We start from the raw sequence: 42,727 nt of genomic DNA on the forward strand, positions 1-42,727 counted from the left end.
ATTGAGTGCTGTTTTATAAAATGGCGGTAATCCTTAAGCGTTTTTAAACGCCTTCATTGCCTGTAAGTGTTGAGAGATCTTTTTGAACTTATGACTCTCTTTTTCGTCCCAGACAACTTCGTAGTAATCTTCTAGAGCAGAAGCTGTTTTCGTATTGTCGTGAATTTCATCTTCACGAGAAAGCACTACTAAACAGCGTCCTTTGTTCTTCATACGATACTGAGCGACACACTTAGTCGCGATGTCTTCGTACTCTTCTGGGCGATCAATTCGACCTACCATGTTGTTCTCAGGGTGCAGATTAGGGTTGAACACCACCTGCTTAATACCACATAAGAAACCAATACGCTCAGACCAAAAACCACCCAAACCTACACCACAAATGATTGGATGTGGATCATCGGATTGCTCTATCACTTTATGCACTTCTTTTAGCAAATGCTGCATATCGTGTTTTGGATGCAAAGTACTGTAGTTGATGAAACGAACGTCATCATCAATGAATTGCAACTGCAGTATTTTTTCGTGATTGCCCGGGCTTGTTGAGTCGAAGCCGTGTAGATAGATAATCATTGTACCTCCCCCATTGAATATTGGTACGTTTTGATCAATCTAACACGAAAAACAAGGTTTTAAAGGGAAGACCTCTGAAATTATATTTTTCACTTCCTAAACGTGATCATAGCTACATAAAGTGTGACTAAGAGCCTCTGCTTCACGCAGATAACTGTCATCGCCCCATAGCTGATGAGCAAGTAAATACCACAGCATTGCCATCATTTGGCTTCTTGGTAACCAGGCTTCTACTCCGTCAAGCCAAGATTGGGGATCATGGATACCTCTTAGCTGACAGTACTTATTAACAGCTTCTATAACTGGTAATCGGGCAACAGCAATAGTCAGCGTAAGATCAAGCCTTGGGTCTGCTAGCGCTGCGTATTCCCAGTCAATGATCTTAATCCCATCTTGATTCTTCACAAGGTTATAGCCACCGAGATCAAAATGACACAAAGACAGGCCTACACTTGGGATACTTGGAGCCACGCGCCACTCTTGATAAATCTTGGTGCAGGTTTCAGTCTTATGAACCGCATCAAGCTGAAGCCAGTAGTGGTCAACTCGAGCCGTATAGCTGAACGGTTGGAGCGGCAGTCGCGCAGTATTAACCAAATGCACTGAGATCAGCGTCTTCAGTAAATCATCCTGCTCGAGTCCTTCGTACAACGTCTCACCCGCGATCCATTCAACCAGTAAGCCTTGCTCATTGACCACTATCGGACTTGGTCCGATATCTAGACGCTCAATAGCAGACAGTACTTGATACTCTTCATGGCGAGAGATGAAGAACGCTTTGGTGATGGGGGTAATTGGACGCCAAACATACGCGGTGCCATCGGCTAAAACCAATTTCCAACATCGATTAGTCAACCCACCTGTCAGTGTCTGTGCTCTGATTGGAGGCTCAGAAAAGTAGCTATCAAGAGAACTCAAACTGGTATCAAGAAGCTTTGCTTCAGACCAAGAAAAAATCGCCATATTTACTCCCTATAAACGTCTTAACTGCCCTATAAACGTCTTAATTTCCCTACAAAAAAGGCACTGACCAAAAGCCAGTGCCTCTTCATTAATACCAATCACAGCAAATAACATGTACTGCGTTGAGGCATGACTAAGCCAAGTAAACTTAATTAAAAGCCCAGCAAGCTCTTAGATTGTTGCTTACGGATTTCAGTCTCGTCAGCCCATTCAATCAAGCCAGACTCAAGATCCATTAGGCGCATGGTCATTTTGTAGTATACGTCTTCGTCGCTGCCCGCTTTCTTAACGATGCTTGATAGGTTGCCGTACAACATGTACTGAGCACCAACCATTTTACCAAATTGGATTGCTGAGCTTTGATTTACAAGCTCATCGTTATTTTGGAAATTCAATTGTTCACGAACAGACTCTACACGGTCCATATCAACGAAACGGAACTTACCAGAGTTCAGCATTTTAGTACTGATGGTATCAGTGATTGACTCAGTATCGATGTGCTCACTTGTTTTGTTCTTGATTCGCTCTACGAACACGATTGGACGTTGCTCACGAGTAATATAAGACACAGAACCAGACGCCATCATGCTATCGACCATTTCGCCCGCAATCGTTTGAAGGTCAGTTGAACCGAAATCGATTGTCGTGGTTTCTACTGATTGTGCATCACCGTAGCTTACCTTGTTTGAACAACCGCCTAAAATAACCGCTAAACCTAGTAGCGCAATGACACTCTTTTTCATTTTGTTTCCTTAACTAATCACTAAGTGGGGTTACCCACTCTCTTAAATTTTTGTATTTTCGAATCCTTAGACCCGTTCTATCTCGTCTTTGCTATAAAGCTTGGAACCACTCTAAATATGAGCGGTTCCAAACGAAAGTTTACTGCTCTCTGAACTGAACTCTGAACTGAGTCGCTTTCGGATTTACCGACACTTCCGACAACGAAATACTTTCAAAGCCACGAACAATCGCTTGCTTCCAAGGGCCTTGCTTTAGGTTGACCTCAAGACCAGCATCGTCGTACCAGTAAAAGCGATAAAGGATATGTTGATCGCCTTTATAGTTACTGTTTAAACGCACGATTCCTCGCGTATGACCGTCGACGAGGTCAGTACGGATATCTTCAACCTGTAAGCGGCTACCCAATACCTTATCACCAAAGAAAACGTTCTGAGTTTGACTATCTACCCTTACGCCAGCTGTATTATCAGCACAACCAGCCAGAGCCATAACCGCTGCTAAGCTCACTAACCACTTTTTCATTACAGCCTCCCTAGCTGTTTATGCCACATTGTTGCATTGTTTCCTTGTCGAGAAATCCACACCAAAGTGGTCTGCCCTTCTCGAATATCAAAGTCATACGTTTTAGTGCCCGCTTCTAACGTATATTGACCACTGTTTGCTACAAACGTGCTGGTCTTTATTTCCGCAGGTAAAGATTGCCAGCTTCGAGTGTCTGGTTGTTCCGTGAATGCATTCCAGACATTGAACAAAATGTTACCGACATCGTTACCTTGAGTTGCTTCTTTACGGATGCGGTCTTTCGCGACCACACGTAACGCTTGGCGAATAACAATGCTCGTCATACGTTCAGATAAATCATTCTGCGCCATCGCATTCACATCCGTAATCAAATGCTCAGACAACGGTTGCCCGCTGATTCGTAGCGCAGAAAAGCGTTCTACGCTTTGGCTCGGATAATATGGCAGCGCCAGAGAGTATATTGCGCCCTGATCGCGACTGTCATAAATAGGTAAATCTAATCGCCAACTGTCCATCGCTTGAACTGCACTTTGTTCTTGAAGCACAATTACTCGCCCTTCGCTTGCCCCTAACTTAGATGACTGTTTGTAGCGCTTTTTCAGTGTTGCTAAATCTTGTCGCATGCCTAAGCGAGCAGCTGTTGCCATGGTTCTATCGATGATTTCTTGATTCTCAGGCATGATGGCCAAAGCACGTCGATAGTCCACATAAGCGCTGTTCAGATCGTTAGATGCTTCGTAAAGCAGGCCAGACAAAAACATCAGATACGCATTTTGCACAGATTGCAGCTTTTTACCCGCATCAGGATAATTCGCAAGAATACTACCCACGTTGGCAGACAATCCTTGAGATTTTGCGTCGCTAGCAGCACTTTCTAACTCAGCTTCACGTTGTTTCTTGGCTTGTTCCTGAACTTGGTTAGCGCGACGCATTTCGATCACCGCACCTTCTAAGTCGTTTTTCTTTAAATAATTCAAACCAAGATATAAATGCAGAAAACCCAACTCATAGTCAGCAGGCACATACTCGGTAATATTGTCATTCACAGCCAACGCGCCGACACTGGTTGCACTGTCTGATACAGAGATCACCGCTTTACTTTGCTGCTCCTTCACTGCCTGATCGGCCAGTTCGAGCGACGACTTACTCTCAGGATATTTTTGATCAAGTAGATTAATTCTACCTTTTTCAAAGTTATCAAGAATGTCACCAGCTACGTAATCTGGTAACTCTTGTTGAGCCGTTGAATAATCCCCAGACTTGACTGCTTGGTAAATTTCTTTGTTTTGCGCGCTGTAATGACTGAACAGGCTCCCTGCCGACATATTCGCACAACCCGCTGTCAACGCCGACAACAGGGCAATGGAAGCGAATCTAAACTGGTGCTTCACTTATCGTCTCCGTGCATGTTTAAAATGCCAACTTTGTTAAAAGGATCTTAAGCAAGTGGATACCTTGCTTTTTAGGCTCTACCTAATCGATGCCGATATTCAGACAACAGATAAAACTAAAAGTTGGCATACAAACAACAAATTTTCCAACTCGCTGTTTATGTTAATTAACCATTAACTTGTATTAATGAGATCATTAACTGTTTCGTTAGCTGATTAGCCTTTTAATTAACTCATTAAAAGCGGGCCAAGCGGGCGGCCACCAACCAAATGCATGTGAATATGGTAAACCTCTTGCCCACCGTGAGAATTGCAGTTCACAATAAGACGATAGCCGTCTTCTGCAATGCCTTCTTCTTTTGCTAACTTACGAGCAACAGTAAACATACGTCCCATCATTGCTTCATCTTCCGCTTCAACATCATTCGTTGTTGGAATCAGCTTGTTAGGAATAATTAGAATATGACTAGGAGCACGAGGGTTAATATCGCGAAATGCGGTTACTAAATCGTCTTGGTATAGTAGATCTGCTGGGATTTCTTTATTGATGATCTTACTAAAAATGGTTTCTTCAGCCATCTGTCTCTCCGATAAAACATTTATTTTTTAATGCTTTGAGTATGCGCTATGCCGCATCAAACCACAATAAACCTGCTTTAAAGCATAATAAAAAACACCGTTCAAATCAAAAAAAACACGCCTTGCCTCTCAAGAATGGCATATTGGTTAGGACAAAGGGCTATTTTTGACGTGTGCGTCATAAAATGCGTAAGCCGAGCTCAATAGAATCCTGATAATTTTGTTAGTTTTGTTTTGACCTGGTATTAGGTCCACATTTATTTAGGGAGAAAGTCATGAAGGGATCTGTGATCAAGCGTATGTACGCTGGTTTCGCACTGATCATCATCATGTTCGCAGTCACGATAACCATCATGATGAGCAGCATGAATCAGATACATAGCAATTTTGAGAGCGTCTCAAAAGTCTCATTGCCGCTGGTTGCGCTTTCAAACCAAACAAGTGTCCAATTACTTTCCGCTGACAAGTCATTTAAAGACTTCTTAACCACACAAAATTCTGAGCGTATGTCTGCAATGCGTACTGAGTTTGCTGCATCACAAAACGCTTTTTCTGAAGTTCTAGGTAGCCTAGAAACAGCAAGCCAAGACAATATCTCGCTCACTGAGCGCATCACGCAATTAAGAGCAATGGAAGAACGTTACTTCACCGAAGCAGATGAAGCGATGAACAACTACATAGCTATGTTTGAGGCGCAAGAGCAAGTACAAAAAGCATCACGTGATTTCCAACGCTTACATTCAGAATTGACCGTTGGCATGAAAGAGTACGTTGCCGACCAAAAAAGCATCTCTGTAAAAGTGATGGCAAAGAGCTACTTTATTAAACTACAAGACGCGGAGGTGATTACCTCTGATGCACTAGCAAGTTCTGATGTTGCCTTCGTACAAAAAGCCGTCAACCAAAACAAAAAAGCCGTTACCCACCTAAACTACGCGTACCGTGGCTTAGCAACACAATTGCCTGCGATTAAAAATGTTTTCGATGAATCGGTTAAAAATTTCACCAAAGACGTGGGACAAAAAGGCGGTGTTTTAGATAAACATAATAACTATCTGAAAGCGAAAGAAGCCTTGTACATCAACATTGCTAATCTAGCCGTTGAAGTCGACCAAGCAATGGCGGTACTGGATTCTTTCAACGTCACAGCGGAAGAGCAACTCAACTCATCATTAGCAGATGCGAGCAGCATCTACGACAACGGTCTATTCAAAGCGATTGCAATTGGCATTGTTGTCACCGTATTCGCTGCAGCAATTGGTTACCACATTGCACATAGTGTAAGAGAGCCACTAACGCGTATCCTAGGTACATTAGAAGGCCTGACTGAAGGAGATATGACTCAGCGTATCGATATTCGATACGACAACGAATTCAGCCGAGTAAGCCGTCACATCAATACCTTAGCCGACAACCTGCACAATATTCTGGTGAAACTGAATGACGCTTCAGATGACCTAACCAATACTGCAAGCGTAAACCAAAAAACCTCTTCTGAGACACAGGCTCAATTGAACAGCCAGCGTGAACAAACAGCAACCGTCGCAACGGCAATGACACAAATGTCTCACTCTGTACAAGAAGTAGCAAACAGCGCACAAAGCTCATTAACTATGGTTCAACAAGTAGAATCGGCTTCTGAATCAGGTCGCCAGGTCATGAACACCAACATCAGTACCATTAATCAACTTGAGGTACGTCTGACTGAATCCGTGGGTGCTGTAGGCGAGCTACAACAAATGAGTAGCCAGATTGGCTCTATCCTCGATGTTATTCGTGGTATTGCTGATCAAACCAACCTACTTGCACTCAACGCAGCAATCGAGGCCGCACGCGCTGGTGAACAAGGCCGTGGATTTGCTGTAGTTGCAGATGAAGTCCGAGTACTGGCACAAAAGACAACTCAATCGACGTCTGAAATTGAGACCATGATCAGTAACCTACAATCAAGTTCTAAAACAGCAAGTAATGTGATTGAAAGCTGCATGAGCGATATGGATATGTCGGTTGAACAAGCTTCAAGTGCTAATAGTGCTATGGAAGAAATTCAGGCATTGATTCTAGAAATCAGTCGAATGAGTACGCACATTTCTCAAGCCGCGGCTGAGCAGAGTGAAACTTCGGGTGATATCGCGCGTAACATTGAAGACATCAACCAGATTGCTGATAAGAGTTATCAAGCGATGTCATCAATTGCAGAGGCAAGCCAAAACCTAACAATTCTGGCAAACCAGCAAGGCGATTTAGTTCATCAATTCAAGCTATAAGTAAACGAAGAACCAATAGATATTCACCTGAAATGTTGGGATATCTCACCCAATAGTGATAACTAATTGAACAAGGGCAACTTTTATCAAGGGTTGCCCTTGTTTTTTATGAGCTTTGTCATTATATGATTATAAAGGCTTGCTGCTTCCCGTTTTTCTTTCACCTTTATGAGCGAGCCGCTATTAAGGAATTTATATGGCTGTTCATGTTGGCATTATCGATCAAGACCCCATTCGGTTGATCACCCCACTACTCGACAACCGAACGATCAGCACTCACATCGTGTTCATCGGTGACAAAAATCAAATCAGTATCTATCAACGCTTAGACAGCGTTTTGCAGAAGCGTGATATTACGAGTGAATTTTTCGAGATTCCAACTATCGTAAACACCTCTGCAATTAAAGAATCGATCCAAAACCTTGCTGAAGACTTAAAAGCTCGGGGACAAGAAGTGAAGCTCAACGCAAGTTGTGGCCTTCGTCACCGCCTACTGTCTGTCTACGAAGTATTTCGTACTTACCACTGGCCAATCTTTGTTGTTGAACCAAACAGTGACAAACTGTGCTGGCTTTACCCGAATGGTAAAGAAGACGCACAAGTTCAAGACCGCATCACTATCGATGACTACTTAACGGTATTCGGTGCTCGTGGTGAATTCAGCGATGTACAACTGTCTCCGCAACTTGACCAAAAACTGTATGAACTGGGTGAGCGTTGGGCAAGTAACGCATTAGAATTAGGCCCAGGTCTTGCTACATTGAACTACCTTGCAACAACCTGCCGTAAAGAACAGAGGCTTGATGTGGGCTTGTCTGAGAAGCAACAAGGTTATCGCGAGCTGAACATGCTGTTGAGCGATTTGGTTGAAGCTAAGATTGCCACTTATGACAATGGTATTTTGACGTTTGCCAATGAAGACGCGCGACGCTTCTCAAACGGCGAATGGCTTGAAACATTGGTTCATAGCACCGTTAAGCAGATCCAAGATGACATGCCGACCATTCAAGATCGCTCTTTGAATGTTCAGGTTTATCGTCAGCTCGGTGAGCGCGAAGTTCGTAATGAGCTTGATGTTGCTTCTGTAGTGAACAATAAGCTGCACATCATCGAGTGTAAGACCAAAGGTATGCGAGATGATGGCGATGATACCTTGTACAAGCTGGAATCGCTCAGAGACCTGCTAGGTGGCCTACAGGCCCGTGCAATGTTGGTGAGCTTCCGCCCTCTTCGTCATAATGACATCACACGAGCAGAAGATCTTGGCCTAGCATTGATTGGCCCTGACGAATTAAAAGATCTTAAAACACATCTCGCGGCATGGTTTACCGCTGCCGGTGGTGATGAAGATTTAGAGTGCTAATTTAAGAAACTCGAACATATCGAATTCTCAAAAAACAAAAAGGCGAATGACCACTTAAGTCACTCGCCTTTTTTGTACCCGTAACGATTATGCCAATCGTAGTAAATGACTTATATCCACTACCCCGCCCGTATTGACAAGGTAAAAAGCTCAAAGGACTTGTAAACACGCAAAAAAATGGCCACATCATTCGATGTGGCCATTTTCAAAATTTGAAGTCGTTTTAAGACTTAAAGCACTTGAAGACTTAAAGCACTTGAAAACTAAAAGTACTGTTACCGACTTAAAGCATTTTACGAGCAGCTTCTACAACCACTTTGATTGAGCGCGCTTCCGTTACTTTTAGTGTCTCGTGATCAGGTATCTCTTTTTGAGTACGGTTGATGATCACACCAGCAACACAACCTGCTTTCAAACCAGAACTTGCACACATTGTTAGTAGCGTTGCAGATTCCATTTCGAAGTTAAGAACACCCATGTCTTGCCATTCTTGCATAGAACCTTGGAAACGCTTAACCACGCGACCAGAGAACGTGTCGTAGCGCTCTTGACCTGGGTAGAAAGTGTCACTTGAAGCGGTTACGCCCATGTGAACTGCTGCGCCTGATTCTTCAACTGCTGCTTTCATTGCTGTAGCAACTTCGAAATCAGCAACTGCTGGGAACTCCATAGGAGCGAAGTGCAGGCTAGCGCCGTCTAGACGAACAGAACCCGTAGAAACAATCATGTCACCCACGTTTACGTGAGGTTGGATCGCACCAGTCGTCCCAACACGTAGGAAAGTACGAACGCCAAGCTGAGCAAGCTCTTCAACTGCGATAGAAGTAGATGGGCCGCCGATACCTGTTGAACATACAACAACTGGCTTACCGTCTAGCTCTGCGCGGTAAAGCGTGTATTCACGGTGACTCGCAAGAAATACGGGATTCTCCATCTCTTCTGCAATTTTTTGCACACGAGCAGGATCACCAGGAATGATCGCAAGAGTAGCACCGTTAAGATCTGCTTCAGTAACACCTAAGTGGAAAACAGCTTGAGACATAGTTCGCTCCTTTTGGCTTATTGGGCTTTTTACCCTTATTTAAGCTCATAGTAAATTCGTGGGGTACGAACACACTCTAACCAAGCTCACAATGAAATGAAGTGACGAACATCACACCAATGATCGCAACAACATTTCAGGTTTCACGAAAAACCGATTGGCATCACAAAAATAAGCAATCCGAACGGCTGCGTTGCATACTAATGAGACAAAAAACGCCTTTAACGTATGACCGCTAAAGGCGCTTTTATGCGAGATGCTTCTTATATAAGACGCTTTTAAAATTAAGAGCGTCTATGTCTGAGAGCTGAACTTAATCCGCTTTAGACTTGAATCGAAGCAGGCGCAGTGCGTTGAGTGTCACCAGAGCTGTCGCGCCACTATCTGCAAGAACGGCAACCCAAAGCCCTGTAATACCAAGCAAACTGGTCACCAAGAACACACCTTTCAAACCGAGCGCTAGTGCTACGTTTTGACGAATGTTATTCATAGTCGCTTGCGACAATTCAATCATCGCGGGCAGCTCAGTTAAACGGTTGTGAGTCAGTGCTGAATCTGCCGTTTCAAGCGCAACATCAGTACCACCACCCATAGCAATACCGACATTCGCCGTTTTCATTGCTGGCGCATCGTTGATGCCATCACCGACCATAGCAACATGTGACTGTTGAGATAACTCTTCAACATAAGACACCTTGTCACTTGGAAGCAGGCTCGCTTTATATTGCATACCAATTTTGCTGCTGATCGCTGCTGCGCTTCGTGGGTTATCCCCTGTGAGCATGATTGATTGAATACCCAAGTCATTAAGTCGTTCAATCGCAAGCTTAGCGTCACTACGTAACGTATCTTGCCAAGCAATCAAACCAATCACAGTCGTAGCTTGTTCTGTTGACTCTTCTAGATCTTTAAGCTCAAGAGCAACCACAACCGTCTTGCCCTCGCCTTCTAATGCTTCTACCTGAGAAACCACATCGGGTCCAAGAGCGAACGTGACTTTAGACGGTGATAAAACCTGATACTTAACACCATCGACATCGCCTTCAACACCGCTACCAATGAGCGCTTTCTTGTTGTGTGACTCAGGGATCTCAACATTCAGCTCTTTAACTTTAGCGACAAGCGATTGCGCCAAAGGATGAGTCGAACCAACTTCAATCGCCCCAACTACACGAAGCATCGCGTCTTGTTTCCAACCTGATAGAGGTTGAATATCCGTAACCTGAGGCTTACCTTCAGTCAGCGTACCTGTCTTATCGAAGGCAATCGTTTGAATTTTCCCTAACTGCTCTAGTGCCGCGCCGCCTTTTATTAATGCGCCACGTTTCGCCGCTGCTGCTAAACCAGAAGTAATTGCAGCAGGTGTCGAGATTACCAACGCACACGGACAAGCAATCAACAATAGAGCTAGACCTCGGTAAACCCAGGTTTCCCAAGGCTGCGCGAACAGCAATGGTGGGGTGATGATGACCAAAAGAGCCACTAACATCATTAACGGTGTATACCAGCGGCTAAACTTATCGAGGAAACGTTCAAGCGGTGCTTTACGAGATTCTGCTTCTTCAATCAAGTGAAGAATACGGTCGATCGCATTCTCACCCTGTTTTGACGTGATGGTGATACGAACGACTTTATCGACCACCACAGCACCAGCCATGATGCTGTTGCCTGCTATATGTTCGACAGGAACAGACTCACCCGTTAGCGCACTTTCATCAAAGCTCGCAGCGTCGGTAATTAGTTGACCATCAGCAGGTAAACGAGAACCCGCCGCCACTTCAATCACGTCACCAGGAGCAAGTTCACTTACTGCAACGTCAACACGGTCGCCGTTGATAATCTTGGTGGCATTTTCTGGCACCAGTGCCATTAAGGCTTGAACACCACTTCTTGCTCTTGATGAAGCAAATGCCTCTAGACGCTCACCAATCAAAAACAGTAACAGAACCATCGCAGCTTCAGCGGTTTCGCCAAGGTATAAAGCACCGAGCGCGGCAACACTCATTAAGGTTTCGATTGCAAACGGCGTACCTGAACGTGCCAACTGAACTGCTTTCTTGGCCACTGGATACAAACCAAGCAAACAGGTTACGGTAAACAAACCTTCACTTAGTTGAGGAGAAGTACTTTTCAACAGTGCTGCGAAGAGCATTGCGGCTGCAATCGCTATAATTTGTAAATTAGGTTGGATATGAGCTTGCCAAAAAGTCTCGGGGTGCTGTTTTTCTTTTTTAGAACCAACTTCCGAAAGAGGGAAGCCCGTTTTGATAGAGACCTGTTCAATGGTGTCGGCAAGACTTTCATTGTCGAATTTCACAACTAGCTTTTCGGTGGCAAAGAGAACTTTGGCTTGAATAACACCTTCAATGTTACTAACGGCTTTCTCTATTTTTTTAGCACAAGCTGGGCAGTCCATTCCTGAGACCAACCAACTTTTAGAAAATTGGGCATTTAAAGTTTGAGTAGAGGACTGACTGTCTTCTTCTCCACTGTCTGAACCACAACAATCATCTCCTGACGATGAAGACGCAGTAGCAGAAGAGCTGCAACATGAAGATGAAGTACCTGCTGCGGTAATGCTTGAAATTTTAGGGCTAGAGCAACTTGCTCCAGTCGCTTGTGGTTGAACGTCCACTTTTGTTGAGCGGCACGCTGCATGTTTTGCGCACATAATGTATCTCCTTAATACTCAAAAGCCTTGAGGTTATTGCTCACTCATGAGCAACAGAACCTTAAGTACAACAAAAGTATAAACCTTGGAGACTACTCCAAGGTCAAGAACAAATTGTCCAAGACCAAGAAGAAATTTACAAACCAACTAATCTATATTGGAGTGTCGCTGTTATTGCGACTTGAGCTCTTTACACTCTTCTCTGTTCGCCGATACATCATCAATAAGAACGGCATCATGTGAACAGAATGGTTGTGTATTCAAGCTGACTATCGACACATCGTCTTCTACAGGATCAACTTGGGAACCTTGCATAAGCTCGGCAATATGATAGCGAAGCACTAGGGTACCGAGTATTCCGAACAAAACATTGCCCAAAGCTTGCCCATACAGCACACCCAATGCGCCATACCATTGCGAGCCTAAGTAAACGAACGGCAATGTACCGAGAGTGGCTTTACCCAGATTCAGTGCTGTCGAGTAAAGCGGTTTACCTAAGTTATTAAAAGACGTGTTGGCAACAAACAGTGCGCCGTTGAAGGTGAAGGTTAACGCCACATAGGTACAGAATGCGGCAACAATAATTGCTGCATCACCTTGTAGGCTAAAGCCTTGGATCACATAGTCTTGGACAAAGTATAAGAGAATACAAACGGCGATGGTGTACGCCGTAGTAACCAACAATGAGTTGTTGAGTGTTTCTTTTACTCTGTCCATTCGTTCTGCACCAAAATTTTGCCCAATAATAGGGCCCACAGCGCCAGACAAAGCAAAGATAACCGCAAAACAAACCGGCGTCAGACGACCTATCACGGCAAAGCCCGCGACAAAATCCTCTCCGTATTGTGCAATCCCCGTCGTTACAATCGCATTACCGATAGGCGTTGCGGTATTGGTGATAATAGCAGGCAGCGCAATAGCCAATATTGGTCGAATATTAATGCGCCATTGTACAAAAGAAGGGGGAGCCACCAGCTGGTGACTGCGAATCAAAGGGTAAAGCGAGAAAAAGAGTACCGAAAAACGAGCAAAGACAGAAGCGATAGCCGCCCCTTCGATGTTCCAACCAAAACCAAAAATAAACAAAGGGTCGAGAATCGCGTTAACAATGCCGCCCGACAAGGTCGCCCACATCGAACGTTTGGCATCACCTGCAGCTCTCAAGCCTGCACCCGCAGCCATCGCTAGCGCTAGAAATGGCCCGCTTGGCAATAAGATTTGCAGGTAAGCTTGCGCCCGCTCTGCGGCAACCCCCTTTGCACCAATCGCAGCAAGTAGCTCTGGGATATAGGCGAACATCACCGCAGTAATCGTCAAACTGATGACAAAAGCAGTCAGCATAATACTAGTAGCGAGGTTTCGAGCGTGTTCTTGATTCTTTGAACCAATAGCTTTGGAAACCAACGCACCCATAGCAATAGAAGTACCGATCGAAACGGAGGTAGAGAAAAATGTCAGTGTGCCTGCAAAACCAACAGCCGCGGCCAATTCGACTTGTCCCAACATACTGATGAACAACATATCGAGTAAATCGACCACGAATAACGCCATCAAACCAACAGAGCCAGCCCCCGACATCACCAATATGTGGCGCATCGTTGAACCTTCTACAAACTTCGCAGTTTGATTTGACATGAAACCTCCAAAAGTTGGAACACCACAAAATAAAGCTCTATAAGCTAGTCAGCCACAAACTAGGGGATCGACAAAAAAGATCCACCAAGAAAAGCTCTACAAAGAAAAAAGGCGCTAGTGCGCCTTTTCAATTGAGGGTATTGAGAAAAATAATCGTTCTTAACACACCACTATACATGATGTTTAAAACTATACCTGATGTTTAAAGCATTCATCTAAGTTCTTGCCGATTGCTCTCAAAACATCGGTTCGAGTAATCATACCCACTAGCTTTTTGTTATCGAGTACCGGATAAGCTTTGGGTTTTCCAACTTGCATCATATCTGCCAATTCAATAATGGATAACTCAGGTGATACCGAGAGAACTTCTTGGTACATACAATCACCTACAATATGCGTGTCTTGGCAGAAATAGCTCACCTTCACTAACTTCTCGAGTAAATCTTGTTCAGAAAGGAAACCAATCACTTGTTCATTATCATCAATGACTGGACCACCCATATGATGGCTGCGCATTACTCTGTCTAACGCGAGACTTAACGGCATGTCAGGAGTGAATGTCACAACCTGCGGCGTCATGTAATCTTTCACTTTAATAGAATGCATTGCGTTCTCCCTAAAATACGTTTTGTTATCGATTTTTCTATCGTGTTACCTTAATTGTTGTCTAAAATCTTGATTTTACTAAATGGATTTCAACAATTTTATTGATAGGCAAAACCTACCAAAGCAAAAAACGAGGTAACAAAAGGCTTGCACGCATGCCTATGAAGCAAAAATTTAAACACCGCTTACAAACTCTTACCTTTGATTCCTCCCATAAGCTAGCCTGAATACATAAATACTGTAACCTTCATCACACTAATAATAAAAAGCTCAGCTTAGGTAATTTATGCAACACGACAACAACATGTACGCGTATGTTTATGCAGACAACGAAGGTACAGAGAACACACTTATCGCTACTGTCGACAACCAAGAAAAGCCCCTAATCTCAAGCTGTTTTAATGAGATAAAGCGCATGTCTAACTTAGCTATTGATCTTGCAGCAGAACACAACTTGAAAGTGAAACTGGTTAAATACGGAAGAGAACAAGAGATCGACTTCGGCCTATTCCTAAAATAGCGCAGTCATAACGCATGTCTTGTTCGGCAAGCTTAAGCAGCATGGTCAACAGCACAGAACACCGTTGAATAACATGTTATGAGTAGGCAATCACCTTGACAATGATTGCCTACTTAATTCAACAGCGAATACCTACCACGGTAAATATACGAAAAAGGCCAGCATTCGCTGACCTTCTCATTCACGATTTCAATCGCTATACGTTATTTGCTAGCTCTTAACGACTGGCTAGTAGCTACTAACGAGTGCAATAGGCTTCCCACAAACGCGCTGCCTTTGAGTAAGCTTCAGCCTTATCGTGCGTTTCTGCGAATAAAATCGCCGTCATACTATCCACAACACTATTCGCCATCAGCTCCATCTCATCTTCCGGTGTACCCAGTACACATTCAGAAGGTAGAGGCAGCTCAGCATTCATCGTGCCTTCCCAGTAGAAAGATTCCACCTTTTCAGGAGAACTCATCCAGACAGTTTGGCTTACCTTGGGGTTGTATTCTGATTCGCCATTCATGCCTTTAAATGAAATCACCGAGTGGGATTTATTGCCAATCACATGCTCAACTTCTGCATGAAGCTGTGGGAATCCAGGGTGAAAGCTGCCACGCAAGCCTAAACGTCCACCACCAGGGTTCAATGCACGAACAACGGTATTAATCGGAGTTCTCAGTCCATAACGATGTTTCCAACCAATCATAGTTTGAGCTTGTGGGGCGAAGTTCGCCAAAGGCAAGTAAGCAATACCATCGGCTTCTAGAATCTGCTTTGCGTCTTGCGGATCTTGCGCGCTGCGAACGCCGACACATTCTAAATGCGTTTCGGCATGCGTACGACCACTGGGTTTGTCCATGTAGCCATGCATTAATACTTTATAGCCGTTGTCAGCTAGAATTTTTGCTGCCAACAGGTTCCAAGGCTTTCCACTGGCGTTATCGTTACGCTTACCTGCATAACACGGCCAATCGATATCAGCACCTAAGTCTGGCACTCGAGATTGAAACGCTTTTACAAAGCCTGCGATTTCTTCATTGGTTTCATTCTGCACACGAATCAACATCAGTAGCATAGCCATTTGGTCGTCACCGACCTCTCCGCTTAAATACTCATCCATGATGCGGTAGGCTTGTTCGAACGACAAAGGCTTACGACCTCTTTCCCCTCGTCCAACTGTACGAATACACTCTAAAATACTACTCATTGATTGTTTATTCTCTTCCGTTGATATCAATAAAATTCGAATACGTTTTCGATTCTATGACACCCGCAGTTCATTGCAAAGCGATTCAGGTGCTAGCGTGCTAATTACCAATACACTGATTGGTATTCTAAAAGTAAACTTACTGGTGTAAAATTAGAGTATGCAATGCTAACCGCGACATATTGAGTAATATCCAGATGACGGTAAAAAAAACACTAAGCCAAAGAAAACGCGAATCTATCGTGGCCGCTGCCATCGCAGAGTTTACCGAGCATGGCTATAAAGCCACCAGCATGGATAAAATATCGAGCCGCGCGGAAGTATCAAAGCGCACGGTTTACAATCACTTTGCGAGTAAAGAACTGCTACTGGATGAGATTTTAGACAGCATTTGGAGCAAAACACTCGCAGCGACTCAGTTCCCCTATCAAGCCGAACAACCGCTAGATGAACAACTTACCTCTATAGCCAACCAAGAACTTGAGCTTCTCGAGTCTGAAGGTTTCATCGACTTATCTCGCGTACTGTTCTCTGAATATTTTCATAACGCAGAACTCGCGCACCAAGCGATGGAAAAATATTCTCAAGCAGAAAGCGGCCTGACGACTTGGATCAAAGCGGCATTGGCTGATGGGCGTTTGGTTGAACTCGACCCATTGTTTGCATCCACTCAGTTTATCGCCCTGCTTAAATCTTTTGCATTTTGGCCACAGATCATTGGTCATGCGCCCTCTCCTGATAAGCAGCACAAGCAAATAATAATTAATTCCAGCGTCGAGATGTTCCTTAAACAGTACCAAGCGTAATAAAAGTTGAGCTCTGCTAAGTTTTGTTGGGTTTAATTAGAGATGCGTAAACGAGTGATGTATCATGCGCTCGTTCTACGCTTTCCTGTTTAGCGGTTGCAGAATGTGATTCATACCAACCTTAGTTCGGACACAAAGACCAATATTCCATGCCAAAGTTGATAAGCAAAATTTGGGTACATGCTTTTATGCTATTCGCTATGTTAGTGGCCACCGTCAGTGTGGACAATATCGCGAACGCCAATGCTATGCAGGTAACTCAAAATCTATCAACCTTATCGCTGAACACCGATTCCTCATTCGACACCAGTGACTCATTCCCATATTCCAGCGCGCAACCCAATGTAGAACACCACTGCTGTGGCTCTGTATGCTTGCTTAAAATGCCACCGTTGATTGTGTCAGAGTCTTTTGATACCCAAATTGGTTCATTGGCTTTGATCGAGAAAGAGCCTTCACACAAGGCAATCATGTCGCCACAAGCTCCTTATCGCCCTCCTATTTCTTAATTGTTTGTCCCTGTTTGGCAACGCTTGCCAACGTATTACTAATACAGCTCTATCGCTGTAAACAATGACATCCAAATTTAGGAAATAACACATGAAAAAGCTATTTAGCCTATTCGCAGCTCTGATCATGAGCGCTTCAATTAATGCCGCTCAGTTTGAAGAAGGTACTCACTACAAGATCCTCGACGTAGCGAAAGCAGATAAACCCGTCGTTACCGAGTTCTTCTCGTTTTACTGCCCTCATTGCTACAAATTTGAAGGCGTCATTGAGTTCCTTAAACAAGATCTACCAGAGTCAGCAAGCTTTCAAAAAGTGCACGTAGCGTTTATGGGCAACGACATGGCTGTGCCTATGGCAAAAGCTTACGCGACCATGATTGCACTCGACGCTGAAGACAATATGGTTCTAGCAATGTTCGCCAAAATTCACGAGAAGCAACAGACTCCAAGAAACGAAGCGGAACTGCGCCAGATCTTCATTGATAACGGTATCGATGCGAAGAAGTTTGATGCGGCCTACAACGGTTTCGCAGTTAACTCAATGCAGAAGCGTTTTGATAAGCAGTTTGATGCGAGCACATTAACTGGCGTTCCAGGCGTATTAGTTAACAACAAATACATCGTAAAACCGGATCAAATCAAGAGCTACGAAGAGTACAACCAACTGGTGAATTACCTTCTAACGCTTTAATCAAAAGCAATAATCTTTAAAACCTCCAAAGCCAGCGACCTGTTCGCTGGCTTTCTTGTCTATACGAATGAAGTGAACGCGCGATGGCACGCTCGAAGATCATTCAGATCGCCCTTGAATACACGTCAGAATCACTGTTCACTGGCATCCGTCGTTATTTCTCATATACTGCACCCTATTACGTCATCCACTACTCTGTAGTACTCAAAATATTAGTACTCGAACATTGGGCACCTTTATGATTATTCTGACCACTAACTTTGGCGACATCGAAATTGAACTTAACCTTGAGAAAGCGCCAGTAAGTTCAAAAAACTTCCTTAAATACTGCCAAGAAGGCTTCTATGAAGGCACCACATTTCACCGTGTGATTGAGGGTTTCATGATTCAAGGTGGTGGACACACTATCGACATGACAGAGAAGCCAACACACGCACCTATCGTCAATGAAGCAAATCGTGGACTAAAGAACGTGATTGGCTCAGTGGCAATGGCTCGTACAGACGCACCACACTCAGCAACGGCGCAGTTCTTTATCAACCTTGACGACAATGATTTCCTTGACCATACCGCGACCAGCAACGCAGGTTGGGGTTACGCAGTGTTTGGCAAAGTATCGGCAGGCATGGACGTGGTCAACAAGATTGCGCTTGCACCAACCACTACTCGCTGGGGACACGAAGATGTACCTTGCGAAGATATTGTGATTACCAAGGTCACGATTCGCGATTAATTCAAAATTAGCAGTCAATTCGCTTTTTTATCAAATAACGAAGCAATGTTGGTGCTAATTGCATCGGTATTAGTTACGATGACAATAGTTGTAATGTCATCATAAGAATTAGGTACTGACGAATGTCACAAGAATTTGATAGACAAAATAGCTTTGGTTGGATGATCAACGTGATCGCCAATAAAGCGAGCAAAGATTTCGACACAGAATTGAAAGAACATGGCTTAACCATTGCGCTCTGGCCAACCTTGATGTGCCTATGGGAAGAGGAAGGTATTACTCAGCGTGATATCGCGGCAAAGTCCAAAGTCGAGAATTCGACAACGACACGAACATTAGACAAGTTAGAAAAGCTTGAACTGGTTGAACGCAGAGCCGATCCAAACAGTCGTCGTTCTTTCAGAATCTACTTAACGGAAAAAGGGAAAGCACTCGAAGAACAGTTGATTCCAATCCCTACTCGTTTAAACAAAGAACTGATGAATGAGTTGGACGCTGAAGAACAACAACAGATGATCAAGCTACTTCAAAAGATGGTCGCAGCAATCTGATCTTACTGTGACCGGAGCTTACTGCTAGTACATGCTTAATGAGCTATAAACATGCGCTAACGAGCTATAAACATGCGCTAACGAGCACTCGGCCTTGCGCCGAGTGTTTTATTTTCGTCTCGACCATTTGATATAACAAAATAACGAACCAATAATTACCGCTCCGCCTAGTAGCTTTTGCATCTCAACCGTTTCTCCCAACACGCTGACACTCAATAACAATGTCCACACCGGCTCAAGAATCATGATCAATGCCGCCACTTCCATGTTCACGGAGTGCTGACCGACAGTTTGCAATAAGTAACGGATCGATGTCGCGACAACCGCTGAGACGATAAACCAGAATATTAAGGTTTGAGTTATTTCAAACTCTGGTTGAGTGGTCATCGAAGCAAACGCTAACCCACTAACACCCACCACAAAAAGCTGAACGCAAATTGAAGCTATAGGTTTGATATTAGTAATCACTCGCTTATTCATGACAAAGTGAACCGAAAGCAACATCGATGCTAATAGGAAATAGAGCTGACTCTGCTCAACGTGCCAACCGTTAGTTAGGGCCAGTAGCAACATACCGATAATCGCAATTGGAAATGACATCCAGAAGGCACGATTAGGCTTAACTCGAAATATAATCCAAGAGACAAACGGCGCGATGATCATAGCTAAGCTCATGATAAACGCTCCTTCCGACAAACTTTCCGTCATCGATACTGCATACACCCAGACTTGCAATGAAGCAGACAGCAACAAGCCAACGCCGCAAAGAGAAAGTACCTGCTTAAGCGAAAGCTTACGAATGTGATGAATACAAAATGGCAAAAGAATCAAACTCGCGACGAAGAATCGCACACCAATGAACACTGGCCCAGGCATTTCTAACACCACCAGCTTAGATGCAATCCATCCAATCCCAGCTAACAAGGTAGCAAATAGGAGATAAAGCTCTCCGCGCATCGCTTTCATCATCTTACTTGGTCCAATAACAAAAAAAGCAACCCGACTCTGCAAGGTTGCTTTTTATAAACATTCAACAGGATCGAGATATTATCTCAATACTCTGCTTCAGGCAGCTATTTTTAGCCTGCGTATTTTGGGTAATCCGTTAAACCTTTTTCAGCACCACCAAACAATGTGTTTGGATCGTGCGCTGCTAATGGGTAACCATTTTGAATACGAGCGGGTAGATCTGGGTTTGCGACGAATGGACGACCGAAACCAACCATATCAGTTACGCCTTCAGCAACCGCTTTTTCGCCGCGCTCGCTGTCGTATTTACCTGCGTAAATCAGGACACCTTGGTAAGCATTACGTACTGCTGATTTAAAGGTTTTCGGTGTTTCAGGTGCATCGTCCCAATCGACTTCTGCAATGTGCAGGTAAACAATTTTGTATAGGTTAAGTAATGCTGCCGCCGCTGTGTAAGTCTCTACTGGCGTAGCGTCAACCGTACCATTCAACGATGTGAACGGAGCAAGACGCACACCAACACGGTCAGCACCAATCGCTTCAACCATAGCCTCAACCACTTCACCTAGGAAACGTAAACGGTTTTCGATTGAACCACCGTATTCGTCAGTGCGATTGTTTGCTTCAGAGTCGATGAATTGGTTGATTAAGTAACCATTCGCGGCGTGAAGTTCGATACCATCAAAGCCTGCTTCAATCGCGTTCAAAGCCGCTTGGCGATACTGTTCAACCACTTCTTTGATGTCTTCTTTCGTCATCTCACGAGGTTCAACCACATCCACAAAACCCGGTTCATCAGTGCCGTTATCGATGAATACTTTTACGTTTTCTGCTTTAAGTGCAGAAGACGAAATTGGTTGTTCACCATCAATGTTGTCTGGGTGTGTGACACGGCCTACATGCCAAAGTTGAGCGAAGATAACACCCTCTGTTTCATGTACGGCATCGGTGACTTTTTTCCAACCCGCAATCTGCTCATCAGAATAGATACCCGGAGTCCAAGCGTAACCTTGGCCCATAGGTGAAATTTGTGTGCCTTCCGCAATAATCAAACCTGCAGAAGCGCGTTGAGCGTAGTAAGCCGCCATCATGTCGTTTGCTGAATTACCAGGTTGCGTTGCGCGAGAACGCGTCATCGGTGGCATAACAATACGGTTTTTAAGCTCGATATTACCAAGTTGAATTGGTTGAAATAGTGCATTTGTCATTGTTATATCCTCGATTAACCTAGTTGAATCAGTTCGATTTGGTAGCCGTCTGGGTCAGTAATAAAAGCGATATGAGTTGAACCGCCTTTCACTGGACCTGCTTCGCGAGTCACGTTGCCACCTAGCGATTTGATCTTGTCGCATGCTGCGTAAATATCGTCTACACCCAATGCCAGATGACCGAACGCGCTGCCCATCTCGTACTCATTCGTATCCCAGTTGTGCGTTAGCTCGATAGTCGTGCCACCTTGCTCGTAGCCAACAAAAACCAATGTGTAGCGGTAGTCTTTGTTTTCATGGCGTTCAAGTTCCTTCATTCCCAATACCTTGGTGTAGAACTCGATAGACTTGTCTAAATTAGTAACTCGGATCATTGTGTGTAGGAATTTCATATTTCGCCCTTATTAGCACCACAAGCATGGCGCCGTTATTATTTTGAGTGGAGGTTATCCACTAATCTCTGAGTGAAATAATACGATTCAGCGAGGAATTAAGGAAATTATCAAAAATTCTCAATGTGATAATTTTTTGTTATGAACTTTATGACTAACACGAACTCAATGACGCAAAAAAGGGAAGCCAATGCTTCCCTAGAATTAAACTCTCAATTAAAACCGCAAACGCCTATCTTTAAGCGCCTTCGACATTGCATCTGATGTACTGATGACTTGTTCTCTGAACCATTTATGAGCGGGGTCGCTGTTCTGCTTCTTCAACCAAATCAGGTAGTGAGACATCGGCTGATATTCAAAAGGCGGCTTGAACAGCTGCAAACTTAACTTTTCTTGGAACTGCACGGCCATAGATAAAGGCACGACAGTAATGTAATCGGATTGGCTACACAGCAAGATATTACTGAACAGTGAACGCCCATGAAATACGATTTTACGTTGGGACAGATCCAAAGAAGTGTAGTGATTTAAACTGCGAACTTTGCGTCGTGTTCTGTCTAATACAGCATGCTTTTCACTCAGGAACTGAGCTTCGCTGATTTCACCTTGGATTCGTGGGTGATCAGCTCGACACACGATCACAAACTCGCCTTCATAAAGTGTTTCACTGACGATACTTGGGTGTTCAGGCACCACAATATCGATCATCGCATCGAACTCTTGCGTCAAAAGATCTTCGTAAATGCGCTCATCACTGTCTGGTTGATCAAACACTTCTAACGACAAATTTTGATTGGGAAGCGCCGCGAAACTATTGAGTAATACCCACTGTAAGTGCTCAGGCGCAGAGATCACAAACTTACGCTCAGAGGATTGCTCATCAAAATTAGCCATCGACTGAAACACACCATTGAGTTCATTGATCGGCGCTTTAATTTGTTCATACAAACTTTGAGCATAAGAAGTAGGCGTAACACCTCTTCCTTTACGAACAAAAAGCTCTTGGCCAATCTCTTTTTTTAGGCGGGCTAACGCGGTACTGATGGTCGATTGGTTGGTACTGAGTTGATCCGCAGCCTTACTTAAACTGCCCTGCTCCATCACCGCAGAAAACACAGCAAGTAGGTTGAAATTGGGGATTTCGTTGCTCATATATCATTACTCGTTAGGCGACCATAAACACCATGCTATCGTAAAAACGATTAAATATCGTCAATAAAAACATTTATTAAAGGTATAACGCATCGATTATTTTGCTAATAAATAGCATATTAACCAGACTTTACTCACACTCATCAACCCTCAATAAATCTTCATATATTGAGACAATAAAGCCCTCCCTTCTCCGTAAGCCCTTTAATAATGGGGCGTACTTCATGCAACGCGCTTTGAAACCACAACATTGTCTCAAATTACATGACACTGAGTTTCCGTTCGGTACATATACATTCCTTTTGTGAATACTACAATGGCACCAAAATAATGACCCTCGGTATCAATATGAAAAACACTAAAATAATTTCCCTACTCTTAAGCGGTGCGGCTATCACTTACTCTGGTTCTGCGCTGGCTGAAAAGGAACAACTCTCAGTTCAGGAAGCCGCAAAAAAATCGGCTAACCCGGTATCTGACGTATGGATGCTAATCACTCAGAATGATTACACCTTTCTTGAGAAAGAAGATGGCCACCATGAAATGCAAAACCGTTTCAGCTTTCAACCAGTAATGCCTGTTCCTATCATGGATGGCGAATGGAACTTGGTGAACCGTCTGGTAGCCAACCACTACAGTTCACCAGGTGACCGTGAAGACGGTGATTTCTTTGAAGGTCGTACCAATGGCATGGGAGACACCGTCTTTCTATCAATGGCAGCGCCTAACCGTGATGACGGCTGGATTTGGGGTGTTGGTCCAACGGTGATCATGCCAACTGGTACTGATGGTTTAACCCAAGATAAATGGCAAGTAGGCCCTGCGGCAATGGTCGCTCGCCTTGGTAAAGAAACCGGTAACCCAGCAAGTATTGAAAGCTGGAACGTTGGTTTCTTAGCTCAGCAATGGTGGGATGTAGGCGGTAGCGACAGCGTTACTGAATCAACCAATCAAGCGGACATCCAGTACTTCTTAAACTATCGTGTCAGCAACACCGCGTTAATTGGTATGACGCCTAATATTCAAATTGATTGGACAAAAGATGGTTCCGACCAATTTACTGTACCTGTCGGGTTAGGCTATATCGATATGTTTAAGATTGGACCGATGCCTGTTCGTTGGGGTGTAGAACTTCAATATTACGTAATGAAACCAGACGCAAATGTTAATACGACCAATCCAGCTGAGTATGTGCCATATGCACCAGATTGGAACCTAAAATTCTTTATTGCTCCTGTTACATTAAACCCGTTCAAATAATCGATTAAAATCCTCCCTAGAGCTGGTCTAATTTATTCAATATTTTAGGCCAGTCTTTTTAGTACTTTTCATCGACTTCTATGATCCAAACCAAGTTAATGAACAATGTTTTCTATCTGTATATGAGCCTTTTCAAATAAATCACTTTACCGATTTAGAGTTATAACTACTAATCGTAATTACGATATTATCAAATCGTAATTCTGGGTAGATACTGGTCAAAACTCTTCCTATTATCCTGCTAACAAATCAATCACCAGCCCAAATAGAAAACTGACAAATGTTTTACTTTGGTATGTCAATTGTCATGGAAGAGCCCCTCGATTGTCGAGGTAATACACGTAATAAAAACAGTCGCTAGAAAGCCGCGCGAATATTAATTCGAACGCTTCATAGCCATTTCATTTACGTCTGCTGACAAATAATAAAGATTGATTTGTAGAGAAGCATATTCGCTTCTTGATACCGAGAATCGGTTGTCTGGACTGTGCAATATCACTTTAAATATCATCTATTACTTTTGTTTATTATGAGCACTAATCTACCCACATAATAGACATCTACTTTTTAAGATGTCATTAAAGGTGACTTCTAGGCTGCAAATTCTCTCTTCTTATTGATGTAGGTTGAGATATGAACTTTATAAAAATCATTTTCCAGAAAATCTGGGCCGTTGTGATGGTCTTGATTAAATTCTGCCTGTTTATGGCGGTAATGTTTGCTGGTGCATGGGCTCTTGCACCGTTAGGCACTATCCATTCTAAAGACATCGACATGTCTCAATTCAACAATCATCCCAATGAAATGATGATGAACTTCTTCCAGATGGAGTACTTCTCTGGTTACTTGTTCTCGGTGACCATTGCTGTGGTATTAGCCGGTGTTTACGGCATGTGGCAGTTGCATGAACTGGGTGTGCATAAAGCAAAAGAACACAAAAGCGCTCACGTACAGATCGTGTTTGCACTGTCACTTTGCGGGCTCTTCATCAGCAAAACATTCTGGGTTATCGCCTTGGTTATCGCGCTAGCGAACTGGAAACATATTGGTCAATCACTGAGTGATGTCATTCGCCGTGGTGTGCAGCCTAAACAAGACGCGACCAATTCAGAGGCAGCCGCAGTCCACGTATCACCTGAAAAATCGGCAACAGAGCCGTCTCAAACACAACAGTCTCCAGTAGAACCGTCTTCAGAAGTTCAGCCTTCAAAAGAACAGGCTTCAGAAGAAAAGACTCCAACAAAACCATCCCCTACAGAAAAAGAGGTCGCATAATGAAAGAGATGATGATTCCATACATCCTAATTGTATGGTCACTGTTTGCGACAGGCGCACTGAAGAAGAACTTCAAAAACTACACGTGGGCTGCCATTGGCGGCGTAACGATTCTTGCGGTATTGGCGGTTATTTCTCGCTTGTGGGCGCCGGTTGATTTAACGAACTCAACCACAGTAAAAGCACCACACGCGGTAATGTCGCCTGTATTTGGCCAACAAATTGATGAAATCCATGTTGACCACAACCAACGAGTAAAAGAAAACGATGTACTTTACACACTCGTCGACATCAACTCTGCAGCTGACAAAGCAAAGATCGAATCTGCCATTGTTAAGAAGGAAGAACAGATCAAGCAGATGACACGAGATCTTGAGCGTGCTGAAACATCACCGCAAATCTTTAATGCGCGTGATGTTGAGAAATACGATTCTGACCTACGTGTAATGAACGCTGAACTTAATTCATTGGTTGCCGATCTTCAAAAAGTGAACTGGGCGCAAGAGAAAAAGACGATTCGTGCTGAGTTTGATGGACAAGTCGCGATTGTCAACATTGCCGAAGGTTCAGTCATGGGCAACATGCACCTTTACAACACCAACAAGAAATTTTTAGAAATGCGAGTTTCTGATCAAACTTACGGATATGTTAAAAAAGGCGATTTCGCAGAGTTTTTCGTTGATGCATACCCAGGTCACGTGTTCAGAGCAAAAGTACACAGCTTCACAACCGGTACTGGCGAAGCGGCTATTTCTCCATTTCAAGGCCCACAGAGTGTTGGTCAACACGTTGTAAGAAATAGTAACGGATTAGGCCGTACCATCGTTCTTGAGATCATCGAACCAGAAGGTTTCGATATCCCAATTGGTGCGGCTGGTGCGGCTTGGATTTCTGCTGAGAAACCGCATCCGTTCTGGGGCTTCATTGATGTTATCGGTGCAGCAACAGTTCGCCTGCAATCTTACAAGTCTTACTTAGGAGCTTGGTAAGCACTTAGATAATCGAAAATATTACTTTTAGTTCTTTAAGAAATGCCCTAGTTTTCAGGGCATTTTTGTATCTATCACAAACCAATCTTCCTAATTTAACCTCCGATATAAATCGAAAAAACAATATCAATGATAATCCAATCATCGCAAAAGCGATATGTTGAAATACTATTAGCGTGTAGATAGCGACCTCTACCCTCTCTATTATTTGAGTCAAGAAATCCAATTCCTGTATCCAAATATAAGGTCACTATCATGACTAATACATTCAAAAAAATGGCTCTTCCTGTTGCTATCGCAAGCGCTCTATTTGCTTCTGGTTTTGCATCAGCAACACCCACTGTTGAAGCAGTATCGAAAGTAGGCCAAGAACTTCAAACGGCAAACGCAGCTCAATACCAAAACATCGATCTTGATGCACGCTACAAAAGCGAGGTTCTATTCGAACACAAGTCAAACATGTTCTGGGGTAAAGGCGAACGTATCCAGGTTGTTTCTAAAACGGGCGATTCTCTAGCTTACACTGCAGAATCTGACCACGTTCATCCAATCCTAACCAAGCATGGTCGTAAAATGGACCAAGCTATCATCCAAGTAGATGACAATATTTACCTTGGTTACGGCTTCGGTCTAGACACACCAGTCATGATTGAAGGTACTGACGGCATCATCATTGTTGATCCAGGCGAGTCAGTAGAAATGGCTCAATCGGTTAAAGAGCAGTTCCGTCAAATCACAGACAAACCGGTTAAAGCAATCATCTACTCTCACAACCACATCGACCACATCTCTGGCGTGCGTGCATGGGTTACTGACGAAGAAGTAGCATCAGGTGAAGTAAAAATCATCGCTGAAGAAGGCCTAACAGCTGCAGTGGCTAACTGGTCTTCAAACCTAGGTACTCTATTTGGTCACCGCACTTCTTACACAGGTGCTAAGCACGTAGAAGAAGGTGAGCACGGTACAGTAAATGACGGCCTTGGCCCACGCTTCATGCAAGGTGCTATTTCGTTCATCGAACCAAACCTCCTTGTACCAAGCCAAAGCCACATCGAAATCGAAATCGCTGGCGTGAAAATGCACATTGAGAACGTGCCATCTGAAACGAAAGATGAGTTAGTGGTTTACTTCCCAGATCAGAAAATCCTGCACGCTGCGGAAGTACTTCAAGGAGAGAACTTCCCTAATCTTCACACTATTCGTGGTACTAAATTCCGTGACCCATCAATGTGGTTCAAGGGCATCGACGTAATGCGTAAGTTCGACACTGAGATCATGATTAACTCTCACGGTCGTCCAGTTGAAGGTAAAGAAGCGGTAGCTGACGTACTAACGGCTTACCGTGATGCGATTCAATACACGCATGACCAAACTATCCGTTACATGAACAAAGGTATGACGCCGGACGAGCTAGTTGAAGTCGTTAAACTTCCTAAGCACCTTGCTGAGCACCCTTGGTTAGGAGAGCACTACGGTACCGTTGCACATGCTGTTCGTCAGATCTACGTTGGTTACAACGGTTTCTTCGAAGCAGATCCATGGCAATTAGAGCCAATGGCTTACGAGCAACGTGCTAAAGCGTTCGTAGAGATCATGGGCGGCCGTGAGAACATCCTTACGACTGCACAAGCAGCAATTAAGGCTGAAAACTACACATTTGCAGCAGAAATTCTTTCTTACCCAATCACGGTAAACAAGCAAGATATGGAAGCTCGCGAGATGAAAGCACAAGCTTACAAAGCATGGGCTGCAGACCAAGTGAACATCAACTGGCGTAACTGGGCGCTTAACGCGGCGGCTGAACTAGAGAACAAACGTGACTTCTCTAACATGATCAGCTTCGCTTCTGTTGACGTGCTTACTGCGCTACCAAGTAAGCAGATCTTCGACATGATGACTTCAACGCTTATCGCAGAAAACTCGTTAGACGTGAACATGATGCTAACGTACAACTTCTCTGATACGAACGAAGCATTCACTATCGAAATCCGTAACGGTATTGCTCAGTTACACGAAGAAGCAGTAAAAGGCGCAGACGTTCAAATCGACACCACTCGTGCAGTACTGAACCAAATCTTGATTGCGGGTCCAAACGCTCAACAAGTGATTGGTAGCAACCTACAGTCTGGTGCATTCAAGTTCTCGAACGGCGACATCAAAGGCTTCGGTCAATTCATGAGCTACTTCGATAAGCCAATGACTCCAGAAGAGATCATGCTAATCGTTCGCTAATAGCGAGTTCGAACGGTCGCTCTTCGGCGATAGCTCTTCGATGATAGCTCTTCGATGATAGCGTGTTAGTAAACAATCACTAACACACTATCAACCAATACGCTGACCGCTTCACATGGACGACAAACAAATACAGGGACCCTTTGTGGTCCCTTTTTTTATCGTCAGGTTCGGCTTCTGCCGTCAGATTCTTAACCCTGTTATAGGTCTCGATAACCATTATGTTAAAACGATTTGCTCTGATTCTTTCACTTACCTCTTCACTCACGTTTGCCTGTGGTCTTCACCAAGATACCGGATTTAGTTTGGTGACAGAGCCCGGTTCACTCGAGGTATTTGGCAACGTCATTACAGCCAGACAAGACGATGAATTCAACAACCTCAATAAGCCGGATCACTTTCGAGTCTTTGCCATCAAGGCCGCGCTTGCGAAACCCCACCCAAGCAAAATTGAGTTCAACTTATTCGAAGCAATCAAAGGTCATTACAGCCAAGTGAAACTTGAGAAGGATGTCGATGTGTCAGGTAGAGATACTTTGCCTACTGAAGAAGATCTACTGTTAATTACTGAACTCGATGTGTTCGATGCGCTAGCAACTGGCACTATATCTTGGGATCACGCGACACTAAACGGCTTAGTGATCATCAATGGGCCACAAGATAAACGAGAGCAACTTGAAGATTGGCTTAGTGATATTTTTGAAGGGTAATAGCTTAAAGCGGGACAGATAAAAAGTCGTCAAACCCTCGGACTTCAGAACATTGAGGGTTCAACGACAAACTTAAATCAAAAAAGCGTAGGCAACGGAATCAACTCCAGCCCCAGCACACCACTGATGCTCATCACCACCAGTAGGGACACCTTAAACACCGTCTTTGACCACTGAATATAGTTGAGGCAATCGACCTTACGAAACGTCACTTTAGTCCACATAAAACAGACTGCCGCCGACACCGCTAGGTATTCATAGCCCGCTTCTCCGAGTAGGAACAGCGCCAACGAGACTGCGCCAAACGCTACCACATAGGCTTTCATGTGCTGATGCGCTTTGTCGACGCCCTCTTTCACCGGTAACACTGGAATGCCTGCATCTCGATAATCTTGAAGGCGGAACATCGCGATCGCGTACGAGTGTGGCATTTGCCATAAACAGAACATCGCGAACAACAAAACCGCTTCCAAACTAATGTAATTAGTCACCGCCAAGTAGCCCACTAACGGCGGAACGGCTCCCGAAATACTGCCGACTAAAGTGCCGTAAACCGATGTGCGCTTGTACCACATGGTGTAGAAAAAGACGTAAAACACATAGCCAAGCAACACCATGACCGCAGAGATCGGATTAGCGAACTGAAACAGCAGCGCTGTGCCTGCTAGCAGTAAAACCAAGGCATAGACGAACGCTACATCTGTATTGATGTTTCCTTGAACCAATTCTCGATTTTGTGTGCGCTTCATCTTCTGGTCGATGTCTCGATCAAAGATGTTGTTCACAACACAACCTGATGCAATCACAAGTCCCACACCCGCTAATGTTGTCAGTAACAACATCGCGCTGGCTGGTTCTGTTTTTGCGGCGAGGAAGAACCCCGCCGCAACAGAAATCAGGTTGCCGAAAATGATGCCCGGTTTGGTGATAGACAGATATCTTTTCAGCATACCCTAGCCTACAACTTCATGTTGACGTTCATGTTGTAGATAATCCATACCGAGCCAGCGATAAGAATCAATACAACAATGGCGGTAAACATCAGTGACACCAAGTTCCAACGCCCATCGGAAGATTTCGCTTCCATATGTAAGAAGTACTTAAAGTGCACAAAAATTTGCACCAACGCGCAGCCGAACAAGATCACGTACGTTTCTGTGCTTGGTAATACATGCGCCCACACGATGTAGAACGGAATAATGGTGAGAATCAGTGACGCAATAAAGCCTTTCACATAATCCGTTGCACCACTGTCTAGATGCTGTTCCATTACATCACCCCCATTAAGTACACGATGGTAAATACACAAATCCAAACGATATCAAGGAAGTGCCAAAACAAGCTCAAGCACTGGAAGCGCATCGACATGTTGTCGTTCAAGCCTTTGGTTGAAAGTTGGTGGTACGCCACCGCCATCCAAATCAGGCCAAACGTTACGTGCAAACCGTGTGTGCCAACCAAGGTAAAGAACGCTGAAAGGAACGCACTCTCTTTAGGACCATAGCCTTCTGCAATCAAGTGATGGAACTCATACACTTCCATACAGATAAAGGCTAAGCCCAATACGAAAGTCACTTTGATCCAGCGCTTCAGTCCGGTCACGTCTTTGCGCTTCATCGCAATCATGCCAAAACCGAAGGTGATACTACTGAACAGCAGCATCATGGTTTCGACAAACACGAACGGCAGTTCAAAGATGTCTTTACCTGTCGGCCCTGCAATTGATCCACTCTCAAGCACGGCATACGTCGCGAAAAGCGTGGCAAACAGGACACAGTCACTCATCAAGTAAACCCAGAAGCCAAACAACTTATTGCCCGCAGCTTCGTGGTGATGATCATGCGAATGTGCAAGATCATAAGTGTGTGACGGAGTATTAGCTTGCATACGTCGTCTCCAAGTCATCTTTATTGTCGTTATTATCACTATCAGCATCACCGTCAGCGCTGTTACCACGACCAGAATGATCGCCTTTCACTGACTGTTTTTTCGCTTCTGCAAACTGCGCACGTCGAGCCGCTTCAATCGCTTTGATCTCTTCAACTTCCACGTAGTAGTCCACATCGTCGTTGTAGCTGTGTTGAATACACGTCACCACGATACCCACTAAGCTTGCAGCCGCTAGCCACCAGATGTACCAGATCATTGCGAAGCCAAATGCCAACGCCCATGCAGACACATAAATGCCTGTCGGTGTGTTCTTCGGCATGTGAATACGTTCGTATTCTTCTTCCTGAGTTGGATCAAACTCACCACTTTGCTTTTGATACCAGAACGAATCGATCTCATCGCCCTTAGGCAGTTTTGCAAAGTTGTAGAACGGTGGTGGTGACGATGTTGCCCATTCGAAGGTACGTCCGCCCCATGGGTCACCGGTTAGATCTCGGTTTTGGTCGCGGTCACGAACACTCACGTAAATCTGCACGAACTGACACACCACCCCCATCGCAATCACGCCCGTACCTGCAGCCGCAACCGCCAGTAGTGGGAAGAACTCAGGGTTAATGTCTTGGCTCAAACGACGCGTCATGCCCATAAAACCAAGAGCGTAAAGCGGCAAGAACGCCATCAAGAAACCGATGATCCAGCAGTAGAATGCGCGTTTGCCCCAAAGCTCGTTCAGAGTGAAGCCGGTCGCTTTCGGGAACCAGTAACCAATCGCTGCAAAACAACCGAAGACCACGCCACCGATGATCACGTTGTGGAAGTGCGCAATCAGGAATACAGAGTTATGCAGAATGAAATCTGCGCCCGGTACCGCCATCAATACGCCCGTCATACCACCTACAGTAAAGGTGATTAGGAAACCGACCGTCCACATCATTGGTGTGGTAAAACGGATACGACCTTTGTACATGGTGAATAGCCAGTTGAAGATCTTAACCCCGGTTGGGATAGAGATAATCATGGTCGCAATGCCGAAGAAGGCATTCACATTGGCGCCAGAACCCATGGTGAAGAAGTGATGCAGCCAAACCACAAACGCTAAAATAGTAATAGCCACCGTCGCCCATACCAGCGAGGTATAACCAAACAGTTTTTTGCGAGAGAAGGTTGCAGTCACTTCAGAGAACACACCGAAGATAGGCAAGATTAGGATGTACACCTCAGGGTGTCCCCATGCCCAAATCAAGTTCACATACATCATCACGTTGCCACCAAGGTCATTGGTGAAGAAGTGCGTGCCGATGTATCTATCCAAAGTCAGTAACGCGATGGTGACCGTTAGGATTGGGAAAGAGATGATAATCAGGATGTTGGCACACAGAGATGCCCAAGTGAACACTGGCATCTTCATCATTGGCATAGATGGAGTACGCATGCGCAAAATAGTCGCGAAGAAGTTCACACCCGTTAACGTGGTACCCACACCGGATATTTGCAGTGCCCATATCCAATAATCGACCCCGACTCCCGGGCTCGCCTCAATGCCAGACAACGGCGGATACGCCAACCAACCCGTACGGCCAAACTCACCCAAGCCAAGCGACATGTTGGTTAGGATAATACCCACCACAAACAGCCAGAAGCTCAAGTTATTCAGATAAGGGAATGCTACATCACGAGCGCCAATTTGCAGCGGTACGATGATGTTCATCAAACCGATAACCAGTGGCATCGCGACGAAGAAAATCATGATCACGCCGTGAGCCGTGAAGATTTGGTCGTAGTGATGTGGCGGTAAATAGCCAGTCTCACCAGCTGCAGAAAGCAATTGCTGACTACGCATCATGACCGCATCGGCAAAGCCACGAACTAACATCACCATCGCGACCGCAATGTACATGAAGCCTAGTTTTTTGTGGTCTACAGACGTAAACCATTCATTCCATAGGTATTGCCACTTACCGGCTTTTGTTACCGCATACACCACTAAACTACCCACTAAAGCGATCATGGTTAAGGTGATCAAAATAATGGGTTCGTGGTAGGGAATTGAGTCTAGAGTTAATCTTCCAAACATGACGATTATCCTTGGGTTTCCGGCAAACAGTTCATTGAACCAGGGTGCTGGGTCACGACATCAGTGAATAAAAATGGTGGGATACTAGAAAACAGAGTCACAGGTTCAGCCACACTTGGCGCGGCCAATGAACGGAACTGCTCCCAATCTTCAATACGATCAGGACTTGCCTTCACTTTCTCCACCCAGTTTAAAAACGCCACTTGATCAGGCAGAGCTGATGCGGTGAATTTCATCTGTGAGAACCCTTTTCCACTGTAGTTCGATGCAAAGCCTTTGAAGTCACCTTCGTGGTTTGCAATCAAATTCAACTTGGTCACCATTCCCGGCATCGCGTAGATCTGCGAACCAAGACGCGGGATAAAGAATGCGTTCATGATGTTGTCTGAAGTCAGCTTAAACGTCACCGGAACATCTTTCGGGAACGCAACATAGTTAACCGTTGCAATGTTTTGCTCCGGATAGATGAACAGCCATTTCCAGTCCAGAGAGACCACTTCGATCACCATAGGCTTAACGTCACTCACCAGAGGCTTGGAAGGCTCCAGTTCATGTGTTGTTCGCCAAGTGATGGTGGCTAGAATCGCGATGATGATGATTGGAATCGTCCATACCACCACTTCGATCTTGGTTGAGTGTGCCCAGTCAGGTGCATACTCTTCCGTGGTATTGCTCTCGCGGTATCGGTAAGCAAAGTAGATGGTCATCAGAATCACGGGGATGACGACGATCAGCATCAGCAACAGAGCCGTAATAATCAGCTCCTTTTCCTGAACGCCAACGCTACCTTTTGGGTCGAGCAATGCGGAGTTACATCCTTCGAGCATCAGGACGGTTCCCACCAAACCAATCCTCGACAGATTTGCTCTCGATAAAATGCGTTTATATCTTGAAGCTTCCATTAACTTTCTCGATGGTTATCCAGCCTCAGAACGAACGCCCGAGTACTGGTTGTCATGGTCATTAGAATATTTATGTGTTGAGCATGTGAAACGCCGCATCTCAAAAAGCAATGCAATAAGGTTCGTTACTTCTGGGTTAAAACCACACAGAAAACATGACTTAATTGTTACACTTTGAAATACATTGTTACATTTGGCGCATTATGAAGAGTTGAAATTGAAAGCTCACCAAACAAACTTGGAAACTAACCTTCCATTTATGAAGACGAAAACTAAGAAGCAGTAAGCGATTAAGACACACATCAATTGCGTGCTACACGGATAGAGCCAGTACTGACAAGGGATTTAGAAAAAGTAGATAAACACTCACTCACCACTAAAGCTCGGGGCAAGTTCAAGGTACATTAGAAAGAGCGAATAAATAGAAGTGTGACGCCCGTCAAAATTGTAAATTCACACACCATTTACAAGGTATTCACTGGTTAGATTATTCAAAACCCACACCCATTCACCAAAAAGATAATCAAGCATTCATCGATGCACTAATGTGACGAATTGAAAGAATATAATGACTAACAGAAAGGATAATTTGACTAATTGAGGGCGTAATAGCGGTGAAAAGCACAACAAAAAGGTAGGAATTGGGATGAATTTATCGAGAATAACAACACCATAATCGAGCCTGATGCGGCTCGATTATGGGCAATTAAAGAGTAGTTAAATTAAAGATGCGTTAAATTGAAAAACAGTTATGCAGCTTGAGTAGCGATGGTTTTTCGCTGATTTTTAGTCATTAAATGATAAACCACCGGCACAAAGTAAAACGAAATAAGCGTGGTTAATACGGTACCGCCAACAATCGCGACCGCGAACGGAGGCCAGAAACCACCACCAGCAATGATCAGTGGCATAAAGCCGCCAACAGTCGTTATCGTTGTCGAGCTGATATGACGAGTACACGACATCACCGCCTCAACCACCGCATCCACATTACCTGATGAAGCTTGTTCATCGAGTTTCAATTCCGTCAGAATCACGATGGCAGCGTTAATCGCTAAGCCCGCAATCCCGAGCATGGCGATGATCACCGTAAAGCCAAACGGATAACCGAAGATCCACACCGACAACAGCCCTAGGCCACCAGCCAATCCTGCCACCATGAAGATGATGCTACTCATTCGGAACGAGTTGAACGACATCACCACCACTAGCACCATCAATACGACAACGACTGCGACATTCGAGATCAGGCTGTTGACTGAATTATCTCGTTCAGCGGATTCGCCACCAAAACCAATGGTGTAGCCTGATGGCATCTGATAGTTTTCTAGGCGTTTTTGGAATTCATTGAGCACCGTTTGAGGCAAGACACCCGCTTCAATGTAGCCCTCAATGGTATTCACACGTTGCCCATTTCGGCGGGTTATCGCGCCGCGACTGGTCATCAATTCCAGTTCTGCCAGCGTCGAAACATTGATCCCCGTAGAGTAGACATCAGAACTGATTGGTAAACGGATATTGCTTAAATGCGCTAAGTTCTCACGCGCCTCATCTGCCACACGAACACGGATTGGTACCGACTCACTGCCTTCAATCACAGAGCCACTTTCACGACCTGTCAGAGTAGTTTGCAGCATACCTGCGAACTGGTTCAATGAAATACCGTTGAGTTTCGCGGTATCTTCATCGACCTTCAACCACACCTTCGGCGTACCCGGTTGCAGCGTTTCCCTTGTGTGCGTCACATGAGGAACACCCGCCAAAATCAATCGCACATCCTCACCAATCGCTTTCAACGTATCGAGGTTTTCACCATACACCCGCAGTTCAACGGGCGCGGTAAATGGAGGCCCTTGATTAAGCTTACGTACCAAGATTTGTGCTTCCGGCACCTCTTCATCCAACACCTTTTGCAACTGTGGAATTAGCGCATTGGCTTGGTCAAAGTTCTCTGTTTTCACCATGGCTTGCGAGAAGTATGGCGCATTATTTTGCCTTGCTTGCAGGTTGTAATAGAAGGATGGGAAGTTTGCACCCACGAGCCAATCGATACGCTCCACTTCAGGGTAACGATGAATGATATCGTCGATTTTTTCAGAGGTGTTTTTAGTGGCATAAATGCTCGCTTGCGGCGGCATATAAACCTGAATCTCAAACATGTCTCGGTCTGATGGCGGGAAGAATTGCTCAGTCAGCTGAGACATACTCCAGTAACCGGTAAACGGAACCAACAACACCAAAGCAATCGTGATGATTGGATGCGTGACACCAAAGCGGACAGAAGATGAGAACCAGCGCGTCAAAGCCGGGATTCTCAAACCCGTCATGTACCAATGGTGCTGCCCTTTCTTGTCGACATCACTGAGTTGCTTGGGCAGTAGCTTGGTCGCCAATCCTGCGATTAAGGTGTGCGAGATAATGTAAGAGCCGATCAATGAGAAAGAAACGGTAATCGCAATACCCCCCACAAATTCACCCGATGCACCCGGCATCAAGATAATCGGGGCAAACGCCAACACGGTAGTTAAGGTTGAGCCTAATAACGGCACCCATAAATGCTTCAATGCATTCATGGTCGCTTCAGCGCGCTGTTGCCCTTTCAAACGATAAGCTTGAATGGTATCGACCATCACCACCGCGTTATCAACCATGATCCCGAGCGCCACAATTAGGCCTGTCACCGACATTTGGTTAATCGGCACACCGGTCATTTTCATGATCGACAAGGTCAATAATGAGGTTAACGGCAGAGAAATGGCGACTAAGATCGCGGCACGCACACCTAAAGTGACAAACAGAACAATCAAGATCAGACCGAAACCGATCATCAAGCTTTTGCCTAAATCGTCTAAGCGAGTTTCGGTATAACCTTGCTGATTAAACAGCACCGTCACCTTAACGTTACTTGGTAACTCTTGCTCAAATTTACCAATCAGAGCATTAGCTCGCGACGTCCAGTTGTCGACTCGCAGATCAGGATGCATTCTTGCCGCGACAATCACACCCGGCTCACCATCAATAATGGCAATCTGGTCTTGTGGGGTTTTCTCACCACGTTTCACAGAAGCAATGTCTTCCATACGGATGATGTGACCTTTGCTATCAGTGGCTATTGGCACTTGCTTAATACGTTCAATAGAATCGAGTTCAGATTTAATTTCTAAGCCAAAGCGAGAATAAGCACTCACTAACTCGCCGGCGGAGTTCTTAGCGTCTGCCCCTTCGAGCGACTCAGCAATATTGGCACTTGAACGCCCCAACGCGGCGGCATCGGCCGTACGTAAACTGATTTGAATCTCTTCTTGTGGCATCCCGTATTCATCAACGAATTCAGTACCCGACAAAGTTCTTAGTCGCTTAGCGAGTTCTTTGGCATAGCGCCCGAGTGTTAATCGGTCAGGTTCACCTGCACCAGACCAGGTTAGAGATGCGATAGTTGTGAAAGCATAGGTATGATCACTGTCGAGATCGGGAGAATGAGAGCCCGCAGGCAAAATGGATTCGATGTCAGATAGCTTGTCGCGAGCTTGAGACCAAACTGGCTCAGGCTCGGTGATGGTGTCATTCAATTCTAAGGTGACAATAGACACGCCCGGCCTTGAGGTTGAGCTCACGAGTTTAACTTCACTCAGCTCACGCAGCTTGTTCTCGATAACTTCTGTTACCAAGGTTTCAACACGCTCGGCACTGGCTCCGGGGAAACTGGTTGTGATGTTCGCGTAACGGTTGATGATTACTGGGTCTTCTGCACGTGGCAACGTCATGAACGCAGAAATACCACTCACCATCAGCAGTGCTGTCATTAAGATAAGCAGTCGAGTGTTGGAAATAGTCTCTATGATTTTCATGCTATTTCCTATTCAGCAGTAACGCTTGCTGGCTTCACGGTTTGTCCAGGAACTAAACGATGTAAGCCACTGGCAATCACTTGTTCACCGTCTTCAATCGCCCCACTCACGTACGCTTGTTGATTGTTGGCAAACAACACCTGAACACTTCGGCGCTCAACTTTGTTGTCTTCACCAATCACAAAGATGTTCCACACACCGCGCAATCCATCAATCAAACCCGTTAATGGCACCCAGTAGCCTTGGTCATCAATCTGCTCATCAAATTTCAAATAGGCAAGTTGCCCTTCTAACACCGACGATTGTTCAGGAAACAAGTAACGCAAACCGACACTGCGAGACTGTGTGTCGACCATTGCGCCCGGATTCAACAGTCTCACAGCGAATTCATCTCGCCCGACGCGAATACTTGGGGCGGAAAGTGAAGTAACCTTTTTCATTTGATGGGCAGGAATACCGATAAAGGCTTCTTTCCCTTCAGAGGCAAGCAGCGTAAGAGTTGGATTCCCTACATTCACTACATCTCCAAGCGAGACAAAGCGTGTTGCGATGGTCCCTGAATATGGCGCACGAATTGTCGATTTCACCAGCTTCAATTGATTGCCTTTTACCGAGGCATCAATACGCAGCAAGTTCGCCTGCAATACGCGTTGCTCACTGGTTAACGAATCAATCTCAGCTTCGGCACTGAAGCCTTTCGCTTTCAATGAACGTTGACGTTTAAGGTTCGCAGCCACCAAACTCAATTGAGCTTTGACTTCTTCAGCCTGCGCTTTCAGTTGGCTAGACTCGGTTTCCAAAAGTTGGGTATCCAATCGAATCAACGGCTGACCCGTTGTGACTGTGTCACCGACATCCACCAGAATCTCATTGACCTTGCCCGCCAATTCAAAACCCAAATTAGCCTGTTGACCCGCCTTTACCACACCGACATATTCACGTTGTACTGCATACGATGGAGAGCGTTCCAAAGCGACAGTTTCCACTGTTAAGACTGTCGACGCTGCACTATTCGATTCCGCTGCAGCATTATCTGCATCGGATGCTGTCTCGGCTTGTGTATTTTCACCACACCCGACAAGAAAAGCCGACAACGCCACTGCCACTGCGCTTCCCTTCATCAATTTATACATACGTACTATTCCTATGCGGTACTCAATTATGTTCTTTTTTTAGACTAACCAAATCAAACTAGACTGTCTAGTTTGATTGTGTTAAAAATAAGTTTCATCGTTAATGATTGATAAAACCATCACAAAAAGCATAATGCTTAGCGTAAACGAGACACATAGAACTGAGCACCAAGCAACGAGACAAACTAGGTAACGAGACAACACTAAGTAACGAGAAGCAAGCACGTGACTAAAATCATCAAGAGTGAACAGAAGAGATCGCAGATCTTAACCGCAGCCAGCCAACTTTTCTCTGAACATGGCTTCAAGATCAATATGGATCAGATAGCCAAAGCAGCGAACGTTTCTAAGCAAACGGTCTACTCTCACTTTAAAAACAAAGACGAACTTTTCGAAACCTGCATGCAAACCAAGTGTGCGGAGCGAGAACTCAGTCCTGCAGCCTTTGATATGGATGCTGCGGTGGGTGATGAGTTGGTGAAGTTTGGTGTGAAGTTTCAGGATTTATTACTTGATGAACAATCTAGACAAACCTTTCAAAATGCCATTAGCCAAGCGAATACGCATCCAGAGATCGCCTCTATCTATTTAGAAACTGGCCCTCAGAAAACCACAAAATTACTCGCTGATTATTTGCAGTCGAAAATAGACTCTGGTGATCTCACACTGTCGACATCAAGCTCACCAGTTATTGCAGCACGCCAACTGTTGCTGATGTTTCACGGCAAATCGGCATATTGGGGATTCTTCGGACACGATGGCGGAGAATCTGAAGAAGAAAGACTTCACTACACTCGCGAATGTGTCGCGCTATTCTTAAACGGCAATCAGCCTCGTTAATCGTTCAAGGTTCATGTCGCCGTTAGCTCGCATTTGAAACTGACTCAAGAAGTAACTCATAGAAACGTTGAGCAGCAGGGCCTGTCTTGGCTCCTTTTGGTAAAGTCAGGTGCAGCGGAACGTGATACCCACTGCCATTTTCGACATTCAACACAGTGAGCTTGTCACTTCCTCGGCTTTCAACAATGTGCTTTGGTAGTCGACAATACCCGACTCCCTGCTCTACCGCGCCAAACGCATGGTCGAAATTGTCCACAGTAATACGCTGACTCGACTTCAACCAGCCCACATCCTGTTTGTTCCCTTGCTTTTTGCTGCCTTGACTAGTTTGAGCACCTAAATCTCGCACCACAATTTGCGGCAAAGACGACAGTTGATTCAACGACACTGAAACGGCACTTGCTAACGGATGTGAGCTAGCAACTACTGGCTCCATCATCGTAAAACCAAAGGCTTCGGCTGAGTAATTAGTAATAGGCAAGTTGATGATAGCCACATCAGCCAGTTCTTGAGTCACCAGTTCGGTTGTTTTAGACAGAGACGTTTCAATCACTTGTATCGATGTGGTGTTGTTCTCCGTCAAAAATGCAGCCATCGGTTGATAAAGGCGTTCAAGGCAGCACAAGTGATCAACAGCAACCACAATTTCAGACTCAACACCTTTCGCTAGCTGTTCACTGATCAACTCTAGCTCGCGAGCTTGTTCCAACATACTGCTTGCACGGCGCAACAGTGATTTCCCATCCTCCGACAATACCGCCCTACGACCTTCAACCTGCACTAAAGTCACGCCTAATTGGTCCTCTAATTTTCTCAGCGCATAAATCAGCGTGGTATGGCTCTTATTCAATTGCACTGCGGCCGCCTGAATGCTGCCTGCGCGGTCAATATCGTAAAGCGTTTGCCATTGGTCTAGGGTGGTCTTCAATCTCATAGGTCTAAAATCCTGACAGTTAATGGCTATATTATGAACTTTCCTGTCTGTTTTTTACAGGTATTATCTATTTCAACAGGCAATCAAGCCTCCTATGCTTTGCGAAATGACCATGAGTCTCAGCGCAATACCAAGTAACTGTTTGGAGAAATAACCATGAAATTATTACAAGTCGATTTTGAATTTAGCGGCCCATTTGGTGAAGAGATGTCAAACGCACTCGTTGACCTAGCAAAGTCTATTAACAACGAACCGGGCATGATCTGGAAAATCTGGACAGAGAACGAAGCAGAAAAGCTGGGTGGCGGCGTCTACTTATTTGAAGACCAACTCAGTGCAGAGACGTACCTAGCGATGCATAGCGCTCGCCTTAAACAGATGGGTGTCGACGAAGTACGTGGGGTGATTTTTGACGTCAATCAGCCATTAACTACCATTAATAAAGGCCCAATCAACGGTTAATCAAACTTGTTCATTCTCTGAATGACAACAAAGATACTAAGTCGCTAAGTCGCTAAGTCGCTAAGTAATAAATAGAGAGATACGTAATGAACAACAAAACTTTTCTTAGCCTACACGGCATTATTTACGCAGGGTTTGCCATCGCACTGTTTTTTATGCCAACGGTAATGTGGCCCATGTATGGCGTGGAAATTAATGACAAGTACGCTTACTTTCTCTCTCAACACACCAGTATATTTTTGGGTGGTATCGCTGCAATAAGCTGGCTGCTTAGAGACATTGAACCTGGCTTGTCCGCTAAAAAGCTCATCCAAGGCTTGGTGGTTACAAATATGCTCGGCGCCATCATCACATTGTATGCGGCATTTACAGGAATATTTGTTGGCTTCGGCTGGAGTGATCCGGCGTTCTTCCTTTCACTATCGGTGCTCAGCGTGTTGCAGGTTCGTCGACAAGGCTAGTTCATACAAAACCAAACCAAACCAATAAAAAAGGAACAGATGCACTCATCATCTGTTCCTTTTTCTCAATCAACTGTCGTTAACCTAGCGCGCTCAGCTTATTTACCGTGCTCAACGTAAATCAGTTCGTCAGTATTGAAACCGCGCTCTTTAGACATCGCTTTGAATTTCTCCATGACCTCTGGTGCAACCTCAGGTGTTCTTGAAAGCAGCCATAAGTAATCGGTGTCTGGGCCAGAAATAAACGCATATTGGTATCCCTCTTTGTCCAATTCAAACACCACATAAGCGCCGTAGAAAGGGCCAAAGAAAGACACTTTCAAATAACCTTGCTCAGAACCTTCAACAAAATACGCTTTGCCTTCCGCTTCGTTCCACTCACCCTCTTCGGCAGAGTATCCACGGTTAATCACCTTCACGCCGCCATCATCACGCAGGCTGTATTCGGCGCTGATGTTGTCTAAGCCACGCTCAAACGAGTGATCCAAACGAGCCACTTCGTACCATTTTCCTAAGTATCGATCCAACTCGAACTGTTGAACGGGCTTAACCGTTTCGGGCATGCCAACACAACCACCCAATAAGATCACGCTAAGCAGCAATAATATTTTTTTCATCCTAACCTCGACTTGTTT

Annotated in this window: 40 protein-coding genes and 1 pseudogene; 17 read left to right on the forward strand and 24 right to left on the reverse strand. The window is 44.8% G+C overall.

Annotated features, from left to right (window positions below):
* Positions 1 to 33 precede the first annotated feature (33 nt).
* The 6 genes from ycfP to hinT form a co-directional block, all read right to left on the reverse strand.
* Entirely contained in the window at positions 34 to 573 is a 540-nt protein-coding gene (ycfP, locus tag AB4232_RS16030) for an alpha/beta hydrolase YcfP (protein ID WP_012604408.1), read from the reverse strand.
* A gap of 96 nt (positions 574 to 669) precedes the next feature.
* Positions 670 to 1,536, reverse strand: coding sequence for a phosphotransferase (locus AB4232_RS16035; protein ID WP_372087505.1), 867 nt, complete (start codon positions 1,534 to 1,536; stop codon positions 670 to 672).
* 152 nt (positions 1,537 to 1,688) lie between these two features.
* Complete coding sequence (lpoB, locus tag AB4232_RS16040) at positions 1,689 to 2,279, reverse strand: penicillin-binding protein activator LpoB (protein WP_009847157.1); 591 nt, start codon at positions 2,277 to 2,279, stop codon at positions 1,689 to 1,691.
* A 139-nt stretch (positions 2,280 to 2,418) separates the two neighbouring features.
* On the reverse strand, positions 2,419 to 2,802 hold the full coding sequence (locus tag AB4232_RS16045) for a YcfL family protein (protein ID WP_009847158.1): 384 nt from the start codon (positions 2,800 to 2,802) through the stop codon (positions 2,419 to 2,421).
* The gene (locus AB4232_RS16050) at positions 2,802 to 4,193 is read right to left on the reverse strand and encodes a COG3014 family protein (RefSeq protein WP_372087506.1); all 1,392 of its coding nucleotides are present in this window, start codon (positions 4,191 to 4,193) and stop codon (positions 2,802 to 2,804) included. The genes AB4232_RS16045 and AB4232_RS16050 overlap by 1 nt, the downstream gene beginning before the upstream one ends.
* 228 nt (positions 4,194 to 4,421) lie before the next feature.
* Complete coding sequence (gene hinT / locus AB4232_RS16055; protein WP_009847160.1) at positions 4,422 to 4,772, reverse strand: purine nucleoside phosphoramidase; 351 nt, start codon at positions 4,770 to 4,772, stop codon at positions 4,422 to 4,424.
* Positions 4,773 to 5,047: 275 nt separating this feature from the next.
* On the opposite strand from hinT, the gene AB4232_RS16060 reads away from it, so the two are divergent.
* Positions 5,048 to 7,039, forward strand: a complete 1,992-nt coding sequence (locus AB4232_RS16060) for a methyl-accepting chemotaxis protein (protein WP_372087508.1) — start codon at positions 5,048 to 5,050, stop codon at positions 7,037 to 7,039.
* Positions 7,040 to 7,235: 196 nt separating this feature from the next.
* Positions 7,236 to 8,402 carry a DUF1887 family protein gene (locus tag AB4232_RS16065; RefSeq protein WP_009847162.1) on the forward strand — a complete coding sequence of 389 codons (1,167 nt, stop codon included), beginning with the start codon at positions 7,236 to 7,238 and terminating at the stop codon, positions 8,400 to 8,402.
* 283 nt (positions 8,403 to 8,685) lie between these two features.
* Here AB4232_RS16065 and udp read toward each other — a convergent pair whose 3' ends face one another.
* The 4 genes from udp to AB4232_RS16085 all read right to left on the reverse strand — a co-directional run bounded on the left by udp (position 8,686) and on the right by AB4232_RS16085 (position 14,356).
* On the reverse strand, positions 8,686 to 9,444 hold the full coding sequence (udp, locus tag AB4232_RS16070) for a uridine phosphorylase (protein WP_009847163.1): 759 nt from the start codon (positions 9,442 to 9,444) through the stop codon (positions 8,686 to 8,688).
* A gap of 313 nt (positions 9,445 to 9,757) precedes the next feature.
* Positions 9,758 to 12,115, reverse strand: coding sequence for a zinc/cadmium/mercury/lead-transporting ATPase (locus AB4232_RS16075; RefSeq protein WP_135384820.1), 2,358 nt, complete (start codon positions 12,113 to 12,115; stop codon positions 9,758 to 9,760).
* Positions 12,116 to 12,286: 171 nt separating this feature from the next.
* On the reverse strand, positions 12,287 to 13,750 hold the full coding sequence (locus AB4232_RS16080) for an MATE family efflux transporter (RefSeq protein ID WP_065679604.1): 1,464 nt from the start codon (positions 13,748 to 13,750) through the stop codon (positions 12,287 to 12,289).
* Positions 13,751 to 13,939: 189 nt separating this feature from the next.
* A complete protein-coding gene (locus tag AB4232_RS16085; protein ID WP_009847166.1) occupies positions 13,940 to 14,356 on the reverse strand; it encodes a CBS domain-containing protein in 417 nt (138 codons plus the stop codon).
* A 286-nt stretch (positions 14,357 to 14,642) separates the two neighbouring features.
* Between AB4232_RS16085 and AB4232_RS16090 the strand changes: the two genes are divergently transcribed.
* Entirely contained in the window at positions 14,643 to 14,876 is a 234-nt protein-coding gene (locus AB4232_RS16090; RefSeq protein WP_012604416.1) for a hypothetical protein, read from the forward strand.
* Positions 14,877 to 15,114: 238 nt separating this feature from the next.
* Here AB4232_RS16090 and AB4232_RS16095 read toward each other — a convergent pair whose 3' ends face one another.
* The gene (locus tag AB4232_RS16095; protein WP_017096890.1) at positions 15,115 to 16,101 is read right to left on the reverse strand and encodes a glycosyl transferase family protein; all 987 of its coding nucleotides are present in this window, start codon (positions 16,099 to 16,101) and stop codon (positions 15,115 to 15,117) included.
* 167 nt (positions 16,102 to 16,268) lie between these two features.
* Between AB4232_RS16095 and AB4232_RS16100 the strand changes: the two genes are divergently transcribed.
* The 6 genes and pseudogenes from AB4232_RS16100 to AB4232_RS16125 all read left to right on the forward strand — a co-directional run bounded on the left by AB4232_RS16100 (position 16,269) and on the right by AB4232_RS16125 (position 19,361).
* Positions 16,269 to 16,877 (forward strand): TetR/AcrR family transcriptional regulator, encoded by a 609-nt coding sequence (locus AB4232_RS16100; protein ID WP_009847169.1) that lies wholly within the window; start codon positions 16,269 to 16,271, stop codon positions 16,875 to 16,877.
* A 149-nt stretch (positions 16,878 to 17,026) separates the two neighbouring features.
* Positions 17,027 to 17,386 (forward strand): hypothetical protein, encoded by a 360-nt coding sequence (locus AB4232_RS16105; RefSeq protein ID WP_372087510.1) that lies wholly within the window; start codon positions 17,027 to 17,029, stop codon positions 17,384 to 17,386.
* Positions 17,387 to 17,477: 91 nt separating this feature from the next.
* The gene (locus AB4232_RS16110; RefSeq protein ID WP_372087511.1) at positions 17,478 to 18,077 is read left to right on the forward strand and encodes a thiol:disulfide interchange protein DsbA/DsbL; all 600 of its coding nucleotides are present in this window, start codon (positions 17,478 to 17,480) and stop codon (positions 18,075 to 18,077) included.
* A 238-nt stretch (positions 18,078 to 18,315) separates the two neighbouring features.
* Positions 18,316 to 18,810, forward strand: coding sequence for a peptidylprolyl isomerase (locus AB4232_RS16115; RefSeq protein ID WP_012604419.1), 495 nt, complete (start codon positions 18,316 to 18,318; stop codon positions 18,808 to 18,810).
* Positions 18,811 to 18,915, forward strand: a pseudogene (locus AB4232_RS16120) (hydrogenase); the annotation flags it as partial.
* 17 nt (positions 18,916 to 18,932) lie between these two features.
* A complete protein-coding gene (locus AB4232_RS16125) occupies positions 18,933 to 19,361 on the forward strand; it encodes a MarR family winged helix-turn-helix transcriptional regulator (RefSeq protein ID WP_017101603.1) in 429 nt (142 codons plus the stop codon).
* A gap of 108 nt (positions 19,362 to 19,469) precedes the next feature.
* Here AB4232_RS16125 and AB4232_RS16130 read toward each other — a convergent pair whose 3' ends face one another.
* The 4 genes from AB4232_RS16130 to AB4232_RS16145 all read right to left on the reverse strand — a co-directional run bounded on the left by AB4232_RS16130 (position 19,470) and on the right by AB4232_RS16145 (position 23,082).
* Positions 19,470 to 20,330, reverse strand: coding sequence for a DMT family transporter (locus AB4232_RS16130; protein WP_372087512.1), 861 nt, complete (start codon positions 20,328 to 20,330; stop codon positions 19,470 to 19,472).
* A 110-nt stretch (positions 20,331 to 20,440) separates the two neighbouring features.
* A complete protein-coding gene (locus AB4232_RS16135) occupies positions 20,441 to 21,538 on the reverse strand; it encodes an alkene reductase (protein WP_017104120.1) in 1,098 nt (365 codons plus the stop codon).
* Positions 21,539 to 21,552: 14 nt separating this feature from the next.
* Positions 21,553 to 21,930 (reverse strand): lactoylglutathione lyase, encoded by a 378-nt coding sequence (gene gloA / locus AB4232_RS16140; RefSeq protein WP_017104121.1) that lies wholly within the window; start codon positions 21,928 to 21,930, stop codon positions 21,553 to 21,555.
* 216 nt (positions 21,931 to 22,146) lie between these two features.
* Complete coding sequence (locus AB4232_RS16145) at positions 22,147 to 23,082, reverse strand: LysR family transcriptional regulator (protein ID WP_017104122.1); 936 nt, start codon at positions 23,080 to 23,082, stop codon at positions 22,147 to 22,149.
* A 330-nt stretch (positions 23,083 to 23,412) separates the two neighbouring features.
* On the opposite strand from AB4232_RS16145, the gene AB4232_RS16150 reads away from it, so the two are divergent.
* The 5 genes from AB4232_RS16150 (at position 23,413) to AB4232_RS16170 (ending at position 29,548) form a co-directional block, all read left to right on the forward strand.
* On the forward strand, positions 23,413 to 24,342 hold the full coding sequence (locus tag AB4232_RS16150) for a hypothetical protein (protein WP_372087513.1): 930 nt from the start codon (positions 23,413 to 23,415) through the stop codon (positions 24,340 to 24,342).
* A gap of 633 nt (positions 24,343 to 24,975) precedes the next feature.
* Entirely contained in the window at positions 24,976 to 25,617 is a 642-nt protein-coding gene (locus AB4232_RS16155) for a magnesium transporter (protein ID WP_371700958.1), read from the forward strand.
* On the forward strand, positions 25,617 to 26,606 hold the full coding sequence (locus AB4232_RS16160) for an efflux RND transporter periplasmic adaptor subunit (protein ID WP_371700959.1): 990 nt from the start codon (positions 25,617 to 25,619) through the stop codon (positions 26,604 to 26,606). The genes AB4232_RS16155 and AB4232_RS16160 overlap by 1 nt, the downstream gene beginning before the upstream one ends.
* 255 nt (positions 26,607 to 26,861) lie before the next feature.
* Positions 26,862 to 28,838, forward strand: a complete 1,977-nt coding sequence (locus AB4232_RS16165; RefSeq protein ID WP_102257821.1) for an alkyl sulfatase dimerization domain-containing protein — start codon at positions 26,862 to 26,864, stop codon at positions 28,836 to 28,838.
* Positions 28,839 to 29,059: 221 nt separating this feature from the next.
* Positions 29,060 to 29,548 (forward strand): hypothetical protein, encoded by a 489-nt coding sequence (locus tag AB4232_RS16170; protein ID WP_102548248.1) that lies wholly within the window; start codon positions 29,060 to 29,062, stop codon positions 29,546 to 29,548.
* Between the two features lie 77 nt (positions 29,549 to 29,625).
* On the opposite strand, the gene cyoE is transcribed toward AB4232_RS16170, so the two are convergent.
* The 7 genes from cyoE to AB4232_RS16205 form a co-directional block, all read right to left on the reverse strand.
* Complete coding sequence (cyoE, locus tag AB4232_RS16175; RefSeq protein WP_004736301.1) at positions 29,626 to 30,498, reverse strand: heme o synthase; 873 nt, start codon at positions 30,496 to 30,498, stop codon at positions 29,626 to 29,628.
* 8 nt (positions 30,499 to 30,506) lie between these two features.
* Positions 30,507 to 30,818, reverse strand: a complete 312-nt coding sequence (cyoD, locus tag AB4232_RS16180) for a cytochrome o ubiquinol oxidase subunit IV (RefSeq protein ID WP_004736302.1) — start codon at positions 30,816 to 30,818, stop codon at positions 30,507 to 30,509.
* A complete protein-coding gene (gene cyoC, locus AB4232_RS16185; RefSeq protein WP_372087514.1) occupies positions 30,818 to 31,435 on the reverse strand; it encodes a cytochrome o ubiquinol oxidase subunit III in 618 nt (205 codons plus the stop codon). The genes cyoD and cyoC overlap by 1 nt, the downstream gene beginning before the upstream one ends.
* On the reverse strand, positions 31,425 to 33,512 hold the full coding sequence (gene cyoB / locus AB4232_RS16190; protein WP_372087516.1) for a cytochrome o ubiquinol oxidase subunit I: 2,088 nt from the start codon (positions 33,510 to 33,512) through the stop codon (positions 31,425 to 31,427). Before cyoB ends, cyoC begins: the two co-directional genes overlap by 11 nt.
* A gap of 5 nt (positions 33,513 to 33,517) precedes the next feature.
* Positions 33,518 to 34,414, reverse strand: a complete 897-nt coding sequence (gene cyoA, locus AB4232_RS16195; protein WP_102540515.1) for a ubiquinol oxidase subunit II — start codon at positions 34,412 to 34,414, stop codon at positions 33,518 to 33,520.
* Between the two features lie 749 nt (positions 34,415 to 35,163).
* The gene (locus AB4232_RS16200; RefSeq protein WP_372087517.1) at positions 35,164 to 38,262 is read right to left on the reverse strand and encodes an efflux RND transporter permease subunit; all 3,099 of its coding nucleotides are present in this window, start codon (positions 38,260 to 38,262) and stop codon (positions 35,164 to 35,166) included.
* Positions 38,263 to 38,270: 8 nt separating this feature from the next.
* Complete coding sequence (locus AB4232_RS16205) at positions 38,271 to 39,395, reverse strand: efflux RND transporter periplasmic adaptor subunit (protein ID WP_372087518.1); 1,125 nt, start codon at positions 39,393 to 39,395, stop codon at positions 38,271 to 38,273.
* A 225-nt stretch (positions 39,396 to 39,620) separates the two neighbouring features.
* On the opposite strand from AB4232_RS16205, the gene AB4232_RS16210 reads away from it, so the two are divergent.
* Positions 39,621 to 40,235, forward strand: coding sequence for a TetR/AcrR family transcriptional regulator (locus tag AB4232_RS16210; protein WP_372087519.1), 615 nt, complete (start codon positions 39,621 to 39,623; stop codon positions 40,233 to 40,235).
* Between the two features lie 22 nt (positions 40,236 to 40,257).
* Here the strand turns inward: AB4232_RS16210 and AB4232_RS16215 are convergent, their stop codons facing one another.
* Entirely contained in the window at positions 40,258 to 41,169 is a 912-nt protein-coding gene (locus AB4232_RS16215) for a LysR family transcriptional regulator (RefSeq protein ID WP_372087520.1), read from the reverse strand.
* A 156-nt stretch (positions 41,170 to 41,325) separates the two neighbouring features.
* Between AB4232_RS16215 and AB4232_RS16220 the strand changes: the two genes are divergently transcribed.
* Together AB4232_RS16220 and AB4232_RS16225 are read left to right on the forward strand one after the other, a co-directional pair.
* Positions 41,326 to 41,631: a monooxygenase gene (locus AB4232_RS16220; protein WP_004736312.1), complete on the forward strand. Its 306-nt coding sequence runs from the start codon at positions 41,326 to 41,328 to the stop codon at positions 41,629 to 41,631.
* Positions 41,632 to 41,717: 86 nt separating this feature from the next.
* Complete coding sequence (locus AB4232_RS16225; RefSeq protein WP_372087521.1) at positions 41,718 to 42,092, forward strand: hypothetical protein; 375 nt, start codon at positions 41,718 to 41,720, stop codon at positions 42,090 to 42,092.
* Between the two features lie 98 nt (positions 42,093 to 42,190).
* Here AB4232_RS16225 and AB4232_RS16230 read toward each other — a convergent pair whose 3' ends face one another.
* On the reverse strand, positions 42,191 to 42,709 hold the full coding sequence (locus AB4232_RS16230) for a lipocalin family protein (RefSeq protein WP_372087522.1): 519 nt from the start codon (positions 42,707 to 42,709) through the stop codon (positions 42,191 to 42,193).
* Between the last annotated feature and the right edge of the window lie 18 nt (positions 42,710 to 42,727).

Origin of the sequence: Vibrio sp. 10N.286.46.A8, from assembly GCF_041470165.1 — a bacterium.
Classification (GTDB): Bacteria; Pseudomonadota; Gammaproteobacteria; order Enterobacterales; family Vibrionaceae; genus Vibrio; species Vibrio tasmaniensis_A.

Coding starts and splice junctions, on each gene's coding strand:
- ycfP (WP_012604408.1), bottom strand. CDS start 573: ATGATTATCTATCTACACGGCTTCGACTCAACAAGCCCGGGCAATCAC.
- AB4232_RS16035 (WP_372087505.1), bottom strand. CDS start 1,536: ATGGCGATTTTTTCTTGGTCTGAAGCAAAGCTTCTTGATACCAGTTTG.
- lpoB (WP_009847157.1), bottom strand. CDS start 2,279: ATGAAAAAGAGTGTCATTGCGCTACTAGGTTTAGCGGTTATTTTAGGC.
- AB4232_RS16045 (WP_009847158.1), bottom strand. CDS start 2,802: ATGAAAAAGTGGTTAGTGAGCTTAGCAGCGGTTATGGCTCTGGCTGGT.
- hinT (WP_009847160.1), bottom strand. CDS start 4,772: ATGGCTGAAGAAACCATTTTTAGTAAGATCATCAATAAAGAAATCCCA.
- AB4232_RS16060 (WP_372087508.1), top strand. CDS start 5,048: ATGAAGGGATCTGTGATCAAGCGTATGTACGCTGGTTTCGCACTGATC.
- AB4232_RS16065 (WP_009847162.1), top strand. CDS start 7,236: ATGGCTGTTCATGTTGGCATTATCGATCAAGACCCCATTCGGTTGATC.
- udp (WP_009847163.1), bottom strand. CDS start 9,444: ATGTCTCAAGCTGTTTTCCACTTAGGTGTTACTGAAGCAGATCTTAAC.
- AB4232_RS16075 (WP_135384820.1), bottom strand. CDS start 12,115: ATGTGCGCAAAACATGCAGCGTGCCGCTCAACAAAAGTGGACGTTCAA.
- AB4232_RS16080 (WP_065679604.1), bottom strand. CDS start 13,750: ATGTCAAATCAAACTGCGAAGTTTGTAGAAGGTTCAACGATGCGCCAC.
- AB4232_RS16085 (WP_009847166.1), bottom strand. CDS start 14,356: ATGCATTCTATTAAAGTGAAAGATTACATGACGCCGCAGGTTGTGACA.
- AB4232_RS16090 (WP_012604416.1), top strand. CDS start 14,643: ATGCAACACGACAACAACATGTACGCGTATGTTTATGCAGACAACGAA.
- AB4232_RS16100 (WP_009847169.1), top strand. CDS start 16,269: ATGACGGTAAAAAAAACACTAAGCCAAAGAAAACGCGAATCTATCGTG.
- AB4232_RS16105 (WP_372087510.1), top strand. CDS start 17,027: ATGCCAAAGTTGATAAGCAAAATTTGGGTACATGCTTTTATGCTATTC.
- AB4232_RS16110 (WP_372087511.1), top strand. CDS start 17,478: ATGAAAAAGCTATTTAGCCTATTCGCAGCTCTGATCATGAGCGCTTCA.
- AB4232_RS16115 (WP_012604419.1), top strand. CDS start 18,316: ATGATTATTCTGACCACTAACTTTGGCGACATCGAAATTGAACTTAAC.
- AB4232_RS16125 (WP_017101603.1), top strand. CDS start 18,933: ATGTCACAAGAATTTGATAGACAAAATAGCTTTGGTTGGATGATCAAC.
- AB4232_RS16130 (WP_372087512.1), bottom strand. CDS start 20,330: ATGATGAAAGCGATGCGCGGAGAGCTTTATCTCCTATTTGCTACCTTG.
- AB4232_RS16135 (WP_017104120.1), bottom strand. CDS start 21,538: ATGACAAATGCACTATTTCAACCAATTCAACTTGGTAATATCGAGCTT.
- gloA (WP_017104121.1), bottom strand. CDS start 21,930: ATGAAATTCCTACACACAATGATCCGAGTTACTAATTTAGACAAGTCT.
- AB4232_RS16145 (WP_017104122.1), bottom strand. CDS start 23,082: ATGAGCAACGAAATCCCCAATTTCAACCTACTTGCTGTGTTTTCTGCG.
- AB4232_RS16150 (WP_372087513.1), top strand. CDS start 23,413: ATGACCCTCGGTATCAATATGAAAAACACTAAAATAATTTCCCTACTC.
- AB4232_RS16155 (WP_371700958.1), top strand. CDS start 24,976: ATGAACTTTATAAAAATCATTTTCCAGAAAATCTGGGCCGTTGTGATG.
- AB4232_RS16160 (WP_371700959.1), top strand. CDS start 25,617: ATGAAAGAGATGATGATTCCATACATCCTAATTGTATGGTCACTGTTT.
- AB4232_RS16165 (WP_102257821.1), top strand. CDS start 26,862: ATGACTAATACATTCAAAAAAATGGCTCTTCCTGTTGCTATCGCAAGC.
- AB4232_RS16170 (WP_102548248.1), top strand. CDS start 29,060: ATGTTAAAACGATTTGCTCTGATTCTTTCACTTACCTCTTCACTCACG.
- cyoE (WP_004736301.1), bottom strand. CDS start 30,498: ATGCTGAAAAGATATCTGTCTATCACCAAACCGGGCATCATTTTCGGC.
- cyoD (WP_004736302.1), bottom strand. CDS start 30,818: ATGGAACAGCATCTAGACAGTGGTGCAACGGATTATGTGAAAGGCTTT.
- cyoC (WP_372087514.1), bottom strand. CDS start 31,435: ATGCAAGCTAATACTCCGTCACACACTTATGATCTTGCACATTCGCAT.
- cyoB (WP_372087516.1), bottom strand. CDS start 33,512: ATGTTTGGAAGATTAACTCTAGACTCAATTCCCTACCACGAACCCATT.
- cyoA (WP_102540515.1), bottom strand. CDS start 34,414: ATGGAAGCTTCAAGATATAAACGCATTTTATCGAGAGCAAATCTGTCG.
- AB4232_RS16200 (WP_372087517.1), bottom strand. CDS start 38,262: ATGAAAATCATAGAGACTATTTCCAACACTCGACTGCTTATCTTAATG.
- AB4232_RS16205 (WP_372087518.1), bottom strand. CDS start 39,395: ATGTATAAATTGATGAAGGGAAGCGCAGTGGCAGTGGCGTTGTCGGCT.
- AB4232_RS16215 (WP_372087520.1), bottom strand. CDS start 41,169: ATGAGATTGAAGACCACCCTAGACCAATGGCAAACGCTTTACGATATT.
- AB4232_RS16220 (WP_004736312.1), top strand. CDS start 41,326: ATGAAATTATTACAAGTCGATTTTGAATTTAGCGGCCCATTTGGTGAA.
- AB4232_RS16225 (WP_372087521.1), top strand. CDS start 41,718: ATGAACAACAAAACTTTTCTTAGCCTACACGGCATTATTTACGCAGGG.
- AB4232_RS16230 (WP_372087522.1), bottom strand. CDS start 42,709: ATGAAAAAAATATTATTGCTGCTTAGCGTGATCTTATTGGGTGGTTGT.